General features: G+C 42.9%; 49 protein-coding genes, 1 pseudogene and 1 riboswitch (1 of these 51 running past the window's edge). Of the genes and pseudogenes, 26 read left to right on the top strand and 24 right to left on the bottom strand.

Annotated elements, in window-relative coordinates:
* The 5 genes and pseudogenes from TI10_RS00005 to imm45 form a co-directional block, all read left to right on the top strand.
* A pseudogene (locus TI10_RS00005) lies at positions 1–2610 on the top strand (toprim domain-containing protein); the annotation flags it as partial.
* Positions 2597–3697 carry a site-specific tyrosine recombinase XerC gene (gene xerC, locus TI10_RS00010; protein ID WP_049581113.1) on the top strand — a complete coding sequence of 367 codons (1101 nt, stop codon included), beginning with the start codon at positions 2597–2599 and terminating at the stop codon, positions 3695–3697. The pseudogene TI10_RS00005 and the gene xerC, both read left to right, overlap by 14 nt.
* Before the next feature lie 210 nt (positions 3698–3907).
* The gene (locus tag TI10_RS00015; protein WP_049581114.1) at positions 3908–4105 is read left to right on the top strand and encodes a hypothetical protein; all 198 of its coding nucleotides are present in this window, start codon (positions 3908–3910) and stop codon (positions 4103–4105) included.
* Positions 4106–4573: 468 nt separating this feature from the next.
* Entirely contained in the window at positions 4574–5410 is an 837-nt protein-coding gene (locus tag TI10_RS24700; protein ID WP_049581116.1) for a hypothetical protein, read from the top strand.
* 1 nt (position 5411) lies between these two features.
* Positions 5412–5750, top strand: coding sequence for an Imm45 family immunity protein (imm45, locus tag TI10_RS00030; protein ID WP_074524868.1), 339 nt, complete (start codon positions 5412–5414; stop codon positions 5748–5750).
* Positions 5751–5818: 68 nt separating this feature from the next.
* On the opposite strand, the gene TI10_RS24380 is transcribed toward imm45, so the two are convergent.
* Entirely contained in the window at positions 5819–6046 is a 228-nt protein-coding gene (locus TI10_RS24380) for a SymE family type I addiction module toxin (RefSeq protein ID WP_080984967.1), read from the bottom strand.
* A 117-nt stretch (positions 6047–6163) separates the two neighbouring features.
* Here TI10_RS24380 and TI10_RS00035 point away from each other — a divergent pair, with 117 nt between their 5' ends.
* The 4 genes from TI10_RS00035 to TI10_RS00050 all read left to right on the top strand — a co-directional run bounded on the left by TI10_RS00035 (position 6164) and on the right by TI10_RS00050 (position 8158).
* Positions 6164–6745 (top strand): hypothetical protein, encoded by a 582-nt coding sequence (locus tag TI10_RS00035; RefSeq protein ID WP_152962637.1) that lies wholly within the window; start codon positions 6164–6166, stop codon positions 6743–6745.
* 14 nt (positions 6746–6759) lie between these two features.
* Positions 6760–6987, top strand: coding sequence for a hypothetical protein (locus TI10_RS00040; RefSeq protein WP_041381503.1), 228 nt, complete (start codon positions 6760–6762; stop codon positions 6985–6987).
* A 48-nt stretch (positions 6988–7035) separates the two neighbouring features.
* Positions 7036–7359, top strand: coding sequence for a hypothetical protein (locus TI10_RS00045; RefSeq protein WP_049581118.1), 324 nt, complete (start codon positions 7036–7038; stop codon positions 7357–7359).
* 256 nt (positions 7360–7615) lie between these two features.
* Positions 7616–8158, top strand: coding sequence for a DUF3916 domain-containing protein (locus tag TI10_RS00050; protein ID WP_049581119.1), 543 nt, complete (start codon positions 7616–7618; stop codon positions 8156–8158).
* Between the two features lie 121 nt (positions 8159–8279).
* Here TI10_RS00050 and TI10_RS00055 read toward each other — a convergent pair whose 3' ends face one another.
* The 3 genes from TI10_RS00055 to mfd all read right to left on the bottom strand — a co-directional run bounded on the left by TI10_RS00055 (position 8280) and on the right by mfd (position 14381).
* Positions 8280–9125, bottom strand: coding sequence for a TauD/TfdA dioxygenase family protein (locus TI10_RS00055; protein WP_049581120.1), 846 nt, complete (start codon positions 9123–9125; stop codon positions 8280–8282).
* Positions 9126–9155: 30 nt separating this feature from the next.
* A complete protein-coding gene (gene pvcA, locus TI10_RS00060; RefSeq protein ID WP_049581122.1) occupies positions 9156–10133 on the bottom strand; it encodes an L-tyrosine isonitrile synthase in 978 nt (325 codons plus the stop codon).
* An 801-nt stretch (positions 10134–10934) separates the two neighbouring features.
* Entirely contained in the window at positions 10935–14381 is a 3447-nt protein-coding gene (mfd, locus tag TI10_RS00065) for a transcription-repair coupling factor (protein WP_049581123.1), read from the bottom strand.
* Positions 14382–14579: 198 nt separating this feature from the next.
* Between mfd and lolC the strand changes: the two genes are divergently transcribed.
* The 5 genes from lolC (at position 14580) to pepT (ending at position 19992) form a co-directional block, all read left to right on the top strand.
* Positions 14580–15782, top strand: a complete 1203-nt coding sequence (lolC, locus tag TI10_RS00070) for a lipoprotein-releasing ABC transporter permease subunit LolC (protein ID WP_049581127.1) — start codon at positions 14580–14582, stop codon at positions 15780–15782.
* A complete protein-coding gene (gene lolD, locus TI10_RS00075; RefSeq protein WP_049581129.1) occupies positions 15775–16479 on the top strand; it encodes a lipoprotein-releasing ABC transporter ATP-binding protein LolD in 705 nt (234 codons plus the stop codon). Before lolC ends, lolD begins: the two co-directional genes overlap by 8 nt.
* Positions 16479–17726: a lipoprotein-releasing ABC transporter permease subunit LolE gene (gene lolE / locus TI10_RS00080; RefSeq protein WP_049581130.1), complete on the top strand. Its 1248-nt coding sequence runs from the start codon at positions 16479–16481 to the stop codon at positions 17724–17726. The genes lolD and lolE overlap by 1 nt, the downstream gene beginning before the upstream one ends.
* A 93-nt stretch (positions 17727–17819) precedes the next feature.
* Positions 17820–18671: a Sir2 family NAD+-dependent deacetylase gene (gene cobB / locus TI10_RS00085; RefSeq protein ID WP_049581131.1), complete on the top strand. Its 852-nt coding sequence runs from the start codon at positions 17820–17822 to the stop codon at positions 18669–18671.
* Between the two features lie 55 nt (positions 18672–18726).
* Positions 18727–19992 (top strand): peptidase T, encoded by a 1266-nt coding sequence (pepT, locus tag TI10_RS00090; RefSeq protein WP_049581133.1) that lies wholly within the window; start codon positions 18727–18729, stop codon positions 19990–19992.
* Positions 19993–20363: 371 nt separating this feature from the next.
* Here the strand turns inward: pepT and TI10_RS00095 are convergent, their stop codons facing one another.
* The 8 genes from TI10_RS00095 to rluE form a co-directional block, all read right to left on the bottom strand.
* Entirely contained in the window at positions 20364–21485 is a 1122-nt protein-coding gene (locus TI10_RS00095; protein ID WP_049581134.1) for a ribosomal protein uL16 3-hydroxylase, read from the bottom strand.
* Between the two features lie 83 nt (positions 21486–21568).
* Positions 21569–23032 (bottom strand): two-component system sensor histidine kinase PhoQ, encoded by a 1464-nt coding sequence (gene phoQ / locus TI10_RS00100; RefSeq protein WP_049582106.1) that lies wholly within the window; start codon positions 23030–23032, stop codon positions 21569–21571.
* 19 nt (positions 23033–23051) lie between these two features.
* Positions 23052–23720: a two-component system response regulator PhoP gene (gene phoP, locus TI10_RS00105; RefSeq protein ID WP_036781478.1), complete on the bottom strand. Its 669-nt coding sequence runs from the start codon at positions 23718–23720 to the stop codon at positions 23052–23054.
* A 241-nt stretch (positions 23721–23961) separates the two neighbouring features.
* On the bottom strand, positions 23962–25332 hold the full coding sequence (gene purB / locus TI10_RS00110) for an adenylosuccinate lyase (protein ID WP_049581136.1): 1371 nt from the start codon (positions 25330–25332) through the stop codon (positions 23962–23964).
* 23 nt (positions 25333–25355) lie between these two features.
* The gene (gene hflD / locus TI10_RS00115; RefSeq protein ID WP_049581138.1) at positions 25356–25982 is read right to left on the bottom strand and encodes a high frequency lysogenization protein HflD; all 627 of its coding nucleotides are present in this window, start codon (positions 25980–25982) and stop codon (positions 25356–25358) included.
* Between the two features lie 2 nt (positions 25983–25984).
* Positions 25985–27088, bottom strand: coding sequence for a tRNA 2-thiouridine(34) synthase MnmA (gene mnmA / locus TI10_RS00120; protein WP_049581140.1), 1104 nt, complete (start codon positions 27086–27088; stop codon positions 25985–25987).
* Between the two features lie 84 nt (positions 27089–27172).
* Positions 27173–27622 carry an NUDIX hydrolase gene (locus tag TI10_RS00125; RefSeq protein WP_049581142.1) on the bottom strand — a complete coding sequence of 150 codons (450 nt, stop codon included), beginning with the start codon at positions 27620–27622 and terminating at the stop codon, positions 27173–27175.
* On the bottom strand, positions 27615–28244 hold the full coding sequence (gene rluE / locus TI10_RS00130) for a 23S rRNA pseudouridine(2457) synthase RluE (RefSeq protein WP_049581143.1): 630 nt from the start codon (positions 28242–28244) through the stop codon (positions 27615–27617). The genes TI10_RS00125 and rluE overlap by 8 nt, the downstream gene beginning before the upstream one ends.
* Positions 28245–28383: 139 nt before the next feature.
* Here rluE and icd point away from each other — a divergent pair, with 139 nt between their 5' ends.
* Positions 28384–29637, top strand: a complete 1254-nt coding sequence (gene icd, locus TI10_RS00135) for an NADP-dependent isocitrate dehydrogenase (protein ID WP_049581145.1) — start codon at positions 28384–28386, stop codon at positions 29635–29637.
* Positions 29638–29953: 316 nt separating this feature from the next.
* Positions 29954–30349: a hypothetical protein gene (locus TI10_RS00140; RefSeq protein WP_049581147.1), complete on the top strand. Its 396-nt coding sequence runs from the start codon at positions 29954–29956 to the stop codon at positions 30347–30349.
* Between the two features lie 225 nt (positions 30350–30574).
* Here the strand turns inward: TI10_RS00140 and TI10_RS00145 are convergent, their stop codons facing one another.
* Entirely contained in the window at positions 30575–31156 is a 582-nt protein-coding gene (locus TI10_RS00145) for a 6-carboxytetrahydropterin synthase (protein WP_049581149.1), read from the bottom strand.
* Entirely contained in the window at positions 31153–31848 is a 696-nt protein-coding gene (gene folE, locus TI10_RS00150; RefSeq protein WP_244161482.1) for a GTP cyclohydrolase I, read from the bottom strand. Before folE ends, TI10_RS00145 begins: the two co-directional genes overlap by 4 nt.
* A gap of 915 nt (positions 31849–32763) precedes the next feature.
* Here folE and TI10_RS00155 point away from each other — a divergent pair.
* The 3 genes from TI10_RS00155 to TI10_RS00165 all read left to right on the top strand — a co-directional run bounded on the left by TI10_RS00155 (position 32764) and on the right by TI10_RS00165 (position 38482).
* Positions 32764–33657, top strand: a complete 894-nt coding sequence (locus TI10_RS00155; RefSeq protein WP_049581150.1) for a LysR family transcriptional regulator — start codon at positions 32764–32766, stop codon at positions 33655–33657.
* Between the two features lie 2297 nt (positions 33658–35954).
* On the top strand, positions 35955–37412 hold the full coding sequence (locus TI10_RS00160; protein WP_049582108.1) for an alanine/glycine:cation symporter family protein: 1458 nt from the start codon (positions 35955–35957) through the stop codon (positions 37410–37412).
* 251 nt (positions 37413–37663) lie between these two features.
* Positions 37664–38482: an N-acetylmuramoyl-L-alanine amidase gene (locus TI10_RS00165; RefSeq protein ID WP_049582109.1), complete on the top strand. Its 819-nt coding sequence runs from the start codon at positions 37664–37666 to the stop codon at positions 38480–38482.
* A gap of 342 nt (positions 38483–38824) precedes the next feature.
* Here the strand turns inward: TI10_RS00165 and TI10_RS00170 are convergent, their stop codons facing one another.
* Positions 38825–39253 carry a DUF805 domain-containing protein gene (locus TI10_RS00170; RefSeq protein WP_049581151.1) on the bottom strand — a complete coding sequence of 143 codons (429 nt, stop codon included), beginning with the start codon at positions 39251–39253 and terminating at the stop codon, positions 38825–38827.
* 219 nt (positions 39254–39472) lie between these two features.
* On the opposite strand from TI10_RS00170, the gene TI10_RS00175 reads away from it, so the two are divergent.
* Both TI10_RS00175 and yddG read left to right on the top strand, forming a co-directional pair.
* Positions 39473–39967, top strand: a complete 495-nt coding sequence (locus TI10_RS00175) for a DUF2165 family protein (protein ID WP_049581153.1) — start codon at positions 39473–39475, stop codon at positions 39965–39967.
* A 2-nt stretch (positions 39968–39969) separates the two neighbouring features.
* Positions 39970–40875, top strand: coding sequence for an aromatic amino acid DMT transporter YddG (gene yddG / locus TI10_RS00180; RefSeq protein WP_049581155.1), 906 nt, complete (start codon positions 39970–39972; stop codon positions 40873–40875).
* Positions 40876–41057: 182 nt separating this feature from the next.
* Here the strand turns inward: yddG and TI10_RS00185 are convergent, their stop codons facing one another.
* The gene (locus TI10_RS00185; RefSeq protein ID WP_049581156.1) at positions 41058–41441 is read right to left on the bottom strand and encodes a helix-turn-helix domain-containing protein; all 384 of its coding nucleotides are present in this window, start codon (positions 41439–41441) and stop codon (positions 41058–41060) included.
* A 315-nt stretch (positions 41442–41756) separates the two neighbouring features.
* Between TI10_RS00185 and TI10_RS26770 the strand changes: the two genes are divergently transcribed.
* Positions 41757–41900, top strand: a complete 144-nt coding sequence (locus TI10_RS26770) for a PhoP/PhoQ regulator MgrB (RefSeq protein WP_080984968.1) — start codon at positions 41757–41759, stop codon at positions 41898–41900.
* 278 nt (positions 41901–42178) lie between these two features.
* Positions 42179–43558: an amino acid permease gene (locus tag TI10_RS00195; RefSeq protein WP_049581161.1), complete on the top strand. Its 1380-nt coding sequence runs from the start codon at positions 42179–42181 to the stop codon at positions 43556–43558.
* A gap of 67 nt (positions 43559–43625) precedes the next feature.
* Here TI10_RS00195 and pagP read toward each other — a convergent pair whose 3' ends face one another.
* The gene (gene pagP, locus TI10_RS00200; RefSeq protein ID WP_049581162.1) at positions 43626–44249 is read right to left on the bottom strand and encodes a lipid IV(A) palmitoyltransferase PagP; all 624 of its coding nucleotides are present in this window, start codon (positions 44247–44249) and stop codon (positions 43626–43628) included.
* Between the two features lie 588 nt (positions 44250–44837).
* Here pagP and cspE point away from each other — a divergent pair.
* The 3 genes from cspE to TI10_RS00215 all read left to right on the top strand — a co-directional run bounded on the left by cspE (position 44838) and on the right by TI10_RS00215 (position 47216).
* Positions 44838–45047, top strand: a complete 210-nt coding sequence (cspE, locus tag TI10_RS00205; protein WP_036781809.1) for a transcription antiterminator/RNA stability regulator CspE — start codon at positions 44838–44840, stop codon at positions 45045–45047.
* Positions 45048–45161: 114 nt separating this feature from the next.
* Positions 45162–45254: riboswitch (TPP riboswitch) on the top strand.
* A 42-nt stretch (positions 45255–45296) separates the two neighbouring features.
* Positions 45297–46097, top strand: a complete 801-nt coding sequence (thiD, locus tag TI10_RS00210; RefSeq protein WP_049581163.1) for a bifunctional hydroxymethylpyrimidine kinase/phosphomethylpyrimidine kinase — start codon at positions 45297–45299, stop codon at positions 46095–46097.
* A 381-nt stretch (positions 46098–46478) separates the two neighbouring features.
* Positions 46479–47216 (top strand): class I SAM-dependent DNA methyltransferase, encoded by a 738-nt coding sequence (locus tag TI10_RS00215; RefSeq protein WP_049581164.1) that lies wholly within the window; start codon positions 46479–46481, stop codon positions 47214–47216.
* A gap of 117 nt (positions 47217–47333) precedes the next feature.
* Here the strand turns inward: TI10_RS00215 and fbaB are convergent, their stop codons facing one another.
* The 7 genes from fbaB to TI10_RS00255 all read right to left on the bottom strand — a co-directional run.
* Complete coding sequence (gene fbaB / locus TI10_RS00220) at positions 47334–48383, bottom strand: class I fructose-bisphosphate aldolase (protein ID WP_049581166.1); 1050 nt, start codon at positions 48381–48383, stop codon at positions 47334–47336.
* Between the two features lie 1893 nt (positions 48384–50276).
* On the bottom strand, positions 50277–51653 hold the full coding sequence (trhP, locus tag TI10_RS00230) for a prephenate-dependent tRNA uridine(34) hydroxylase TrhP (RefSeq protein WP_049581169.1): 1377 nt from the start codon (positions 51651–51653) through the stop codon (positions 50277–50279).
* A 230-nt stretch (positions 51654–51883) separates the two neighbouring features.
* On the bottom strand, positions 51884–52228 hold the full coding sequence (locus TI10_RS00235; RefSeq protein WP_049581170.1) for a YegP family protein: 345 nt from the start codon (positions 52226–52228) through the stop codon (positions 51884–51886).
* A 97-nt stretch (positions 52229–52325) separates the two neighbouring features.
* The gene (baeR, locus tag TI10_RS00240; protein ID WP_049581172.1) at positions 52326–53030 is read right to left on the bottom strand and encodes an envelope stress response regulator BaeR; all 705 of its coding nucleotides are present in this window, start codon (positions 53028–53030) and stop codon (positions 52326–52328) included.
* Positions 53027–54415: an envelope stress sensor histidine kinase BaeS gene (gene baeS, locus TI10_RS00245; RefSeq protein WP_049581173.1), complete on the bottom strand. Its 1389-nt coding sequence runs from the start codon at positions 54413–54415 to the stop codon at positions 53027–53029. The genes baeR and baeS overlap by 4 nt, the downstream gene beginning before the upstream one ends.
* On the bottom strand, positions 54412–57501 hold the full coding sequence (mdtC, locus tag TI10_RS00250) for a multidrug efflux RND transporter permease subunit MdtC (RefSeq protein ID WP_049581175.1): 3090 nt from the start codon (positions 57499–57501) through the stop codon (positions 54412–54414). Before mdtC ends, baeS begins: the two co-directional genes overlap by 4 nt.
* Positions 57498–57671, bottom strand: the 3' portion of a protein-coding gene (locus TI10_RS00255) for an MdtB/MuxB family multidrug efflux RND transporter permease subunit (protein ID WP_049581176.1). 2973 nt of this gene lie beyond the right edge of the window; only the last 174 of its 3147 coding nucleotides appear in the window; the start codon falls outside the window, past its right edge; the stop codon is at positions 57498–57500. The genes mdtC and TI10_RS00255 overlap by 4 nt, the downstream gene beginning before the upstream one ends.

The raw sequence follows: 57671 nt of genomic DNA on the forward strand, positions 1-57671 counted from the left end.
GTGCCGGTGATCGGCGGGCCGAATCGGCCAGTGTAGCCAGCCGCGGGCGGGTGCTGCAACTGTATGGCCGCCGAACCCAGCCGGATTACAAGGTGCTGAAAGACAGCCCGAAGCATCTGTACCTGCCGTCGCCACTGGCCGGGGTCTGGAACGAGGAAGCGATGAAAGCGGCTTCGGAAATATCCTGTGCGAAGCACTGATCGATGCGATGACCTTCTGGTGCGCCGGGTTCCGCAACGTGATCGCCGCCTACGGCGTGAACGGTTTTAACCGCGATCACCTCGGCCTTGCAGTATCACGGCGTGAAACGGGTGCTGATTGCCTTTGACCGGGACGAGGCCGGAGACCGTGGCGCGGCCAGTGTGGCGCTGACTTACTGGAATCCGGCATTGAGGCGTGGCGGGTGGCAGTTCCCGCCGGGCAATGGATGTCAATGACTATGCCGTCAAAAGTGGCAACGCCGAACATGCGCTGGGGCTGGCCCTGCAACAGGCGGTCTGGTTGGGACAGGGAACGGCACCAGGTGCAGTGTTCAGTCATGAGCGGCCCGTCTCGTCCAGATATGACGGAAAAGCCTCACAATGCAGATGTGGCTAAACCGGCTGCCTTAGCCGCCCCACCAGAGCTGACTGTTGCCCCCGTGCCTTGTGAGCGCACGGCCTGCGGTGAACTGCTGATGAAAAGCGGGCCCCGGGTCTGGCGGATACGGGGGATGAAAAAATCGCCGGTGCCCGATGTGATGAAAGTCAATGTGCAGGTGCGGGATGAAACGTCCGGCCTGTTCCATGTGGATACACTGGACATGTATCACGCGCGGCATCGTCAGAACTACATCAGCACGGCGGCGCAAGAGCTGGAATGCGAGCTGTCGGTCATCAAACGCGAAGCCGGGCGGGTCTTGCTGATGCTGGAGCAGCAACAGGACGCGCAACAGCAGGCCGACGCCGAAGCCTCAGGGACAACCGCAGTCACGGTCAGCGCAGAAGATGAAGCCGCCGCGCTGGCGTTGCTGACATCGCCAAACCTGACAGAACAGATTATCAACGACATGGCCGCCTGTGGCGTGGTCGGCGAATCGACCAATCTGCTGACCGGGTATCTGGCGGCGGTCTCGCGCAAACTGGATAAACCGCTGGCCGTGTTAATCCAGAGCAGCAGCGGCGGGAAATCCTCCCTGATGGACGCCGTGCTGAACCTGATGCCGGAAGAGGAGCGTATCCAGTACTCGGCGATGACCGGACAGAGCCTGTACTATCTGGGGAAACCTGCACATACTGGGGGCGGGACGGCCTATGCCCTGAAACTGTTACAGTCCGACGGCGAGCTGAAAATCGCCAGCACCGGCAAAAACGAACAGAGCGGCGAACTGGTGACGCGGGAATACAAGGTGCAGGGACCGGTCATGCTGATGTTAACGACGACGGCCATTGATGTGGATGAAGAGCTGCTGAACCGCTGTCTGGTGCTGACGGTCAACGAATCGCGCGAGCAGACGCAGGCCATCCACGCGATGCAACGGCACCGTCAGACACTGGCAGGGTTGCTGGCTGACTCAGAGAAAGGTTATCTGACGCAGTTACACCAGAACGCCCAGCGCTTGTTAAGGCCGCTGAAAGTGGTCAATCCTTACGCCCATCAACTGACGTTCCTGTCAGACAAAACCCGGATGCGGCGCGACCATATGAAATACCTGACGCTGATACAGGCCATTGCCTTGCTGCGCCAGTATCAACGTGAAGTGAAGAAAACGACCCACCGCGGACAGGTCATCGAATATATCGAAATCACCCAAGACGACATTACCCTCGCCAACCGGCTGGCGCATGAGGTGCTGGGGCGCACGCTGGATGAAATGCCGCCGCAGACGCGTAAGCTGTTACTGCTGATACAAGAGATGGTGAACGCACAAGCGCAAATCCAGCACTGCCAGCCAAACGAAGTGCGCTTTACCCGGCGGGATATCCGCGCCTTTACCCACTGGAGCGACAGCCAGCTCAAGAACCACTGTCAACGGCTGACGGAAATGGAATACCTGTTGTTGCATGGCGGCAGCCGGGGACACCTGCTGCATTATGAACTGCTGTGGGACGGGGAAGACAACGGCGCAGCCCACCTGTGCGGCCTGCTGGATGTCGGAGAACCGGACTCAGAAACCGCCGGCAGTGAACGCAAGTCTGACCCGGAAGGTCGCAAGTCTTCCCCAAGTCCGGGGCAAGTCTGGCCTGAGTCTGGGGAAGAAAAACCCGCATCAGCCCGGACAGCACAAGAGTCAGCGGGGGCACAAGTCCGGGCAGATGAAAACGCTATTATTAAGGAAAATAATCACAGAGACGCATTGCCCGTGCCCGACAGGGATAAAACATCGGAAGCCATCCCGACAGGTCATGAGAGCAAGTCTGACTTAAATGAACGCAAGTCTGCCTCAAGTCTGGGTCAAGTTAGGGTCAAGTCTGGGGTGAAAAAATCCCCATCAGGGCAGACAGAACAAGGGTTCAGCGTGCCACAAGTCGGGTAACGGAAGACACAGTGATAAAAGGAAAAAAGAAAACGCGCCCCTTGTCTGCGCCCGCCACTCAATCTCAACCGGAGGTCAATCATGGCAAACCGTAAACCGCGCAAAGGAAGTCTCCTGACCGTCGATGACGTCTACCGTCAGCCGGTGGGTCCAGCGCATGACCCAAAAAGCCTGTATGCGCTGCTGCTGCGCTTTGTGGCGTGGCGGCAGGAGCGGAACTGGTCGGAGACGACATTGAAAGTGCAGACCCATCATACTTACCGCTTTATCCTGTGGGCCACCGAACGGGGCCTGTACTCTGCCGCTGATATCACGCGGCCAATACTGGAACGTTACCAGCGCTACCTGTACCAGTACCGCAAGACCAACGGGGAGCCGCTGAGTATCCGCACCCAGCGCACGCAGTTGCAGCCGTTGCAGGTGTGGTTCAAATGGCTGACGAAACAGAACCTGATACTGGCGAACCCGGCAGCGGACATTGAATTGCCGCGGGAAGAAAAACGGCTGCCAAAATATATCCTGAGCATTGATGAAATCGAGCATATCCTGTCGCTGCCTGACCCGCATACGTTGCAGGGCGCACGCGACCGGGCATTGATGGAACTGCTCTGGTCAACGGGGATACGGCGCAGTGAAGCGGCCCGGCTCGATATCTACAGCATTGACGGGGCACGCAAAACGGTGACCATCCGGCAGGGCAAGGGCAATAAAGACCGGGTATTGCCCCTCGGCGAACGGGCCTTAAGCTGGCTCCAGTTCTATCAGCAACAGGTTCGCCCGCAACTGCTGGTCACCCCGGACCTTCAATCGCTGTTCGTGGCGATGGACGGTCTGGACGGGTTGCAACCGAACGGTATCACCCATGCCGTGAGCGGCTATATCCGGGCCGCCGGCATTGAGAAAAAAGGCGCCTGCCACCTGTTCCGGCACGCGATGGCAACCCAGATGCTGGAGAACGGGGCGGACCTGCGCTGGATACAGGCGATGTTAGGCCATGCCAGCGTGGAATCCACCCAGGTGTATACGCAGGTCTCTATCCGGGCCTTGCAGGTGGTACATGCCAGCACCCACCCGGCGGAGCAAATGGCCGACGAAAAAGTCAGCGACGCCGATGAGGTGGGTTTACTGGCCGACCTGTACGCCGAAGCTGACACGCCGCCAGACAGCCCGACGCCGACTTGACACCCCGATATCCGCTGACTGTCCGCCCGCCCCCGTTAAGCTGGGCGGGTTCGGTGTGGGGGCAGACCGTGGCCGGACTGCCCGTTGGCATCGGCGCACGCGGGGGTAAATAGTCGTCAGGCGGCTTAACCTCTGGCGTCCCCGTAGAGCCGGTCCAGGCCGCCCAACGCCTATTCAACATAATGCGAGGGAATTATACGCACTGCGCCGATGAGCAAAGGTAACAACCTGAGCATCCATGAGCGGCTTAATGCGTATAATTGGCATTATGTCTGGCGCCCCCGCGGGTTGGCATTGGCGGGTGTGGCGCACAAGGCTGGCGCCTTCTGCTGTCAGCATCTGAGCCGGCCATCGGCAACTCAGCGTGCTTCTTTAGCTGCCGCGTTATCGTCCAGTCAACACCCCTGAAGGCAGGTCGGCCTGCGGCCTCCGCTAATTTACCGCCCCCCGCCCCAACCCTGCTTCACTGGCTGCGCGCGGCTCACACTGCGCTGCGCTCCGTTGCTCGTTCCCGTGCTCGCCATCGCCGCCCCGTGCAGCCCCCCGGGGGGCTTCCCTGAACAAAACCGTGTGGTCATGCAAGGCTATGCGCAACCCGAAGCCACAGTGCCTCAGAGCGTCGCAGGGGCGCCGCTTGCGGGCTCTATGCCGCCCGCGCCCGCAGAACGGTCACCCGCCGCCCAAGCAAGTTGGGCGACGTTCGCCCGTTGCCGAAAAAGGGACTCCCCTGACAAGGGCACGGCGGGAAAAACCGGCCTTCGGAGGCGAAAAGCGCGTCAGGGAGTTTTGGGTTCGGCGGTGAACGGACATGGGAAAAAACGGGTTGTAACTGACTGATGGCATTAGGAAAATCGCTGTTCGTCGGTGAGGTTCGCAATGGAATGCGTTGTTGTTGAGAATAATCACTTAAGCGTTGACCAGAATCGTTCAAGGAGCGAGGAACTGGTCAATTGTCAGGGAGATAGTAGTTGTCGTACGACAGTCAGGGATAAATATCGGCAGGAATATGATCAGGTTCAGGCGCGGATAGCAACGTGTTCAGGGGCTGACCAGTGCGTTGCGGTTGCCAAAGAATTGCGGGCATTACAGGGTGATTACAGTGCCCGGATGAGCGAAATCCAGGAAAAAGCCAGAATGCAGGGACTGGATTCCCTCACACCGGCAGAAGTGCGGGAATGGGCTGATTTACGGGGTGCGATGTCGAATATTGATGCCTCCCGCAATTTGGTGCTCCATCGTGCCCAAGTCACCGGCGGCTCAGAAGAAACCACCCAGGAAATCGTGAAGATTATGGGGCAGACGGGAATTGCTGCGTCTGCCGGAGTGGCCGGAGGGATTAGTAAGGCTGGAGTTAAAGGGACAAAAGTAAATAATGGAAATACGGATAAGCTTCCAAATGGACAACAGGTCAACCATTTTGAAGAAAGTATACATAATCTCCGTCCCGGAGAGCGAGTGGCACAAATTAAGCAAATGGTGACATTAGTTGTTTCATCAAATGGAATGACCAAAGATAATAGGTTAACTAAATTGAATAATAGAGATGTTTATAGAGGAAATGATGGATATCTCTATGCTGTAGATACACAGCATGGCCGTTTCGAGAAAGTACATCCCAAAACAGGTAAGCATCAAGGTGAAGTGGATATGGGAATGAAAGCCATAGCTAACAGTATTGATAAGTCAGGCGGGCATGATTTAAAGGTTAAATAGTATGAAAAATATGACAAAGTTAATAGATATTAAGACTTCTACCTTAAGAAGCGGGAATGTTTTCCGTGTGCCGGGACAATGGCCTTATGAAGAGTTTGTCGATTTTATGGTAGTTGATTTATCAAGTAGTGAGCGTCCTTATGGATTAATTGTTACTTCTGGACATAAGGCAGGTTTGATGTTGGTAAAATTCCCGGCAGAATGTAGTTTGAATGAGATAAGAGGATTAAGTACTCAATGGGTTATAGATAATTGGGCGGAATGGATTTATCCAGAATGTAATGTAGAAGATGTTCATGTACTTGAAAGATATTTAATCACACCTGAGACTAAATATTAGTTTTTTTGATTTTAGGAACATCCCTTGTATTGATCCCAGCCAAGGCGCTGGGATTTTCTCTTTAACCCTCAGTTGTTCTCAACGAGCCGGATAATCGATTGCCCCCATTCAATGGTTACTTGTACTGCCTGCCCGGTGGCAAAGCCCGCTTCTTCCAGCCAGTTGTCTTTAAGGTGCAGGCTGACGAGGGCACGGCGGGAAAAACGGGCCCTCGGGGGCGAAAAGCGCGTCAGGGAGTTTTGGGTTCGTCGGTGAACGGACATTGGAAAAAATGGGTTGTAACTGACTGATAGCATTAGGAAAATTGACGTTCGTCGGTGAAGTTCGCACTGGAGTGAGTTGTTACTGACAATAATGCTCTAGCTGTACCCATGCCACCGCCACCGATAGCGGGTTCAAACACGGGTGAGGCCGTGAACGAAGCAAATCAGACGATAGCTTCAGCTTTGGACAAGAAGCTCAAGGAGATAGGAGAAACACTAGATAAAGCTACAGAGTGTTCATTTGGACGGGTATGTTCTTCAGATTATGTGGATGGTGAAAATCAACCAAATGTAGGGAAGAACCTGACGAATGAAGAAAAGACAAAGTATGGTGGAGTCGGTTCTGGACCACCAGATGGTTGGGAGCCGCAAGATGAGGAAAATGCACGTAATAATAGTGCGCTTCCATCTAAGGACAATCTTAATCAAGCTGCTTCAGCCCCTAACCGTAATGGCTTGACGGATGCTGGACGTGCATTACAAAAGCACGGAGGAAGGGAAGGTTCTGTGTATTCATATTCTAGCCAGAAAGCATCTGTCTTAAATCAGGAAGCTCAAACTATAGTTAGTGAAATACTAAGTAATCCAAATACCAAAATAGAATCTAGGATTGTTTTTGAAAATAAACAGAGGATTACTGTAGTTGAAGCAACTGCTCCTGATGGACGTGCGTTGCGATTTAATGCTGATGGTACAAGATTGATTGGATTCCGTGAGCCATCCAGTAAATGATAGAGAGGAAAAATATGTTGGAATATAGTGTAGGTAGTTCTGCTGACCGAGATGATCTTTATGCTGAACTATCTTTCAATAGGGTCCAGTGGGGGGAAATATCATTATCTGAGGACAAAAAATCAGTGAATATTATTATTTATCCTGATAATAATATTTTAGAGTTCAGATATGATGAATTTCTGCACATTGTAGAAAAGGCAAAAGCTCACCTGCTTAGTTTGGAACCATTATCTGAGTGACCAAAATCCCAGCCACTGAGCTGGGATTTTTTCCTCTGTTAGCTTGTTGTGGAGAATAATCACTTAAGCGTTGACCAGAATCGCTCAAGGAGCGAGGAACTGGTCAATTGTCAGGGAGATAGCAGTTGCCGTACGACAGTCAGGGATAAATATCGGCAGGAATATGATCAGGTTCAGGCGCGGATAGCAACGTGTTCAGGGGCTGACCAGTGCGTTGCGGTTGCCAAAGAATTGCGGGCATTACAGAGTGATTACAGTGCCCGGATGAGCGAAATTCAGGAAAAAGCCAGAATGCAGGGACTGGATTCCCTCACACCGGCAGAAGTGCGGGAATGGGTTGATAACCGTATCAACCGAATCAGGGGGCTATAGGGAATATGAATGAATTTCTTACTCAACCCGGTTTTGGGGCTCAAATAGAAAATAGTACATAAAAAAACAGCCAAATATATCAGGAGCAGAGTGTTTACAAAGCCAATAATAATATTGGAAAAGTGATCAACCATATCTTGATGGTCAACATAAAAACCATCTTGAGGTTTTTATAATAAAGGGAAATTTAGGGCTACCTTAAACTTAGATGGTAAACCAGACCAAAACTGATGCTGCTAAAGGAAGGGAATTATAAATGTCTATGCGTAGAATAGCGTTGAGCAATAAAAAACTGCGTGGTATACCACGTAGACTACGCTCATTGAAAATATGGTCCGAGTCATATAAAACCTATTTTCCTATTATCACTGAAAATGATTATTCTTACGGTTATTGGAATGTCAAAATTCCGGTGCATTCAGCACTGGTACAAGGAAAACAGACTAACAAAAATATTCAATCTATTTGTGCTCAAGATTTGATAGATGCAGCTTATAACATTTATAAAGCGAAGCCAGACAACGAAAATAATATAAGAGTTACTTGCTCCATTGTATTGCCTGATATGTTTTCAAGTGAATTATGTATATTCACATCTGAGGAATATTTCAATGAACATACGCGTAATGGATATGGTCGGTTTGGTAAAATAACTTTATTAAGTGAGTGGAGTTTATGCAAAAAATGGAACTTACGATTACCTGATGGCTTTTCAGAGCTAGGTGTTCTTAGAATAAGTGAAGATGACGAGGGAAAGCCTTATTATTCTGAATACTGGTGTATTGGTGAAGTTAACTAAATATAAGAATTTGGTGGATTAGATTAATAAATGCAATTTTCCGTAAAGATAGATCATTTGACTTCCAATATATTGCAGTGGAAGTCAAATAATCTTTCTGGTTCTTCGTTGTATAAGAATACTATGATCTTAACGCTTGATTATTAAATACCGGATTAGATTGAATATGGATTCTTTGTAAATGCCTTTCTGATTTAGAAGTAAATCCTTCACGTCCATGTAATAGAGAGAAATTATCCACAATTACCAGGTCGCCTTTTTTCCATGCATGAGCATATAAATGGCGTTTATCATATAGTGTTTTGATAAAATCTTGCTGAAATTTCTCTACTTGATCTGAGTTGATATTATGGTATTCAATAGCATGTTTATTCAGGAATTTTTCTCCATCTATTGCTGGCTCATTATACCTGATAACGTATCCGTTTCCGTCCGGGTGTTCTTCCAGTAAAGGGGAGTGAACTTCTCCACCATAATGAGTGACTTTATTAATGCGATAAGTAATAGATATATTTTTCCATTGTTCTAATTGCTGTTGAGTAGCATTAGCAACAACACGACGAGTATTGACAAAGGTTGTTCTGCCCCCTTGGTCGCTTTCGGGTGCGTGGGCACAGTGGAACATAATAAATTCGGGAATTGTCGGTTTATACATGCCATCCCAGTGCAACGGCATATAGCTGTTGTCAAAAACGTGATCGGTAGCACCTTGGTGTTCACGAACATCCAAAATAGCACCAAACGGCCACATCATTATTTCTCCCCAATTGCGGGCATATTCTTCATATTCTTTGTGATCAGATAAGTCAGATTTGAAGCCACGTAATATAAGTAGATGATGTTTTCTAGCCAATTCTTTCAGTTGTTCCACTGATAATGTATCAATATGTTGTTCGGAATATTGAGGCGTAATTTCTAAACCAAAAGGGGTTATCTCTTCTGTCTGAAAGTTATTTAATGCTGTCATCGTTATTTTCCTTTAAATTATAATTTCTCTTTAAATCACATAGTGACTAGGTTTTCCATGAATATCGACTAGTTTTCCACCCATCATCTGGACTTCTTTATGTTTCATAAGTATGAATTGTCCATTTACATTGGCTGCGACACCGTGCCAAGGAGTTAACCAATCATCCCGGGTTGGCATCATATGAATACCAAATTTAATACTATTTGCTGGCTGAGGATGAATAGATAAACGTATGGCATTTGGAAAATGGGTATCTAATAAACTTCCCCACGCCCAACTTCGTTGAACAACACCGATGGCCCTTTGTTTGGCATCTTTTTGTAGGGCATTGTTTGATCCAGTATAGCCGGGTAATAAGCTGTCTTCATATAAGAAACGGGTGACTGCACGATATAATTGTAATCCATCACTATTTTGCAACAGTTCGTCTTTAATAGATTCTTCCGAACGGGCATAATGTTTGACTAACATTTGCCGCTGTAAATTGAAATCATCACTATGTTCGCAGAGTTCTTTATCGTCATTAAGGTTAAATGTACTTAAATTGATAGCACCCACTTCATGAAGTAATTGTTTAATATCTTCATGATATTGGCTGATAACTGTATCACTGACGCGAATGAGATCACCAAAAACATGCCCATCAGAGCAAATAATAATACGGGCGCCAGGAGGATAATAAAGCTGAATACGTTGGCAAAGAGAATTAAGAAAAATCAAAGATAAGCGTTCTGCCATATCCGGAGCAGTACCAAGCACTTTATTTCTGTTTGGTGACTTGGTTGGGAATGCGGGTAAAATGAATTCGATAGGTTTTTTATTCCTGATAAAGTATTCAATTCTAGGTAATTGGACAGATTTAATAGTCTCTTCTTCTTTAGCAGAATCTCTCCCTGGATCAGTTAGGCGCCTGCGATATTGCAATAATTCGCGCAGAATCTGCATGGAAATATTGTGAAAGGAAACATTCTCGGATGTAATATTATTATCGGTGACACTTTGCATAATTATGGTTTCTCATACTTATTGTAAATATCCATTCTTTGATTTCTTTAGAAATAGATAAACAGCGGTTTTACTAATTGGTATGGGCGAAGTGTAAGATAATGCAATTAAAAGATGATATAATATTTAAGAATATCTAATAATATTATTTTTTCTAAACAATTTGTTTGAATATGATTTATATAATTAATCAATATATTTGATTGATTGTTACATTAAAGTACGGTTTTACAGGGCTATTAAAACGCTAGGAAACTGGTACGATCACTGTAATTAAATATCCTTAAGATTAAGTCAGTACAGGTAAAATTGGGATGCCGATAATTTCATATTGGTAATTTTTACCGGAATTCACCTTAAATAAGATCGATAAGGCTTTTTTTCCTTTACTCACCAATATATTTATAAAAATTATATAATCTAGTTATTGCATAAGAAAAAATTATAATTTCAATGAAGGAATAAACTATTAAAGTAAAAAGATAAATTACTGCATGAGATTGATAATAAAGAATATTATTACAACCATGACCCTATTTAGTTATTGTTTTCCGAAAACTAAGTTCGTCCTTAATCCAATCGAATTAGTAATCCTTATTCCATATGAATATTACAATATGATTATTATTTTAGAATAAATATTGATGAGTAAATTACAGCATAACCATTCAATATCGCAGATGAAGATTGGTTTTGATTTTAACAGAGTACGTGGAAGAGGCAGAGAGTTGTACGATGTGAATTAAATTATGGTACTTCCCCACAGACTGACAAATCAATCATAGGGGAAGTGAAGATGACTTAAGAACAGATTTGATGATGTTCAAAAGTATCAAGTAATTGTTGAATGAATTCCAGCCGAGCTATTCTTTCGTTCAGGTCTATGATGAATTTCAGTTTAGCGGGGCCATCTAATCGGTAAATTTCAGGTTGTTTCTGTAACAGACCGATAAGATAAGTTGGATCGACTTTATTTTTCTCACTAAATTCGATGAATCCTCCTTTTTCATGGGCTTCTATTCGTTTAATACCTAATTTTTGAGCTGACAGGCGAATGGCTGCTGATTGTAATAAATGGCGCCCCGGATTAGGTAATGTGCCGAACCTGTCTATCAGTTCAACCTTCAATTCTGTTAATTCTGATTCATCTTTGGCGCTGGCAATACGTTTATAAAAAGACAAACGCATATTGACATCAGGAATATAATCGTCAGGCAACAAAATAGGCATCCGCAATTCAACGTCAGTTTGGCTATTGGCCAAGTCTTCAAGTGAAGGTTTACGGCCTGCTTTTAGTGCATCGACAGCACTTTCCAACATCTCCATGTAGAGAGTGAAGCCGATGGTTGTCATTTGACCACTCTGTTCTTCACCCAGGAGTTCTCCGGCTCCACGGATTTCAAGATCGTGAGTCGCCAGTGCAAAACCGGCGCCTAAATCTTCAAGGGAGGCGATGGCTTCCAGACGTTTGTGGGCATCGGTTGTCATTGCTTTTGGGTGTGGTGTCAGCAGGTAAGCATAAGCCTGATGGTGAGAGCGTCCGACGCGTCCACGCAATTGATGCAATTGGGCCAGGCCAAAATGGTCGGCACGTTCAATAATGATGGTATTGGCGCTTGGAATATCAATGCCTGTCTCAATAATTGTGGTACAAATCAGAACGTTAAATCGTTGATGATGGAAATCAGTCATCACCCGTTCCAAATCCCGTTCACGCATTTGTCCATGACCAATTGCAAACCGCGCTTCTGGTACTAATTCTTCGAGACGCAGTTTCGCTTTCTCAATATTTTCAACGTCATTATAGAGGTAGTAAACTTGACCACCGCGCAAAACTTCACGCAATATGGCTTCTCGCACCACCAGACTGTCGTACTCGCGCACGAAGGTTTTGACTGCCAGACGACGAGCGGGCGGGGTCGAAATAATTGAGAGATCCCGCATACTACTCATTGCCATATTGAGCGTTCGGGGAATTGGCGTTGCGGTGAGGGTCAGAATATCGACGTCGGCACGCATGGCTTTGATCTGCTCTTTGTGACGAACACCGAACCGGTGCTCTTCATCGACAATTAATAAACCAAGGTCTTTCCAGCGCAGGTCGCTTTGTAGCAGTTTATGCGTGCCAATAATAATATCGACTTTACCTTCGGCAGCCATTTCAACGATTTGCTGCTGTTCCTTGGCGCTGCGAAAGCGGGATATCATCTCTATACGTACAGGCCAATTAGCAAAGCGATCGCGGAAGTTATCAAAGTGTTGCTGAGCCAGTAGGGTTGTCGGAACCAGTACCGCCACCTGCTTGTCATTATGGACTGCCAAAAATGCGGAGCGCATTGCAACTTCGGTTTTGCCAAATCCGACATCACCGCAAATTAAGCGATCCATCGCTACTGGTTGACACATGTCATTCAGAACCGCGTTAATCGCCTGTTCCTGATCTGGGGTTGTTTCAAATGGAAAGCTCTGACAGAACAATTGGTATTGTTCCCAATCATGTTTAAAAGCAAATCCTGGTTTTACGGCGCGATGAGCATAAATATCAAGGAGTTCCGCGGCCACATCGCGCACTTTTTCGGCTGCTTTCTGGCGGGCTTTGTTCCAGGCTTCTCCGCCCAATTTGTGTAATGGGGCATTTTCATCTGCACCCCCTGCGTAGCGGCTGATTAGATGCAGGGAAGATACCGGAACATAGAGTTTATCGTCACCAGAATAACTTAGGATCAGATATTCAGCTTTGATACCACCTGCTTCCAGCGTGGTTAACCCTTGGTAGCGGCCAACGCCATGCTCTAAATGGACCACTGGTTGACTGGCGCGTAATTCCGCAAGGTTACGGATCAGGGTATCAGTATTAATTGTGCGGCGAGTGTCTTGACGGCGACGAACAACACGCTCACCGAGCATATCGCTTTCACAGATCAGAGCCAATTCACTCTTTGTATCGATAAAACCATGTTCAGCAGCACCAATCATCAAAAAGTGACCTGGCTGTTGTGCTTGATGCAATTTGCTGATTTTATTGGGTTTAATCTTTATTCGTGACAATAATTCTTGTAATGCCTCTTTGCGTCCTTCACTCTCAACAGAGAAAATAACGCGGCCATTGAATTGTTCAAGGAAACGACGAAGCTTATCCAGCGGCGCCTTATTTTGCGCAACCACGGAGAGATCAGGCAGTAGCTGATAATCAAGATTGACGTGATTCGTTTTTTTGCTCAATTCCTCCGTTTTAAGTTGAATGCGGGGCCAGTTTTTTAGCGCTGAGAATAAATTATCCGCCGGAAGCCAAAGCTCTTCTGGCGGTAAGAGAGGTCGCATTGGATCAATTTTACGGCTCTCGAAGCGCTGTTGAATATCTTGCCAGAAACGTTCAGCGGCATTATTGATTTCTTGGCTGAGAATCAGGGTGTTATCAGGTAGGTAATCAAATAATGCAGGCAGGGGTTGGCTGAAAAACAACGGTTGCCAGTATTCTATCCCTGCCGGTAACGTACCTTTACTGACTTGCTGATAAATATGCTCACTGTCACGACGGACTTCAAAACGTTCCCGCCACTGGCTGCGAAACAGTTCAATCGTCTCTTTATCTGTTGGGAATTCATGTGCAGGCAGTAGGTTGATTTGCTTAACTTCAGTCAGCGTGCGTTGGCTGTCAACATCGAAAATGCGTAAGCTATCGATTTCGTCATCAAAGAAATCAATACGATAGGGATGCTCACTTCCCATTGGAAAAAGATCAAGTAGTGCGCCGCGAGTGGCAAATTCGCCATGTTCAAGAACTTGTTCGACACTACGATAGCCAGCTTGTTCTAATTCAGCACGGAGTTTATCCCGTGAGAGTCTCTGACCTTTATGCATAACCAGCGCGTGTCCGTTGAGGTACTCATGAGGGCAAACCCGTTGCATTAAGGTATTTATCGGCAGGATTAAAACACCTTTGGTCATCGTCGGCAGACGGTAAAGTGTAGACAGGCGGCTGGAAATGATTTCCTGATGGGGAGAGAAGCTGTCATACGGCAGTGTTTCCCAATCGGAAAGAAGATCAATAGGGCAGTCGGTAAACTGATGAATTTCATCATGCAGACGCAAGGCGTTTTGCATGTCTTTGGTTATCAGTACGACAGGTCCTTGATGGCGTTCGATAATTTCAGCACACTCTACAGCGCAAGCGGCGCCAATAAGTTGACCTAATTGACGGTTATCACCGCGGCGTTCAGGAAGTTCATAACGATATTTTGAGGACATAAGCGTAAATGTGTTCTCTATGATTCAGTCCATTCCCAACGGGCTTTCGATGCATATATGGTCTTCGAGTAAACACGCAGGCTGGTTGAGAGAAAATAAAAAAACCACAGAATCTGGGTGTTGGTGGTTCCATAAAATATAACTACCCTTTATTATCCCCGAACACTTTGCTTTGGCAACAGGGGCGTAACAGATTTCATGTTTCAATCTGTCTCATTATTTATAGGTTTGCGGTATATGCGTGGCCGGGCGGCTGACAAATTTGGTCGGTTTGTTTCATGGCTGTCAGCAATTGGCATTACTCTCGGTGTTGCTGCATTGATTACAGTATTGTCCGTGATGAACGGTTTTGAGCGTTCATTGGAAACCAGTATTCTTGGCTTTATGCCACAGGCGGTTGTGACGTCGGTAAACGGCTCGCTAGACCCAAAAGCGCATCCTGTCAGTGAACTTGCGGATCTAAAGCAGGTTAACAGAATTACACCATTGGTGACGGGGGATGTGGTATTGCAAAGCGCCCGGAATGTCGGTGTCGGTGTGATGTTGGGCATCACTTCTGATGAATATGAGCCGCTGACTGAATATTTGATCGGCGCTGATTGTCATCAACTTTCACCCGGTAGCTACAATGCTATTTTAGGCGAAAGACTGGCCGGGGAGCTTGGCGTAAAACGTGGCGATCGCATTCGCCTAATGGTGCCAGGTGCAAGTCAATTGACACCAATGGGGCGTATTCCTAGTCAGCGTCTATTTACTGTTATTGGTACTTTTACATCTAATAGCGAAGTCGATGGCACACAGATTCTGGTTAATCAGCAAGATGCCGCTCGTCTGATGCGCTATCCGCCAGGTCACATTACTGGCTGGCGTCTCTATCTTTCAGAACCATTGGCTGTAGATAGTTTGAGTTTACAAACCCTGCCGGAAGGGTTGTTGTGGAAAGATTGGCGTGAACGTAAAGGTGAGTTTTTCCAAGCGGTAAGGATGGAAAAAAACATGATGGGCTTATTGTTAAGTCTGATTATTGCTGTGGCTGCATTTAATATCATTACTTCGCTTGGTTTACTGGTGATGGAAAAACAGGGAGAAGTGGCGATTTTGCAGACACAGGGGCTGGTACGTCGTCAGGTGATGGCGATTTTTATGATCCAGGGAGCGGGAGCTGGGATCGTCGGCACTTTATTGGGAACTGGGCTTGGTGTTTTGCTTTCCAGTCAGCTTAATAACTTAATGCCGCTTATTGGTCTGTTGACCTCTGGTGTTGAACTGCCTGTTGCCATTGAGCCGCTACAGGTTGTTACAATTGCAATTTCAGCGATGGCGATTGCTCTATTGTCTACGTTATATCCCTCCTGGCGTGCTGCTGCCATCCAACCTGCTGAGGCTTTGCGTTATGAATAATCAACCACTATTGTTGTGTAATAATCTGTGTAAAAAATATCAGGAAGGGCAAGTACTGACCGAAGTGCTGAAAAATGTCACTTTTGCTGTCAATCAAAGTGAAATGATGGCGATTGTAGGAAGTTCCGGCTCAGGTAAGAGTACGCTTCTGCATTTGCTTGGCGGGTTGGATACGCCGACTTCTGGTGAAGTCCTGTTTAAAGGGCGCTCGTTGAATAAAATGTCCTCTGGAGCCAGAGCGGAACTGCGCAATCATGAATTGGGTTTTATTTATCAATTTCACCATCTGTTGCCGGATTTTAATGCGATAGAGAATGTCGCTATGCCGCTGTTGATTGGCGGTAAAAATCGCAGTCAGGCACAGAAGAAAGCATTAGAAATGCTGGCGGCTGTTGGTTTGGAGAAGCGAGCTCATCACCGGCCATCAGAATTATCAGGCGGTGAACGCCAGCGTGTGGCAATTGCCAGAGCGTTGGTTAATGAGCCGTCTTTAGTTTTAGCGGATGAACCTACTGGTAACCTCGATTTACGTAATGCAGATAGCATCTTTGCATTATTGGGGGAGCTTAATCGGCAGCAAGGCACGGCATTTCTAGTCGTCACCCATGATTTGAATCTTGCCGGCAGATTAAATCGTCAGGTGGAGATGCGTGATGGTTATTTACAGGATGAGTTGACCCTGGCGGGGGCGTTGTAATGGCGAATTTGCCTCTTTCTTTGGTTACTGCCTTGCGATTTAGCCGCGGGCGTCGCCGTGGCGGTATGGTATCTCTGATTTCTGTAATTTCTACGCTAGGGATTATGCTGGGTGTCGCTGTTCTCATTATTGGTCTGAGCGCCATGAATGGTTTTGAACGAGAATTGAGAAACCGCATTCTTTCTGTTGTTCCTCATGGTGAAATCTATACGGTTCATCAGCCTTTTGAACAGTGGCAGCCTGCATTGGAACGGGTAAAGAACACCACCGGTGTGGTTGCTGCTTCACCTTATATTACTTTCACTGGATTGATGGAAAAAGGCGCCAGCTTGCATGCGGTGCAGGTGAAAGGGGTTGATTTAACCACTGAATCTCAGGTCAGCTCATTGCCACAATTTGTACAAGATAATGCCTGGCAAAACTTTCAGGCTGGTCATCAACAGGTCATTCTGGGGCAGGGGGTTGCAAATGCCTTGAAGGTTAAGCAGGGTGACTGGCTGACTGTTATGATCCCGAATAGTGATACTGAAATGAAACTGTTGCAACCAAAACGGATTCGTTTACAGGTTAGCGGAATTTTTCAATTGAGCGGTTTACTTGATCATAGTCTGGTTCTGATTCCTTTGGTTGATGCTCAACAATATTTGGATTATGGGCAGGGGATTACGGGCATTGCGATCAAGGTTGATGATGTGTTTGCCGCTGATCAACGGGTAAGGTCTGCCGGGGAAGCATCACAGGAATATGTCTATATCAGCAGTTGGATGAGAAATTATGGCTATATGTATCATGATATTCAGATGGTACGTAGCATTATGTATCTGGCGATGATTCTGGTGATTGGCGTGGCGTGTTTTAATATCGTTTCTACTTTGATTATGGCGGTAAAAGATAAGAGTAGCGATATTGCTATCCTGCGAACCCTCGGTGCTAAAGATAGGCAAATTAGAGCGGTTTTTCTCTGGTATGGATTACTGACGGGTATGACGGGCAGTATTGCCGGTGCGATAACCGGCGTGTTGGCATCACTGAATCTGACAGCGCTTATTCATGGGCTAGAAAAGTTGATCGGTCATCAATTTCTTTCCGGTGATGTTTACTTCATTGATTTCCTGCCATCTGAGTTGCATGGCGTAGATGTTCTGTATGTTCTGGCGACGGCTTTGATTCTGAGTTTATTAGCCAGTTGGTATCCGGCAAGACGGGCAAGCCGGCTTGATCCGGCACGAATTTTAAGTGGAAAATAATTAATCTATTATTGGCATGAGCTAATCAAAACGTTATGGTGTAAAAAACAGAAACCTAAACAGCATTTAAGCAATCTTATTAAGGAAATCAGTATGCGAGTTCGTCGTCGGCTCAGTCGGCTTGGCCGGCTTCGTAAGGTTAAGCGTTTAAGGCAGCAGAGGTTTCGTAGTCGGATTTTTTATAGAGATAATCGATTGGCGCTTAATATGAAAAAACCTTACATCGTGGTATTGACGGGAGCTGGCATTTCGGCTGAATCGGGTATTCGGACTTTTCGCTCCTCTGATGGGTTGTGGGAAGAGCATCGGGTGGAAGACGTTGCTACACCTGAAGGTTTTCAGAAAGATCCAGAATTGGTGCAGGCATTTTATAATGCTCGGCGTCATCAACTTAAGCAATCAGAAATAAAACCGAACGCAGCGCATTATGCTTTAGCCGCGCTGGAGCACGAGCTTGGCGATCATTTTTTGTTGATTACCCAGAATATCGATAATCTTCATGAGCGGGCGGGCAGCTATCGCACGGTGCATATGCATGGTGAGTTGTTCAAAATCCGTTGTTGCCAATCTGGGCAAGTGTTTGAGTGGACAGACGATTTGACGACAGATGAGCGTTGCCATTGTTGTCAATTCCCTTCGCCATTGCGTCCACATGTTGTTTGGTTTGGTGAAATGCCTTTGGAGATGGAACAGATCTATTCGGCACTGGCTCAGGCAGATATTTTTATCGCTATCGGCACCTCTGGCCATGTTTATCCTGCGGCTGGATTTGTGCATGAAGCTAAACTGGCAGGAGCGCACACGGTAGAGTTGAACTTAGAACCGAGTCAGGTAGAAAGCTTATTTGATGAAAAGCATTATGGACCAGCCAGTAAGATAGTAGATGAGTATGCCAGAAGGTTAATTGATAGTATTAAAGAATTTAAAGCTGATTTGACGCAATAATTATTGTGTTTCTCTTCCTCATAATGGGTAACAAAATTCCAGGGGGAAGAGAATAATGGACAGATTACTAGAGCGTTTTTTTAAATATATATCTTTTGATACTCAGTCAAAGCCGTCAGCGAAGACTATTCCCAGTAGTCATGGACAGCTCGAACTCGCTAACGCGCTGAAACAGGAGCTGGTCGAATTAGGTTTTTCCAATGTAATACAGGATGCTCATGGTTGTGTTATGGCAACATTACCTGCCAATACATCTTGGCCTGTACCTGCTATCGGTTTTATTGCTCACCTTGATACTTCACCTGATTTCTCTGGAAAAAATGTAAGTCCACAAATGCTGGAAAATTATCGAGGTGGTGAGATTGCTCTGGGAGCGGGTAATGAAGTGTTATCGCCGGTTATGTTTCCTATCTTACATAACATGTTGGGGAAAACACTGATCACCACCGATGGCAAAACATTGCTTGGCGCCGATGATAAAGCGGGTATTGCAGAAATTATTACTGCAATGGTTCGTTTGAAAAGTAGCAATATCTTACATGGTGATATTCGGATTGCGTTTACGCCTGATGAGGAGATAGGTAAGGGGGCGCACTATTTTGATATTAATTCATTTGATGCTGAGTGGGCATACACCGTAGATGGCGGTGGTGTAGGTGAATTGGCATTTGAAAACTTCAATGCAGCGGTAGTAACCGTTAAGATTGTTGGTAATAATGTTCACCCTGGTAATGCTAAAAATGTGATGATTAATGCTTTATCGCTGGCGATCCATATCCATCAGGCATTGCCATCGGAAGAAACACCGGAACGTACCGATGGATATGAAGGCTTCTATCATTTGCAACGTATTAAAGGCACGGTTGAGTGTGCTGAAATGCACTATATCATTCGTGATTTTGATCGGAATAACTTCGAAGAACGTAAAAAGAAGATGATTAAAATTGCGGAAAAAGTCGGTGAGGGGTTGCATCCTGGTTGTTATATCGAACTGACTATCGATGATAATTATTACAATATGCATGATGAAGTTACCAAATATCCGCATGTTATTGAAATTGCCAAACAGGCAATGCTGGATTGTAATATTGAACCCGTTATTAAACCTATTCGTGGTGGTACTAATGGCGCACAATTGTCATTCCGTGGCTTGCCCTGTCCGAATATATTTATGGGAGGGTATAATTATCATGGTAAACATGAATTTGTTTCGTTGGAAGGAATGGAACAAGCTGTAAGTGTTGTCATGCGTATTGCTGAATTAACCGCACTGTTGTCTAAAAAGTCGGAAATAAGTCAGGCGTTTTGCAGCGTTAATTAATTTGATCAGATATTAATGGTAAATTTAATATTACAAATTTTTAATAAAGTTTACGAAATTCTCCCTCCTGAATGCTGATTGAGAGCGAAACGAACTTAGCAGCCCCCCACTATAATCACTTGTGATTTAGTGGGGAGAGCAAGTTACAGGCAGTGAGTGAATAACGGGTCTAGATGTTGAACAGAATTAATGGTCTTTGATAACTATACCCTTCATCTTTCAAGCTGCTGCTTTGTTGGCTGCTTTCACTCACCCCAGTCACATCGTTATCTATGCTCCTGGGGATTCGTTCACTTGCCGCCGCGCTGCAACTCGAAATCTATTAGGTATATATTGAATATTAAATGAAATTAACCTTTTGAGGTGAGGTATCAATCATTAAAGTACCAGTAACCACTATTGACCAATGCAGTGAGCAGTCTGATAAAACGAACATCATCTATCGCTTCACCAAGCATTTCTGCATTAATTTCATAATAGTGGCAAAGAACATTAGCTGCTTTAATATGAGGTGTATTTATTAATTCACCGTTAACAAAGCATTGATCGCCAATCCTTATAACCCGTAACCCGTTAAGGCGGTGGAGATTTTCACCTTGTTTCATTAATTCATAAATTTCATCACTTTCATAAGGTGGCTCTGGTGGAGCAATATCAAGTTCATGTCGTGACTGAGAGATAAATTCACCAAACCATTGCTGGAAAGTCTCAGGTTGTGCCAATAACTCGTTCATCATGGCATGTAGCGCTGATAGTTCATGCGGCTGGACCAGTGCCGGGTTCTCGCGGAAAGTCAGATCAGGATCGCTATAACGATAGCTGCCTAAATCATTAGCCAGTACATGATCGGCGAAGCTACTGAAAAGTTCACGGGAATTGGGGGCGCGGAAACCAACTGAATAATTTAGTGACTCTTCGATGGAATAACCTTCATGGGGAAATCCGGGTGGGATATAGAGAATATCGCCAGGTTCCATCTCTTCGTCAATAATGGCATTAAAGGGATCGACCTGTAATAGATCGGGGTGAGGACAGCGTTGTTCCATTGGTAGCTTTTCCCCAATGCGCCAGCGACGGCGGCCCATTCCTTGAATGATAAACACATCGTATTGGTCAAGATGCGGACCAACACCACCACCGGGAACGGAGAAGGACACCATCAGATCGTCTATCCGCCAGTCAGATAATACGCGGAATGGTTGCATTAGCGCGGCGGAAGGATGGTGCCAGTGATTAACCGCTTGTACCAGCAGCGACCACTCTTTTTCACCTAAATGATCGTAACTTTCGAATGGACCATGAGAGACATCCCAACGGCCATTTTTCTGGCTGACCAGGCGGCAGTCAACTTCATTTTCCATAGCCAGACCCGCTAGTTCATCGGGAGTAAGGGGATCAATGAATTGACGGAAGCCTTGTTTAATCAGTACAGGCTGTTTTTGCCAATGATTCTGCAAAAACGCCTGCCAGTCCAGGTTCAACTGATAGTCCATAGTGATATCCTGAGTGTGGAGTGAATTTCAAGGTATTATAACCAATAGTTAAATCCAGTATCAGACTGCATTGGCATATTTAACTAATCGTCATCATTAATTTGTTGGCATCGGAATATAACACAAATTCTGGCGCCGCCAAGTGGGCTGTCATTGATACTGATATCACCTTTGTATTGTTCGATAATTTCAGAAGCAATTGACAATCCTAGCCCTTGACCAGGCCTCAAAGTATCAACACGTTGGCCTCGCTGGAAAATCATTTCCCGTTTTTCAATTGGCACCCCTGGACCATCGTCATCGATAATAATCATTATCGAATCGTGATCGAGCGCCACAGAGATCTCAACAAATTTAAGGCAATATTTACAGGCGTTTTCCAGCACATTACCCATGACTTCCATAAAGTCATTTTTCTCGCCAAGCCAGGTGATCTCCGGTGAGACATCTAACGTGAGACTGACCCCTTTACGTTGATAAACTTTTGTTAAAGCGCTGCACAGGCTATCCAGTAAAGCAGGAACAGAAGAAACTTTTCGCATAATGGCGCTATGTTCACTGCGCATACTGGCTCGATGTAGATAATAGCCTATCTGCTGAGAAATACGGCCAATTTGCTCCAACATGATGGGTTCTGCTTGTTGAATAGTCATTTGTTTGCTGTCGCGTAAAGAACGGAGAGTTGATTGTAAAACAGCCAATGGCGTTTTCAAGCTGTGTGTCAGATCAGCCAGTGTTGTCCGGTATTTTATATAGCGGTTGCGTTCATTATTGAGCAGCACATTAAGGTTACGAACTAGCCCCCGTAGCTCCGTCGGTGGGTTTTCATCCAGTTTTTCCCGTTCACCTTTTTCTAACGAACTGATCTGATGAATAAGCGATTTAATTGGCCGTAAACTCCAATGGGCTGCCAGCCAGATCAATGGGATAACCAGAATAAGATTGGCAATCAACACATAACCGAACCATTCCCACACCAGAACCGTTTTTTGTAAATCCTGTGGAATGGTATCGATGACTACAATAGTTAATGCTGGCAAATGAGCTGTCGCACTATATTTGTTGACAGAAACGGAGTGGGTTAGCTCGTTATCTTCATTTTCGTCAAGTGCGTCAAGTTTACCTAATTGCCCTTGTGTGTTAGCCGAGTTTTTTAGCAAGTCGCGGCTGCTTTTTAGATCAGTATCCAGTTCATATAAACCGTCTTCTTTTAACCATTCGCTGGGAATAGAGTTTTCGACTTTTGGGATATGGCGTTGACGCCAGAGGATGGTACCTTTGTTGTTATAAATCAGCACCAATGATGGGTTATTCAGTGTGAAATTAGGGGGTACTGAAATATCCAGCTTATTATTATTCCACTGAGCAAGGCTGAAAAATAGATTACTTTGACTGCGTAGCAGTGTATAAGCGGTTTTATCAAAACTGACCAGATAGCCGACAATGGCAACAATACCGTAAGACATGGTAAGAGCAAGAATAACCGCAGCAGTTGCCATTAAAAACCGAGTACGGAGTGAGAAAGGCTGCTTTTTGTGCTTAAGCACTTTTTTACTGATGAAAGTTTTATACATCAAAGCGATAGCCTTGACCACGAACAGTCACGATAGCTTCATAGGGCCAGATATCTAATATCTTCTTTCTTAGTCGCCCTATTAAAACATCAATGGAATGGCCTTCGCGCAGTTCAGCATCGGGATATAATTGGCGCATTAATGACTCTTTAGTGACGACTTTGTCGCTATTACACATTAGGATTTCAATGATGCGGTATTCAAACGCTGTTAGTTTGACGCTCTCTCCGTAAACTGTTAACTCCTTGCGTGACAGATCAATTTTGAACGGTGGGAATTCAATAATCTGAGAAACCAGCCCATTATTACGGCGTAGGAGTGCCTGCATACGGGCAATAATTTCTTCAAGATGAAAGGGCTTAGTAACATAGTCATCCGCTCCTGCATCAAGAACCGTGACTTTTTCTTGCCAACTTTCGCGGGCGGTCAGAACAAGAATGGGAAGTTTTTCATCTTTCTGGCGCCAGCGACGGATCAGACTCAGACCATCTTCTCCGGGCAAGCCAAGATCGACAATGGCAATATCGGGTTCGCTCTCAACCAGATAGTAATCGGCTTCTTTGGCGTTTGCCGCGGCATCAACTAGATGGCCGGTATCACGAAGCTGTACCGTTAAATGGTGACGCAGTAACATGTTGTCTTCAACGATCAATATCCGCATGGAATAATCCTTCTCAACTTCAGCAGGCAGTGTTGTAATAATCAATTCATTCGGACTGTCATATAGACAAAACTGCCGGTAAAAAATTCAATGCAATGGTTCTGGCTGAATATGTTAGATACATGGATCTGTAACAGCAAGACGTTAAGTAGAAATAGAGAATATAACTTTAAAGTGTGTTTGGGATTGGTTTAATAAGGATAGCAACAGACGGATGTTTTATCCGTCTGTTGAATATCAATTACTGCAATTCATCGACCAGTGTAATTGCACGGCCAATATAATTTGCTGGTGTCATGACTTTCAGGCGTGTTTTCTCTTCTTCCGGTAAATCCAATCCATCGATAAAGATTTTCATCCCTTCAGCATTGACGCGTTTACCGCGGGTAAGTTCTTTGAGTTTTTCATAAGGTTTTTCGATACCATAGCGACGCATTACTGTCTGGATAGGCTCAGCAAGCACTTCCCAGTTTTGATCGAGCTCATCCAGCAAGTGCTGCTCATTGACTTCCAACTTATTCAAGCCTTTCATCGTAGATTGATAGGCGATCAGAGCATATCCCAGGCCAACACCTAGGTTACGTAATACAGTCGAATCCGTCAGATCGCGTTGCCAGCGGGAAATTGGTAATTTGCTTGCCAGATGACCAAATACCGCATTTGCCAGTCCCAGATTGCCTTCTGAGTTTTCAAAGTCAATTGGATTGACTTTGTGTGGCATAGTGGAAGAACCGATTTCACCGGCAACCGTTTTCTGTTTGAAATGGTTAAGCGCAATATAACCCCAAATGTCACGGTCAAAATCAATCAGAATCGTGTTGAAACGGGCGATGACATCGAACAATTCAGCAATATAATCATGGGGTTCGATTTGAGTCGTGTATGGATTCCACTTGATGCCGAGTGAAGTCACAAAAGTTTCACTAAAGTGATGCCAATCAACCTGTGGGTAAGCAGCTATATGGGCATTATAGTTACCCACGGCACCGTTAATTTTGCCGAGTATTTCGACTTGTTCCAGTTGGCGATACTGGCGCTCCATCCGGTGAGCAACATTGGCAAACTCTTTACCAACTGTGGAAGGTGTGGCCGGTTGACCGTGAGTGCGAGATAACAGTGGTAAGTCTCGATATTCATTCGCCATTTTTTTGATGGCATCAATCATCTGACGCCATTGTGGTAAAAGTACTTCTTCTCGAGCTGTTTGTAGCATCAGCGCATAAGCTAGATTGTTAATATCTTCAGAAGTACAGGCGAAGTGAATAAACTCAGAAACTTTGTGTAGTGCGGGAACATGTGCAACTTTCTCTTTCAGAAAATATTCCACTGCTTTGACATCGTGATTAGTGGTGCGTTCGATAGTTTTAATACGCATTGCATCCTGTTCATTGAAATTTGCGATAATTTCATTCAGGTAAGCGTTTGCGTCTGTATCAAAAGCGGGAACTTCTTTAATTTCAGCACATTCTGCCAGTTTTTGCAGCCAACGTACTTCAACCTGCACTCGGAATTTCAGTAAGCCAAACTCACTAAAAATGGTACGTAATGCGCTGACTTTATCGCCGTAACGGCCATCGATCGGAGAAACAGCAGTCAGTGAGGATAATTCCATTGGTAGCAACTCCCGGATTTTATTTAACAATGAGAAAGAATATCTTTCGCCTGTTGGATCAGACGTTGACGAGAAAACATTAATTGCAAGCGACCGCCGCCAACTTGTTGCCATAAGACCGCACAACGGACGCCAGCCAGTAGAATCGCCCGGACTTTCGCTTGTACAAGTGGATTGCGCAGAACATCAGGGGAACCTGTCACTTGGATACGTGGACCTAATGGGCTGATAACATCAACATAAATACCGGCCAACGCGTTGAACATCCCTTCTGACATGGGTTCAAAATGTGCCTGCTGGCGTTCTAATAAACTGATACGGTTACTAAGCGCATCAAAAGCTGCCTGATTTTTATTTAGTCGGCGCTCCAGCGCGATCAGACTCAAGATATAGCGGGTGAGATCGGCAGAAATACCATTATTAGAGCTATTAAACATCCCTAGCATTGCGTTTAGCCCCATGCGCAGATTGCGTTCATGATTGCCGAACACATCTAAAGCAGATGCCGGGTTAGTGTTCAGGATGCTATTGACCATAGTGGCGACAGCATCGGTATCACACTGGTTTTCATGGGCGAGTTGCTGTACCAGACGACCTGACTGGCAAATTCCCGCCAACGCCAGTGTGATATTGTAATAATTCTTTGCCACAATTACTCCTGCAAACGTTGTTCAATCACGCCGCCGCCAAGACAAACTTCACCCTGATAAAAGACGGCTGATTGGCCGGGGGTGACTGCGGCGACAGGGTTAGCAAAACGGATTTCTATTTTATCTTCGTTTATGGGGGTGATAGTGCAAGGAATATCCTGTTGGCGATAACGTGTTTTGACGACGCAATGAATTTCTTCAGTTAATGTCTCTCTATCAACCCAATGAAGTTGCTGAGCAATAAGGCCGGTAGACATTAAACGGGGGTGTTCATGCCCCTGCGCCACGAGCAGGATATTGTTCTGAACGTCTTTATCTATGACATACCACGGCTCTTCGCTGCCTTCTTTCGTTCCACCGATGCCTAAACCTTTACGTTGGCCCAAAGTATGGTACATCAGCCCCTGATGTTCACCGAGGGTTTCTCCATCGACTGTCATAATGGGGCCAGGCTTGGCAGGTAAATAACGGCCAAGGAAGTCACGGAATTTGCGCTCGCCAATAAAACAGATACCGGTGGAATCTTTTTTCTTTGCCGTCGCCAAACCAATTTTTTCGGCGATACGGCGAACCTCCGGTTTTTCCAATTCACCGATAGGAAATAGGCTTTGAGCAATTTGCTGGTGGCTCAGAGTGTATAAGAAGTAGCTTTGGTCTTTATTGTTATCCAGCCCACGTAATAACTGGCTTTTACCGTTAATATCTTTGCGACGGACATAATGACCGGTTGCGATGTAATCCGCGCCTAAATCCTCAGCGGCGAATTCCAGAAATGCTTTAAACTTAATTTCTTTGTTACATAGAATATCTGGGTTAGGTGTTCTGCCCGCTCGATATTCAGAAAGAAAATGTTCGAAAACATTATCCCAATATTCGGCAGCAAAATTGACGGTATGAAGTTCGATACCCAACTTATCGCAAACGGATTGGGCATCAGCCAGATCAGTCGCGGCTGAACAGTACTCTTCATCATCGTCTTCTTCCCAATTCTTCATGAACAAGCCAGCCACTTGATAACCTTGCTGTTGTAGCAAATAGGCGGAAACGGAGGAATCTACACCGCCGGACATGCCGACAATGACTTTTTTCTGGCTGTTATCTGACATGGGAATCTCACTGGAGAAAAAAACAAGCGCCGTACTTTAACACGTTGCAGACAGGGGCGCATCAAACGTATTACGGTTTTGTCATTAAATAGACGGAGAAACATAACTATTCAATAGGGTAAGAGGATATTTTTCGTTTTGCAGGTAACAGCGGATACTTTCTGCAACGAGTGGAGAACGAAGACAATGACTGCTAAATATTTGTTCGGCTGTAACCCAATGGCAACAGTCGATATCACCGTCTTGTGGGTTGGCTACGGTTTGTTGTTCCATTTCAACCAGAAACAGAAAACGGATAAAGGGTGTGCCGTCTGGCGCAACCCACTGATGAACTTTCAGTAGTGCTTGCGGCTTAGCCTGAATACCGGCTTCTTCCCATAATTCACGTTCTGCGGCTTGTAACAATGTTTCATCTGCCTCAAGATGACCAGCGGGCTGATTCCATAATGCTTTGCCATTAATTGTCTCTTCAACTACCAGGAATTTATTCTGGGCATGGACCACACAAGCAACTGTGACGTGGGGGCTAAACAAAATTGATCTCCTTCCATTCACCGGGTTTCATCTTGCCTAATTGCAAGTTTCCCATACTAAAACGAATTAGTCGAAGTGTCGGGAAACCGATATGTGCTGTCATTCTGCGCACTTGACGATTTCGGCCTTCATAAAGTGTTATTTTTAACCAACTTACCGGAATATTTTTACGTTCACGAATCGGTGGCTGGCGACTCCAAAGCCATTCTGGTTCGTCAACTAACTCGGCACCTGCGGGTAGGGTGGGTCCATCTTTTAATATGACGCCATTGCGTAACTTATCGAGAGCGGTTTCATCTGGAACGCCTTCAACTTGCACATAATAAACTTTGGCCGTTTTTTTATTCGGTTGGGTTAGCTGTGCTTGAAGTTTGCCGTCATTCGTCAGGATTAATAATCCTTCGCTGTCACGATCTAAACGCCCGGCAGCATACACATTCGGGAACGGAATAAAGTCTTTTAGTGTTGTTCTGCCCATTTCATCAGTGAACTGGGGTAAAACATCGTAAGGTTTGTTAAATATCAACACTCGGCGAGGTACGGTTGTTTTTTTGACAGAATGTGATGTTTTTCTTTGGCTGAATCGGTTAAGTTTGTGTTTTTTAATGGTGAAATTTGTCATCATAGATCACTGCATAAAATGGAAGGGGTATTATACATTAGTCTGCTATCAATTGGCGTTCGCCGAATATTCAAGTAGTATTGACACGTCCCTTACAAAAAATTAACAAGGTATTACGCTTACTTGAAAGGAGAGGTTAATGGAAAGCAAAGTAGTTATTCCGGCGGAAGGTAAAAAAATAACAATCGATGCTAAAGGTAAACTGGTTGTTCCGAATAACCCGGTCATCCCTTATATTGAAGGGGATGGGATTGGTGTCGATGTTACCCCTGCAATGTTGAAAGTGGTCGATGCAGCGGTTCAGAAAGCCTATCAAGGTGAGCGTAAAATTTCCTGGATGGAAATCTATACCGGTGAAAAATCGACTCATGTATACGGTAAAGATGTTTGGTTGCCGGATGAAACGTTGGATCTGATCCGTGAATATCGCGTAGCTATTAAAGGTCCTCTGACGACGCCGGTTGGCGGCGGTATTCGTTCTCTGAACGTAGCATTGCGTCAACAATTAGATCTGTATGTTTGCCTTCGTCCTGTTCGTTACTATCAGGGTACGCCAAGTCCGGTCAAACAACCTGAATTGACTGATATGGTTATTTTCCGTGAAAACGCGGAAGATATTTATGCCGGTATTGAATGGAAAGCAGGGTCTGTCGAAGCGGATAAAGTGATCAAATTCCTGCAAGAAGAGATGGGCGTCAATAAAATCCGTTTCCCACAGCAATGTGGTATCGGTGTGAAACCCTGTTCTGAAGAGGGCACTAAACGCTTAGTTCGTGCTGCCATCGAATACGCAATTGATAATGACCGTGAATCTGTCACTTTGGTTCACAAAGGCAACATTATGAAGTTCACCGAAGGTGCTTTCAAAGACTGGGGTTATCAGCTTGCTCGTGAAGAGTTCGGTGGTGAACTGTTGGATGGCGGCCCTTGGGTGAAAATTCAGAATCCGAAAAACGGTAAAGAGATCATTGTTAAAGATGTCATCGCAGATGCGTTTCTACAACAAATTCTGCTGCGCCCTGCTGAATATGATGTTATCGCCTGTATGAACCTGAATGGTGACTACATTTCTGATGCGCTGGCTGCTCAGGTTGGTGGTATCGGTATCGCTCCGGGAGCAAACATCGGTGATGAATGTGCTCTGTTTGAAGCGACTCATGGTACAGCGCCTAAATATGCCGGTCAGGATAAGGTGAATCCAGGTTCTGTGATCCTTTCCGCTGAAATGATGTTGCGTCACATGGGTTGGACAGAAGCCGCCGATCTGATCGTTAAAGGCATGGAAGGCGCGATTGCCGCGAAGACGGTGACTTATGATTTCGAGCGTCTGATGGAAGGCGCCAAATTACTGAAATGTAGCGAATTTGGTGACGCGATTATTCAGCATATGTAATCCGTCATCATGGTGAAAACTTCACGGTAGCGAATGCTTCCGTGGGGTTTTCTGAATTTACAGGGATTTTTGCTGTAAAATTCTCAAAAATAGCGGCAGCCAGCGTACTTGTTTTACGTTATATTCTTTGATTCCATTTTATTTTCAGGTATTTATCTGTTGTTTTTACCTTTTTATGATTTATGGACTTAATTGGAAAATCTCAATCACTTAAAGGTATATATTGTTGTTTTATTAAGCGTGAAATTTTGCAAGTCATATAGGGTAGAGTGTATACTCAGATTGATATTTATTCTGTCTGATAGGGAGGTGAAAAGTGAGTGACTCAGATGATAAAAAAATAGAGTTTAGTACTAGCGATGTACTAAACGCTCTCTTGCATCGAGGGCAAAATATGCAACATCTTGCAACTCAGGAAAGTGTTGATAATTTGCGCCGTGAGACTGAGGCTAACTTTGTGTCACTTGATAAGCGTTTCGAATCTATTGATAAACGCTTTGAATCTGTTGATAAGCGATTCGAATTAATAGATAGACGCTTCGAATCTCTAGATAAACGTCTTGATGTTATGGATAAGCGTTTTGAATCTATAGATAAGCGTTTTGATAAACTTGAAGGTAAATTTGATCGACTTCAATGGTTTATTGTTGCTGCTGCGCTGGCGTTGCTATTCAAAGATTATATTTTTAAAGCGGCGGCTGTTATCCAGTAACTTGCAACCTTACTGCAAGTTACTGCTAACATTATTCTTTTATCTATATTTTTCTCATTGTTTTTTGGCTACGATATCTTCCAGCTCATCCGAAAATAGAGGGACATTGATAAACGGACGTTTCTTATTGTTGAAAGCTTCGATACTTAGCAATAATTGGGTGAACAAGCCGTAAGATATCGCTGTCTATATTGATAAGTCCTCGTTACATTCATTCACTGTGGTTTAGTGCTCAGAAGTGGAATCTGATGTAACAACATTCCTTGAGTCGTATTCAAACTGGCCCATTGCTTGTGAATAAGCTTTTAGCTCTTCAAAGCGTTGGCTGAGAAATGCGCTGCGTTCCTCTTCATGAATTGAATCGGCATTGCAATCTGTAAAACAATTGGGCGTTTCATAGAGTCTGACGTGATGAATTTTGAGGCTATTCCATTCACTAAAAAGAACTTCCATAGTGAGAAATATCTCTTTTGCAATATTCTCAACGGTTGGATTGCAGTACTCCCCACTAGGATTTAAGCTCATGAGTCTGAATTTACTGCGCGTGGCATGAACAGCGGATATAAAATCTGCATCCTTGGGATTAAGAATCGAGGCGTGATCCAGATGTTCATCAATCCATGCGGCGCCGATACGCTTTATCTCTTTGAAATCTATCGCGTATCCAATTGGTTGCATCTGTTCAAATGAGAAAGTGAGTTCATACAGATAAGTGTGTCCGTGGATGTTGAAGCATTTCACCCTCTCGTTCATCACTCGATGAGCGGAGTCAAAAGAGCCTTTGCGCGTAATATATTGAATTGTCATGCGATACCTCTAATCAATTCATAGAAGTCTTGCTTGGCTGGTGAATTAGCATCGGCGAATACACCTGAGAACATTTGTGTCTTCATCCGGCTTTTCTGGTGGCGTACACCTCTGCAACTTACACAGTTGTGTGATGCATCTATCAATACGGCGACGCCCTGATTTTTTTCACAGACTTGGTTTATTGCATTGTGGATTGTTGCTGTTAATCGTTCTTGTATCAGCCCACGTCTGCCAAAATGTTCGACGATTCGATTTAGTTTTGACAGGCCAAGGACACGGCCATGTTGACTTGGCATATAGGCGACGTGAACATAGCCCCTAATTGCTTGATGATGGTGAGAGCACATGGAGTCGAGAGCGATCCAGCCGTCGAAGACAATACCATCATAATTATCTGCTGGAAATGTGGTGATAGGCCCCATTGGTTTATATCGGCCTTTCCATAGGTCAAGTACATAAGCTTTTGCAACACGTCTCGGCGTGTCTTTCGAATTAGGATCATTTTGCCAGTCAACGCCAAGAGCGGTCAGGAATTCTCCGAATGATATAGCAGCGTTATCTATAATAAGGTTAAGTTCAGTTTTGGTCAGAACTTCATTGGGGCCATGTAATGCGCGTTTTTTTGCTAATTGCATAGATATTCCATCTGCAAATCCTTGCGTGGTGATTTCCAAATCTCCTGGTTCCATGAGAGGCACCTCGTTATTGTCACTATACCCGTTATCTTTCAAAGTTGCCTCTTTGTTGGCTGCACTCACTCACCCCGGTCACATAGTTATCTATGCTCCCGGGGATTCGCTCCCTTGCCGTCGCGATGCATCTTGAAATCCATTGGGTATAAATGGTTTCATTATGATCCGTTTGGAGAAAACCACATTGCCGTTTAACGGACCGGTATTTAGACCCTTACTGTATGAATCCTAAATAAAATAATGGCGGGTATCATGACCTTTGCAGTCATTTTTAAGACCTTTTAAGTCTTAATTAAGTAAGCCGATATTAAGATTCGTGTCTTCCTGTTCCACTTATTTACGCTGTGAAATCATTCATTAATTTAGATATGTTGCACTATTATTTCGGCTTCTTTTAATTTCTTGATATGAATATTTGATACCTATTTTTCTAGGGAGTAGTTAAAGAAAGAATGAGTCTTATTTATTGTTATTGTAAATGTATTGACGTACAGTCTGGTACCCATTCATTAAGTAAATTAATTTTAGGGGTGGCATCCAGATAGAGAATGGTTTCACAATTGTCAGAGGCTATTTTTTGCCAAGGCTAGGCAAATCTTGCCCGATTCGCCTATTTACTAAAGGAGATTTTATGTAATTCGGAATTGATAATATGGACCCTAATCTAACCTACGGGACAATACCAACTTAAAGTTGAACGCCTTTAGATGATCTGAAAGAACGAATAAGGGGTGTTCAGAAAGAATAGGCATATACCCAATGGATTTCAAGATGCATCGCGACGGCAAGGGAGCGAATCCCCGGGAGCATAGATAACTATGTGACCGGGGTGAGTGAGCGCAGCCAACAAAGAGGCAACTTGAAAGATAACGGGTATAAGTCTGTTTAGCGAAAGATGGAGGTTGCATATATATGAAATTACGACATTTACGGTGCTTTGTGGCAGTAGCAGAAGAATTACATTTCGCTAGAGCTGCGGAGCGCTTGCATATAGAACAATCACCGCTATCAAGGATAATTAAAAAATTGGAAGCTGATCTTGGTACGATGTTATTCGTGCGTACCACAAGGAATATCCGGCTCACACGGGCGGGGGAAATTTTACTGGAGCAGGCTCCGCGCATCTTTTCTGTACTTGGTCGGGTTCGTGATAGTGTGAAAGCGGTTTCGGCCGGGTTCCACAGTCAGCTCCGTATTGCGTTATCTGATGGCGTTACACCACCCAAATTAGTCGAATTGTTAGCAAAATGTCGTGAGGACGAGCCAGGGATGGACATTCGCTTACACGAGATACCTCTAGCTCAGCACATGAATGGATTACGTGACAACCTTTTTGATGTGGGATTTGCTCAATCTATGGCAGTAGGAGATGGCATTATTGCCATGCCGGCTTGGTATGATTCATTGGTGGCGGCTATTCCTGCCAGGCATCCGCTTTTGGCATACAAAGTAGTGCCGTTGGATGAACTTTTGCGCTATCCACTAATCATCTGTGGTCAGGGGGCGTATGAGGGCTGTTTGGAGCCAGTGCTGTCCATATTCCAAAATGCAAAGTTAGCGCCATGTATATCCGAAAAGGTTGCCAGTTTTGACCTTTTGTTAACTTTAGTGGCAGCAGGGTATGGGATTGGCGTGGCGGGAGAATCACAGCTCAATTTGACTCGGCATTGTGATATATCCATAAGACCATTTGCTGGTGGTATTCCTAAGCTGGCGACGTATATGCTTAGGCTTGATGTCCCGTTAACAGAAGAACTTGCCCGGTTTGAAGAAAGAGTTGGAAATTTGTACAGCAATGTTTGTTGATCTTATTAGGGGAAAGGACCTTTTAGGGCTCTATTTGTGCTAGTACTGATTAAAATGCCATTCGCAATCTTCTAAATTTGTAGAGAATTGCGAATTTATGACAAATATTTGACCATTTTTTTCCAATACCCAATGGAAGTTTTTATGCTAACCAGAGTAGGGGGACTTAAGATGCCTATCTTAAGAAAGCATTCGATAATCAGCTTGGCTTGATGAGTGATAAGTAGATGTAAGAAGTTAAAACTGGATAGTTAATTTAATAGCGTGTAAAAATCTTTATTGTGTGTGTATTTAGACAAAAACCGCTAACGGGAGTGTGTTCTCCCGCTGGTTTTATAACTGTAAATAGAGTACTTACTGTATAATATTTGAAGTGTTATTATTTAGTTATTGTTTTTCCTTATTAAGAATTTTTTCATATTCCTCCCAAACGACAGACAATGGTGAACTTAAACAACAAATGGATATTGAACCTCCTGATGGAGGGTGATATTCATATTTAGATCTCCCACGATAGACTCTTATAGGTAAATTGTTATCAGTGGGATTCTTCCTTTTTCTTCTTAACATCATTCATAACCTCAACGTATATTGTTTAAATTATGCATTTAGAATAAAAGTGAGATATTTATACAATATTAACTTCATAAACATATTTTTTTTGTAAAAGATAACAAATGAAAATATTAGCAGTAGATAATAAAAGATCCAGTTTTATGTTGCATATAAGAGAAGTTTTTTCACATTTTTTATAAAATAGTTTCAAAATAAAATAATATTTTATGGAAATTAAAACACAATGTTTGATAAATGTAAAATGAAAGTTGATTTTAGCTATGCATAGTTGGGTTAACTCTGCTGTTTTTATAGCCGAATGACGGGATGATTAATCATATAGCTGTCTGTTTGGAAGAATTTTAATGCTTTATAGGTGTTCAACGAGTTGTTGTAACAAAATGGTAGGTGTAATTTGGGTAAACTATCTCTAACTCGCTATCACGGTGTATTGCCAACGTTGAGTCTTGCATTTCTGTGATTTACCCAAGATACCTATGCTCGTAGTATCCAGTCACAAGGAAATTTAAAGTGGTGATATCATTGTAATAACTTTATATTTTGAAGTGTACCCGATTTTACTTAAATTCTGTTGCTCATGTGGTAAATTTTCTACAAGTTTTATTGAATGCCCAGTCTATCTGGTAGTTGATCAAATTTGTCTTGGTGCGATTGGAGAACTTGCCGAATAAACATTATTTACCTCCAAAAGGCAATCAGAGGAGTACTCATCGATTTTTTATAAAAAAGGGTTTTATCATGTCGGTTTTATGGTCATTTTATTTTAATCTGCTTGCGGAAATATTGGCTAATCATCTTATGGAAAATAGAGTAATAAGCTTAATTAGATATATATTCGGAGAATAGAAAAGTAAGAGGAAATGTCTTCAATATAATCGGGTGAAGAAGTGGGGAACATGCGTTAAAAACGTTTTAATGTTCATGATAACTTAACACAAATAGCTAAGAGAAAAATATCATTTATTGCTGTGATTGAGGAAGCTTGCAGATAAATGTCAGATATAGACTGAGATTTTTATTAGTTTTTTGCATGTTATGTTATTTATTGGGATGATATTTCCTACATTGAACATATGTGTTGGTATTTCATTGTGATCTAACAAGTGAGTTTTTTATCTTTTTGATTTTTAATGTTTTATGTGATGGATGTCACTATGCGGAGTTTTCTAAATTAATGACGATTTTTTTGTTAAAGCTGATAATCTGCTCACAAAATTAATCACAATATCTTATTTTTGAATTTTTTTTCTTGATATTAATTGGTTGTTGATTTAATTAACAAACAGCTCATTGGTAGAACTTCTTTTACTTGTGTAAGGGTTATTGTGTGAGGTTTATAATCGTGGGTTTGATATATGTAGCTTGTGGTGAATCACAGCTTGTTGTGAATCATAGATAGGAGGCATAGTCAAAAGTGTATGAAGTGACTGACGGGCAATGGTCGATTGAATGACATATCTATTAACTATCAGTCAAAAACAGTACACCAAACATTCATTTAATCTGATGGATAATGTAAAAAGGTCAGTAAACATTACACATCAATTTCAAACTTGTGTTACATTCATAGAGTTTTCCTGACCAGTATCTCTGTGTTCTTTTATACAGCATTGCGTTACTTGTTAATTATAAAGGCATATTAAGCGCAATGAATTCTGCCGGATACGATTTTGTGGTCAGACTGGGTTTACTAATTTAAGGGGAAAAATATCTTGAATATCTTGACGGATCTAATTAGCTTTTTTAACAGTATCCTTTGGGGCTCCTTGTTGATTTACCTTCTTCTAGGGGCGGGTATTTACTTCACTATACGTACAGGTTTTATACAGATTCGCCATTTTGGGCACATGTTTTCAGTATTGAAAAACAGTAAAAAATCTGACAGCGCAGGTATTTCATCATTCCAGGCTCTGTGTACCAGCTTAGCTGCACGGGTTGGTACCGGTAATCTTACTGGCGTGGCAATCGCCTTAACGGCTGGTGGGCCTGGCGCCATTTTTTGGATGTGGATGGTTGCTCTGATTGGGATGGCAACCTCTTTTATTGAGAGTACACTTGCCCAGCTGTACAAGACAAAAGACGATAAGGGGAACTACCGTGGTGGTCCGGCCTACTATATGGAAAAGGGGCTTGGAGCACGTTGGATGGGCATTATGTTCTCCATATTCCTCATTATTGCTTTTGGTCTGGTATTTAATGCTGTTCAGGCAAATTCCATCGTTCAGGCTGCTGCGTTCGCATTCAATTTCAATCCGTTGTATGTCGGCATCGGTTTAGTGATTCTTAGCGGGGTCATTATTTTTGGCGGCTTGCGCTCTATTGCTCGGGTTGCAGAGTTGGTTGTCCCTTTCATGGCGATAGCTTATCTGATTCTGGCATTCTGGGTCGTCGGGCATAATTTTGAACGAATGCCGGAGGTGTTTGCATTAATTTTCAAAAGCGCATTCGGCTTGCAGGAAGCTGTCGCAGGCACTGTTGGTTATGGTGTTGCGCAGGCGATGACGCAAGGTGTTCAGCGCGGGCTGTTTTCAAATGAAGCAGGGATGGGGTCAGCACCCAATGCTGCGGCTTCCGCTTCTCCATATCCACCTCATCCGGCATCTCAGGGTTATGTGCAAATGCTAGGCGTCTTTATGGATACTCTGGTTATTTGTAGCGCTACTGCTGTTATCATCCTGTCATCGGGTGTGCTTGATGGCAATATTTCAGGAATAAGTGGAATAGAATTGACTCAGCGGGCATTGTCTTCCGCTGTTGGTGATTGGGGATCTGAATTTATTGCACTGGCTATCTTCTTTTTCGCATTCACATCAATCATTGCAAATTATGCTTATGCTGAAAGCAATATCGTATTCCTTGAACGTAATCATACTGCCGGTTTAGTGATCTTACGTCTGGCGGCGTTGGGTATGGTGATGTTTGGTTCGTTGGCTGAATTGCCTTTAGTTTGGAAAATGGCTGATTTGTCTATGGCATTGATGGCAATTACCAATCTGACCGCTATTTTGTTGCTTTCCGGCGTCGCATTTAAACTCGCAAAAGATTACAACCAGCAAAGACGCGTTGGTAAGTTACCGACATTTGATATCAATCAGTATCCTGAAATTCAGAAAAAGGTCGAAGTGGGTATTTGGGAAGAAACTCTTGCCCGATCGAACCAAGTGGCTGGCCGCAAGTGAAATGCTAGAACAAAGTATAGTTAATTACTATTTAACAACATAGCGGCTGATAGCCTTCACGTTTCATTTGTTATTCTTGCCTTATTTCCATCTAAGTTATGGGGATAAGGCATCTTTGCTTGTGTTCTATGTCAAGAGCAAAACTGAAAGTTTTATAAAAAAATTATGTAAAACATAAATTTTATTTTGTATTCATTTGATTTCTTTGTGTTATTATCTTACTTTCAATTAATAGGTGGGACAGGGAAATGATAAAGAAGATCATATTAGTTGGCTTATTTATGCTATTGGCGGGGTGTTCCAGCCTGGAAGATCGTGGCACTTATAAAGTCAATAGCTCTTTTCCTTCACAGGGTCAAAATGACAGAGTAAGGTTTTTGGTGTTCCACTATACCGCTGTCGATGATAAAGATTCTTTGCGTATACTCACTCAGGGCGGTGTTAGTGCTCATTATTTGATCCCATCGTTACCGGATTATGTGAGAGGAAAGCCTGTTATTCTGCAACTGGTTCCTGAAGATAAGAGAGCATGGCATGCTGGCGTCAGTGGATGGAATGGTCGGAAGGATTTGAATGATACTTCGATCGGCATTGAAATTGTTAATAAAGGATTTACGGAAATGCTGCTTGAAAAAGAGTGGTATCCGTTTCATGAGCAGCAGATTGATCTATTAACGCGTTTGGCGAAAGATATTATTCAACGTTATGGCATTGAACCTATTAATGTCATTGGTCACAGTGATATTGCGCCTTTGAGAAAGTATGATCCAGGCAAACTTTTCCCTTGGAAGAGTTTGGCTGAGCAAGGTATCGGCGCATGGCCTGATGAGGCAACCGTTGAAAAATATATGGCTGGCAGGAAATGGAGTGATGTTGCTTCTGTTGAGTTAATTCAGAAAACATTGGCTAAATATGGCTACACCATTCCGCAAACCGGTGTGCTTGATGAAGATACTCGTAAGACAATCAGTGCGTTCCAGATGCATTTCAGACCAGATGACATCAGTGGTAATCCTGATGCACAAACTGAGTCAATAGCTTTGGCTCTGGTTGAGAAATATAAAAAGTAGTTTTAGTTGATCGTATCGCGTGGATCGTGCCATAGAAAAAACTTTATCAGAGTGATTTTTATGGCATGGTTTATCTTATTAACAACTCTGTAGATTTTCATGATCTATTCTTCGAATCTCTTTTCACTTTGTTTTAACCTGTAATGACAGCTTACTTCACCAGTTATTGATCACATCTTTCCTGCTATCACTGTTTTAACACCAAGTGGTTTTCATTATTATTCCTATAAAGAAATAAGGTTATGGCTAAGTAATAAATAATCGTCGCTTTATTTTATAATGACTATTACTGTCTTAAGTAATAGTCAGATTAGATAAAATTTTTGCGGTATGGAGAAAATATTACTTTTTACTATTGTTTTTCCTTGTTGGCAAAATAAATGCCAGGATAATTCCAATCAGGCTGATAAAGGGTGAATACGTTATTGTTTTCTCAGAAAAATAGTTTGGTAACACGCTGCAAAGATAGGTAAAAATAGAGATTAACCAGCCATACAGCCCTACGTCATTAAATCTATAAGCTGTTTTCATGATTAAATAGTAAATCGTAGCGAAGGAGCACATTGCCCATAGGCCAATAGAGATCATATACAGCCACACTGATAACTCATATTGCATGTGGACTGCATAATGGTTTTCTGCCAGATAACCAGAGAGAAAGATCAATATTCCTAAAATAACGGCTATTTTAATAAAACTAATAATATAATCTTTTCTACTTGATTTTTGGCTGAAATAACTTTTTATTGCACTAACCAGAGAGTCGTCCATAAATAATAGTCATGTAAATAACAATGGAACAGATAATAACTGATCTAATGATAGTATGAATAGAAAAATATAAACCGGATATTAGATGAAAATATTTTAAACGTAACTCGATAATTAAATATGTAGGAATAAGGTGATGATTGTTAAATTGTATGGTATTTTATGTGTTTTATGATCTTTTTGGTACTTATAGCAATCTATTCTTTGGGAACTTGACAAATGATTATTCGCTTATCTAAGATTTTGATGATTTTTGCAGTAGGTTTGTTTGCTACGTTAGCTGCTTTTGGTAATATTACAGACTATGCGACTAATTTTGCATTTGTACAGCATGTATTAATGATGGATACCATTTTCCCAGATACGGCTATTACCTATCGTGCAATTCATTCACCGGCGTTACATCACATTGGCTATATTGTCATTATTTCTTTAGAAACTTTAACAGCAGTGTTATGTTGGATTGGCGGTATTCATTTACTGGCGAATTTAAAATCTAATGCTGCTGTTTTTAATAAAAAGAAGGCTATTGCGATAGCGGGTCTGACTTTGGGATTCTTGACTTGGCAGGTGGCATTTATGTCAATCGGCGGAGAATGGTTTGGGATGTGGATGTCTAAACAATGGAATGGCGTGTCTAATGCTTTCCATTTTTTTGTTACCATCATTCTGGTACTGATTTATTTGATTCAGTATGACAGAGAATTAGAATAAAGATGGGGATAGATGTGAAAACAAGGATCGAACAACACAAAGCGACCTTATACGGAATATTAGCGATTGTGTTGTGGAGTACAATCGTTGGATTAATAAGAAGTGTGAGTGAAGATTTCGGGCCTATAGGTGGCGCAGCGCTCATTTATACTGTTGGATCAGTTTTCCTGATTCTGCTAATGGGCTTCCCAAAGATCAGTACCTTCCCCAGAGTTTATTTGTGGCTTGGTAGTCTATTATTTGTCAGTTATGAAATCTGTTTATCACTTGCATTAGGTTTTGCCAATAATCGTGCTCAAGCAATTGAATTGGGTATGGTTAACTACTTATGGCCAGGTTTTACTGTTTTATTCGCAGTGATTATTAATAAGCAAAAAGTGAACTTGTGGTTATATCCTGGTTTATTATTGTCTATTCTGGGGATTGGTTGGGTGATGAGTGGTGATAATGGTTGGTCACTCAGACAGATGGTAGAAAATATCCAGAGTAATCCATTAAGCTACGGGCTGGCTTTTGCGGGGGCAATTATTTGGGCAGTGTATTGTAACATTACAAAAATAATGTCGGCAGGTAAGAATGGCATGTCGTTGTTTTTTATCCTGACAGCGTTTGCATTATGGATTCAATATTTTTTCACATCTCCGCCTGAAATGGTGATAAGCCTACATAGTGTCAGCATATTATTGTTTGCTGGCGCGGTTATGGGGTTGGCGAATGCAGCCTGGACCGTTGCGATTATCAGGGGACATGTTGCATTATTGGCTACACTGTCTTATTTCACGCCGATCATCTCTACGGCTTTTTCATCATTGCTCCTTAGCACTGCACTCTCTTTTTCATTTTGGCAAGGCGTGCTAATGGTTACCATAGGATCAATTGTCTGTTGGTTAGCGACTAAAACTAGATGATACCGGTTGAATCAAGATTAGAGCTCTCTGTCCATCTTAACCATGAGATCCAGAGAGCTTTGTTAAGGGAAGTATTGAAATAAAAGATCAGAACACAAAGGTTGAAGCTCTTTGTCTTTCACCGGAAAGCACGGTTGCATTTGTTGGATAATTGCCAGTTTCAATGCTCTCTGATTATCGTGTCACGAACAGTTGGTAGCGAAATGCAGAGGTAATTTAACTTCGAGCTCAATATCTGGATTCTGCCGGAAATCATAAGGCGTTATGCCATACTCTTTGCGGAACATGTAAGTGAAATGAGATTGAGAGCCGAAGCCGAAATCTAAGGCGATATCAAAAATAGGCAAAGAGCTGTTTCTTAAAAGATGAACAGCACCGGCCAGGCGTCGCTGGCGGATATATTTACCAAGAGAAATTCCAGTGACTTCCTTGAATATTTTCTGCATGTGCCAAAGCGAGTAACCGGAGTAAGTTGCCAGTTCTTCCAGGTGGATTACCCGGCCAAGGTGATTCTCAATCCATTTGCTGAGAGCGCATACAAGTGCTAAGTGATTATCCTGTGGCATTAACAATTTTGTTCTGGTTGAAAATGAAGGGAAGTATACACAACTTTTTCTACAGATGACAAAGCCTTGACATGATGATTTAGATTGTAACTGAATGTGACAATTGATTTTTTTGTTATAGTGAATAGAATCCACATGGTTAGTATTTGTTTAAATGTGTTCTGATATGTTGTTAGCATACATACTGTTACCGGTACGATTTTTTCACAATGAAAGCACAAGATGAATATTTTTCTTGTTTCATTGTTGTAAAATATCATTTTCCAACTTTATTCTTAACGTATTGCGTTCTGATCGAACTTGAAGGAAATAGAATTGGACATAAAAAAAACCATTGCAATCTTAGTATTACTTGGAATATGTCTGTTCTTGTACCTGCTAGCTTTGGATAGCTATTGTGATCAGGGGGAAAAGTTTGATTCAGGTATTTGTTCTGTGACTCGATATCTGCCTTTCTGATTAGTTGCTGATACTCATCAGCCATTTTCCCTTCATATATCTGTGCTAACATATATCTTCAATATCCACCCTTTAAAGCTAGTGTTTTGTTTGCTTTGGATTAAGTGCCATCCTAATAGGCGTAATTGTTGCAGACAGTTTGAGCACTGCCCAGGTTCGTTCTTTATGGCAAAGAAGGGCAAATAAAATAGCCCTATTGGGATAGGCAGTAAAGCAGATAATGGGAAGCGGTTGTTTTCCCACTTATAACAAGATAGAAGTTGCATCAAGAGGACAAGATGGCAGGACAATCGCAGCGGTCAACACTTAAACGCGGTTTAAAAAACCGGCATATTCAACTTATTGCTCTGGGGGGGGCTGTCGGGACTGGGTTGTTTCTCGGTATTGCACAAACCATAAAAATGGCAGGTCCCTCCGTAATTTTAGGATACGCTATCGCAGGTTTTATTGCATTTCTGATTATGCGTCAGCTAGGCGAAATGGTGGTCGAAGAGCCTGTAGCGGGGTCGTTTAGTCATTTTGCGTATAAATATTGGGGGGATTTTCCCGGATTTTTATCAGGTTGGAATTACTGGGCGATGTTTACTCTGGTCGGTATGGCTGAATTAACGGCTGTGGGAATGTACATCCACTACTGGTGGCCTGATATTCCAACCTGGGTTTCTGCAACCGTCTTCTTTGTTTTAATCAATACGGTAAATTTAATTAACGTCCGATTATATGGTGAAACAGAATTTTGGTTTGCCATTATTAAAGTGACCGCCATTATCTGTATGATTGTGTTTGGCGCTTACCTGTTAGTCAGCGGAAATGGCGGACCTCAGGCCAGCATTACTAACCTTTGGCAACATGGCGGCTTTATGCCTAATGGCATCACCAGCCTTATCATGGCGATGGCTGTGATCATGTTCTCTTTTGGTGGATTGGAGTTGGTGGGTATTACCGCAGCAGAAGCGGAAAATCCGCGTATCAGCATTCCTAAGGCTACCAATCAAGTGGTATACAGAATATTGATTTTCTATATCGGTTCTCTGACCGTGTTGTTGTCGCTTTATCCGTGGGGCAATGTTGTTGAAGGTGAAAGCCCATTTGTGATGATTTTTCACAACCTGGATAGTTTCTGGGTGGCTAACGTTCTGAATATTGTTGTCCTAACTGCTGCATTATCTGTTTATAACAGCGGTGTGTATTGTAACAGCCGGATGCTGTACGGTTTAGCAAAACAAGGCAATGCGCCTGGGATGCTGACCAAAGTCAATGAAAGTGGCGTCCCTATCAGAGCCATTGTCATTTCTGCTTTGGCAACGTCCGCTGGTGTATTGATTAATTATGTGATACCGGGCAAAGCATTTGAATTATTAATGGCGCTGGTGGTAACAACGTTGGTGATTAATTGGGTCATGATCTGTACGGCGCATTTAAAATTCCGGGCAGAAAAAGTTAAACAGGGAATAGAACCATCATTTAAGGCATTCTGGTATCCATTCGGTAATTATCTGTGTCTGGTTTTCCTTGCCTTTATACTTGTCATTATTTTGATGATGGATAGCATCCGTATTTCAGTCATCCTGATGCCATTCTGGGTGGGGGCGTTATGGATCGGGTTTTTAATGTCTCGTTCCCGCCGTGAAAAAATGAGAGCACAGGAGCAGGAATAGCATATATCTGGATTATCGCTATGAAGATACCGGGCTGATATTACACAGCCTGGTATTTTTTATCTGGTTACCATTGCCAACGTAACCAAGCGAAGAGGACGTTACCATTATTATATGTGCCGGGAATATATGTCCCTTGCAGCGATAACCGATCATATTCTATGGAGAATAGCGGTAATGGGAGTGGAATAGGGACATAATAATAGTCATGACGAGCGGTAACGCTTAAAGTGAAACCGATTCCCATTCGAAAACCATCTAAATCACCGGGTATCCACATTTTCTGAAATCCATAGCCAACGATGGGTTCCAAACGGTTATGAGAATCCATAAAAGCCATTGCATAAAGGGAATGCCAATCATTGTCTTCGTCGTAACGATATTTACCATAGCCGAAACCCCAGGGGCGCTCATTATATCTATCGATCTTCTCTTTATCGTAGGTATGTCTGTTATGCCAAGTCATTACTGGCAGATAAAGTTCATTGCCGGGTGCATCCCAAGTGAGGGTGATATTATTGTTGAGTTTTTCCCATAAGCTACCTGAATTGTTGCCATAACCGATCGGGGTGTGAGATTCAGTCGTTGCTAATGACTTATTAGCAGTATCTGCCGTTGCTGCAAACACTGTCCCAGATGAGACTAAAAGAGTAGCTGATAGGGTACAGGCTGCGGTTAAATCAAACTTCATTATTTATTGCTCCAATTTCCCGACGATATAAATTGGGAAGACTCTGTGCGTCACGCAAAATATGACAAACATCTAAATTTATGAATTCTACTCTTGCTATTTTCAATAAAAGCTAAACGAAAAATTAATATTAAGATGTGATAGGTATTAACTGGGTATATTTAATACTGATATTTTAGTCAACTAATATTGGGAATGTGTTGACTTTTTCTTTCGCCTAAACAGTGGAGATTGGTCCTATGAACATACTATGAGATATAGAAAATCCAATAATAAGACAGGCAAAATAAATTAGAGTTATTTATGTTATCTGGGGTTTTGTTGAGTGGATAAACTGTAAGCTAATTAGGATAACCTTGGATTTTCAAATTTTTGCAGCTATGTTAAACAATAATTGTTGTTAAGAATTTTAAATATGTGCGTTAGCTCCATAGCTGATAAAAAATGGCTTGCCATCATATTAAGAATATGTGATAAATCGTTCGGGTAAACGAGGTACGGTTCTGTTAATAGCAGCAACTCGCTCTAGTTTTTATGTTGCGCCGAAACGGCGAATTAGAATTAAGTGATCCAAAGGAAATTCTTAAAATGGCAAAAATCACTGGTACTGTAAAGTGGTTCAACGAATCAAAAGGTTTTGGTTTTATTACTCCTGCTGATGGCAGCAAAGATGTGTTTGTACATTTTAGCGCTATTCAGAGCGAGGGTTTTAAAACTCTGGCGGAAGGCCAAAAAGTTGAGTTTGAAATTCAGGACGGTCAGAAAGGTCCTTCTGCGGCAAACGTCACTACAGCATAACTTCTTTTTGTCGATCATTTTGGATTGACGAAGTAAATTTGTTGTCTGATTGATTTTTTACCGGCAACAATGACATACCGATATCACCCTGTTAGTTATCTGATAGGGTGTTTTTGTTTTGGCTCGGGGCGCTCTTTATTGAGCTGAGATGAACCCGTAATACCTGATCTGGATAATGCCAGCGTAGGGAAGTCATGGTGTCTTTTCCTGATACTTGCTTTTCTTTATGTCTGGTTGGAAGGGGGACCTATGATGAGAATCAATTCACTGACAATTGCCGGTACTGATCCTAGTGGCGGTGCTGGCATTCAAGCCGACCTAAAAACTTTCTCTGCACTTGGTGCTTATGGCACAACAGTAATGACAGCGCTTGTGGCGCAAAACACCTGTGGTGTGCAATCTGTTTATGATATCGATCCTACTTTTGTTGCGGCACAGCTTGAATCTGTGTTGTCAGATATCAGAATTGATAGCGCTAAGATAGGCATGTTATCTAATGCCGCCAATGTTGCTGTTGTTGCCGACGCAATAAGTCGTTATTCCGTGCCTTATGTTGTATTGGATACGGTAATGATTGCGAAAAGCGGCGATCCGTTGCTGGCGCCGGAAGCGGTTTCCGAGGTTGTTGAACAATTATTACCGAAGGTTTCGTTGATTACCCCAAATTTGCCGGAAGCCGCAGCGATATTGAAATGTTCTGTAGCAAAAACCGAAACGGACATGCAAAAACAAGGGCGTGAATTATTATCGCTAGGATGCGAAGCCGTTTTACTGAAAGGCGGACACCTTACAGAACATGAAAGCCCTGATTGGCTATTTACTGTTGAGGGAGAATGGCGTTTTACTGCTCCTAGAATCAATACGCGTCATACACATGGTACAGGGTGCACGCTCTCCGCTGCACTGGCTGCTTTGCGTCCGCGTTATTCAAATTGGCAGACAACACTGCCTGTTGCTAAATCATATCTCCAGGCGGCGTTAGAGCAAGCGGATTTGTTAGGTGTAGGAAAAGGAATTGGACCTGTGCACCATTTTCATCAGTGGTGGTGAGAGTCGCTGATTGGCGAACCGTGTAAAATCTGTGATCGTTCAGGGGAGTCCATATAAGGGCATGACGACGGGTCATTGGCATCTCTATTATTTAATGCTGAGGGGGCGATCATTTCAACAATTGATGACACGATATAATTATTACAAGAGTAATAGTTCCACAAAACATATCATAAGTGTTTTATATTTGTGTACTCACTCATATTTATTATCTGAAAATTAACCAATATAAAAAATCATATCTAATTTATCACTGACGTATTGATGTATAATAAGAGAAAGACTTTCGGTAGTTACTAAATTCATACTAAATAATATATCTCTTCGATAAATCAAGTACTTTATTTAAAGTACTTTGGCCTTTAGCTAAGGATGAAAAACATGAAAGATGACACGTTATATGACCCTATTGCACATCTTTACGAGAGCTTTTCAGATGCTGCTGCCCATATCAAAGTAGAAATCAGAACTATCTTCAATCTGGCAGGAGATATACACGGGAAATCAGTGTTAGATTTAGCCTGTGGATATGGTCTCTTTAGTCGAGAATACAAGAATCGTGGCGCGTCAAAAGTCATTGGCGTCGATATATCAGAAAACATGATAGCCATTGCGAAAAGCAAATCACAACAATACGGTGACGATATCGAATTTCACGTAAGAGATGTCTGCAAGATGGAGTCGTTTGGCAAATTTGACATAGTCAATGCAGCCTGGTTATTCTGCCATGCAGAATCTATTGAAGACCTTGAAACTATGTTCCGTGTTATTGCCGCTCATCTCAAGCCTTCCGGTAAACTAATTGCGTATACCGCTGAACCTGATTGTCGATTAGCAAAAGTGAATTATGAAAATTATGGTATAAAAATTCTGAGTGAAGAACCCGTGAAAGACACAACTCTCGTGAGAGCTGAATTTCTTACCACACCACCTAGCCCTTTCACTATGTATCTTTGGAGCCGTGAACAGTATCAAGCTGCGCTCCAAAAGGCAGGGTTCAAACAATTTAGATGGCAAAAACCAATGCTGTTAGAAAGCGATATTGAGGATTATCCCCTAGGTTTTTGGGATGATTATCAACGAAATTGCCTTGATACAGCTCTTGTTTGTCAGTTTTAACGATAATTCCTGAGATCCGCTGTCTTTCCTGTACAAATCCCCCGATGAAAATCGAGGGATTTTTTTGCATTTCCCTCTCCTGGCGACTGCTTCCCACCTTCTCCCGGACGGGGGATGTCAAGCTATAGTAACTTGCTTATCCAGATAGACATCTTGAACCGCATTAATGAGTTCAATACCTTCTTTCATGGATTTTTTGAACGCTTTACGACCGAGGATTAGCCCCATGCCACCTGCGCGTTTATTAATGACGGCGGTACGAACTGAGTCGCTCAAATCATTATTACCGGATGCGCCGCCTGAGTTAATCATACCGGCGCGACCCATGTAGCAGTTAGCTATCTGATAACGGACCAGATCGATAGGGTGATCGGTAGTCAAATTAGCGTAAACACGTTTATCGGTATGACCAAAGCCAATCGCCGTATAGCCGCCGTTATTTTCGGCCATTTTCTGCTTAACGATATCGGCGCCGATAGTGGCTGCCAAATGGTTAGCTTGGCCGGTGAGGTCTGCACTGGAGTGATAATCAACCCCCTCTTTTTTGAAAGCGGAATTACGTAGGTAGGCCCACAATACCGTTACCATGCCCAATTCATGCGCCCGTTTAAAGGCGGCTGAAATTTCCTCAATTTGACGCCGTGATTCAATAGAGCCAAAGTAAATTGTTGCTCCAACGGCAACAGCACCCATCTCAAATGCTTGTTCAACACTGGCATATAAAGTTTGATCATATTGAGCGGGATAGCTCAGTGTTTCATTGTGGTTCAGTTTAACCAGAAATGGGATCTTATGAGCATAACGACGAGAAACAGCGGATAACACGCCATAAGTAGAGGCAACACAGTTACAGCCGGCTTCAATAGCCAGTTCAACGATATTTTTGGGATCGAAATAGAGAGGGTTTGCTGCAAAAGAAGCGGCAGCAGAATGCTCTACGCCTTGATCCACCGGCAAAATGGATAAATAACCAGTGCCGCCAAGACGACCATGATTTAACAATGTTTGCATGGAGCGCAGAACCGTATTCGGTCGGTTATTGTCGATCATTACGCGGTCAACAAAATCGGAGCCTGGCAGATAAAGATTTTCACTCGGAATAGTACTACAACGATGTTGCAATAAACTGTCCGCATCTTTGCCTAACAACTTAGCGATATCAGTCATGTTTTACTCCAGTTATGAAAAGATGTCATTGATTGTCATTTATCCTTTTTAGGATAACAAGTTGTATTGGGAGGGAAGTGGTAGTGGATCGCTTCAGGTGGGGATTCGCTCCCTTGCCGTCGCGATGCAACTTGCAAGATAACGGGTATATATTATAAATTCAATCATCTCTCTTTATAAATATCAAAAAAATGGAAATAAATTTATTATCGTAAATTTTATCTATGTTAACGTATTTTTCTTTGTGAAAGAATGAATTTTTGCTTTATTGTTCTTTATTGATTTGTAATATTCCAATGTTGTTGGATAGAATTGATAAAATGGTTGGGTGATTTTAGAGCAAAAACTAATATGAATTTATCATTTGTAATAAATAACTCATTGATTAATGTTGAATTATTTAATTTCTTTCCTAATTTAATTAACCAGTTACTGAAATCAGTTTTTATATTTTTATTTTTCTATCGCTAAACTAAATATTTTATTATATGGATTTATTACGAAGATATAATATGTTTTTCTATTATCTAAATGAACTTTATAAGGTTATATGTTCATATTTCCCTATCGCTATTAATATAAATTCCATTCGATTTTAATTATTCATATAAATAATTTTTTATTTTGTCAATTTATTTATAACTATGTTGCAATATTATATATGATAAATAACCGTTTCTAACGTCAATGTTTTTAAATCCGCATAATCCTGTAAGCAACAGTCAATATAGTTATTTATTCTTTCGTAAAAGTGATCATAATTTAAAATAATAATTATGCTAAATTTTTAGTTTTGTTTTGTATTCGTCAACTAATTAACTTATTGAAAGATACATCAATATAATTTGACTTTGTCACAGATGGAAAATTTCTCATGTTTTTATTGCCAATAGTGACATTTCGGTTTCTTCCATTTGCCAAGAGTAATTTCTTATTGCATTTCTTCTTTAGTAACTTGTTTACAAACGATGTTTTATAAAGTTATTGGATCTATTGATACAGGTTGAGAGCGTGATAGATGAAGATTGAATATTTGTTGCTGTTACTCGCTAAGCTGATTTTTCCTGCTGATCCGGTTAAAAATGCGTTTCTATTGTCTTTTGGTTTACTGAACAGCCCCTATTGTGGGATTACATTTCATTTTTCTGAGAGAGCAACATGTACTGCGCTATTGTTTATCAGCTTTGGGGCGATTTGGCTACTTTATCCTTACTTATATTATGGGTATATATACCTAATAGATTTCGAGTTGCAGCGCGGCGGCAAGTGAACGAATCCCCAGGAGCATAGATAACTATGTGACTGGGGTGAGTGAAAGCAGCCAACAAAGCAGTAGCTTGAAAGATGAAGGGTATAAAACAAAATCCATTTTGAGTTGCTAAGTCGATATAGTCAGCTAAATGTTGAACTAATAGTTTTAACAATAAGTAAATTGTAATTATCTGTTTTCATAATTTTCACCTGATTAATTCTATCAGATTGTATAATATTTGGTCTAAATATGATGGATTTCCTGAATTATTAAACAGTGGAAAATTTTAATTACATTTCTTTAGATAGTGTGATATTTCAATAAGTAGAAATATTCTCTTATTAATATGTAGGTATAAGAAACACATTAATATAAATATTCATTGGTTTAATAGTTAAATTTCTCTATTTAATTAATCATGTAAATGAATTCTGTAACTTATTGATTTTATTTCTCGGAGGAAAAAAGAAAAGGCCAGCTCAAGGGAGATTGAGCCGGCCAAGGAGGTGGTTCCTAGTCTTACTGTAAAACTTTTTTAATTTTTTATTTTTCACCAGCAATATTACGGTAAATAAAATAGTATTGATGTGATCTGTTTCTAAAAAAAGAAATATATCGTCATAAAAAGGGGATATTGATGATTATTTGTCTGAGTCTCGGTTCGTTTGAGCAAATTGAGAATTAATACCATTTAGATTACGTATTAATAAGGCATAATTAATATCAATTTGTTTAGGAATTGGCAAATAGACAATATACCCATCCCCAGGAGCAACTTCCATTGGTTGGCCTTTTTTATCTTGCATTGCTTCCAATGTAAACTGGATATTGCCTGCTGGTGTCATTAATTCGAGACGGTCTCCGATCATGAATTTATTCTTGACAACAACTTTGGCTAATTCGTTGACTCGTTCACCTGTAAATTCACCAACAAATTGTTGTGTATCGGATATCGAATAGCCATATTCATAAGTCTGATAGGCATCATGGGTATGGCGGCGTAAAAATCCTTCGGTATAACCGCGATGAGCGAGTCCTTCTAACGTTGTTAGCAGAGTTGGATCAAAAGGCTTCCCTGCAACGGCATCATCTATGGCTCGGCGGTAAACTTGCGCTGTGCGAGCACAGTAATAGAAGGATTTTGTTCGTCCTTCGATTTTCAAAGAGTGAACGCCCATTTTAGTTAATCGCTCAACATGCTCAACTGCACGTAAATCTTTAGAATTCATGATGTAAGTACCATGTTCATCTTCAAAAGCTGACATATATTCACCTGGGCGTTTTGCTTCTTCGAACGTAAATACTTTATCTGTTGGTGTGCCTTTTCCCAATGTTGGCTCGATATTTTTTGTCGGAATAGTTTCATGCATATGCACAATATTACCGATATCATCCTCTTTACCTTCTTGGACGTGATATTCCCAACGGCAGGCATTAGTACAGGTTCCTTGGTTAGGATCGCGTTTATTAATATAGCCAGATAGCAGGCAACGACCCGAATAGGCCATACACAATGCGCCATGTACGAAAACTTCCAGTTCCGTATCGGGAACCTGCTGGCGAATCTCGTTAATTTCATCCAGAGAAAGCTCGCGGGAAAGAATGACTCGTGTCAGCCCCATTTGTTGCCAGAATTTTACTGTTGCCCAGTTAACTGCGTTAGCTTGAACGGAAAGATGAATTTCCATTTCAGGGAAAGCTTCACGAACCATCATGATCAGTCCGGGATCGGACATGATGAGAGCATCTGGTCCCATATCAATGACAGGTTTTAGATCACGGATGAAAGTTTTCAGTTTGGCATTATGAGGAGCAATATTGACCACAACGTAAAAACGTTTACCAAGCTCATGCGCTTCTTTAATGCCGATCGCCAGATTTTCGTGATTAAATTCATTATTGCGAACACGCAGGCTGTAACGTGGTTGACCCGCATATACGGCATCTGCGCCGTAAGCAAAAGCATAGCGCATATTTTTCAGTGAACCGGCAGGGGAAAGTAATTCTGGAGTAAACATGGTTAAAAAATTCTCGATTTGAATTGAGACTAGTTTTCACTATAAAAAGTAAGGATAAGACGGGGGATTCTAACCCTTAATTTGTTGGGGATACAAATTTATTAGCATGAAACGTTCGGTTCTATTGATCAGAAAAGAACGTGATCAACAAAGAATGTGATCGATGAAGAGCGCCTTATCAATTGACGATAACTTTCAACTGATAAGGTGCAATTTATGACGAAAAAATATCATTCTGACTTTGTCAGATCTCGGACATTGACGCTAGAACCATGTTTAATCGCAGATTGAATGCCTTTTTTAGCCGCGACTTCATTATCGTAAGATTCGCTGATGCCGATAACTTGATAGTTTCTCGCTTTCAGCACGAAATAAGACTTGCCAGATTTGTTTTCTCTGACTTCGAAGTTTTTTTCTGCCGGTGAATTTGCCTGGACAGATCGAATTCCTTTATTCGCTGCTGCCTTGGTAGTGTACATTTCACTGGTAAGGATAACTTCACCGTTCGATGTTTTTAAATTGAAGTAATACTGCTTGTTTTTTGTTCTTTTGAGATCATAATGACCTATAGCCATAAGAAATTCCTCCAATTAAAGGTAAGTATTTTTAATATAGCTGAATTTCTGACCGGTGAAAGGTTGAGAGAAATTTAATTCAGTTAAAGTGTGACAGTTATAACAAACGGCATATATCCTCTTCCCATCGGTAACCAAGTCCATAAATAGAACGAATGAATGTTTTACTGTTGTCCAATTGTTCCAGTTTACGGCGTAAATTTTTAATGTGGCTATCAATAGTACGGTCTGTCACGATTCGGTGATCGTCATACAGGTTATTCAGTAACTTATCGCGGGAAAATACTTGCCCTGGGCGACTTGCCATCGTTTTTAATAACCGGAATTCAACCGGGGTCAAATCCAATATTTTATCGCGGTAACGTGCTTGGAAACAGGCTTCGTCGATTTGCAGATCGCTTTGCTTGACAATATCTTGTGGTCGGTAACAGCGACGAAGAATCGTTTTAACTCGCGCGACAATTTCACGTGGACTATAAGGTTTACAAATATAATCATCTGCCCCGATTTCCAGTCCAAGTAAACGGTCAATTTCTTCCGTTTTGGCGGTGACCATAATAATCGGTACGTCAGAGAAGCGGCGAATTTCCCGACAGATAGATATGCCATCGCAGCCTGGAAGCATCAGATCCAGCAAAATAATATCTGGATTGTGTTGCTGTACATGGGAGACAACTTCATCACCCCGCAATAGCCACTGGGTTTTGTAATCAGCCGCTTGCAGGTAATCGACCAGCAACTGACCAAGTTTTGGCTCATCTTCAACAATCAAAACAGTATAATGTTCAAATTCTGTATTCATAACGTTTCGCCGTCGAGGGATTTAGTTAGCGGCAATTCTACGATAATTCTCAGGCCGCCTAAAGGTGAGGGTTCGGCGTGGATGGCGCCGCTATGTGCTTCAACGATGTTATAGCAAATAGCTAATCCAAGCCCTGATCCACCACTGGCACGGTTTCGTGAGGATTCACTACGGTAGAATCGTTCAAAAACCCGTTGGCATTGCTCTGGCGACAAGCCGGGTTTGCTGTCCTCCCAATTCAGAATGAAGTAGTTATCGTTAGAACAATCTTTAATGATTAATTTTCCATTATCGGCGGTATAGCGAAGACTGTTTTCCAGTAAATTATGAAATAGCTGAGTCAATCTGCTTGGGTCAGCAAACACCATAATAGTTTCAGGAAGTTTAATATCTATTTGGATTTGCTTATCGAGGAAACGTCCACGATAAGATGCGATAGCAGCCTGAATTAATTCACTGATATTGATAAATTCTTTCCGGTATGCCAGCGCTCCGCGATCGGATAAAGAGAGTTGGTGTAGATCATCAACCAGTTTGGTCAAGGTGGTAATTTCAGCCAATAGCGAATTGAGCGTTTCTGGCGTGGGTTTGTGAACACCATCCTGTAACGCTTCCAATTCACCGCGCAATATAGCAAGGGGGGTGCGCAGTTCATGAGAAATATCTGCCATATAATCGCGACGCATCTGCTCGTTTTTTTCTAGGGTACTGGCAAGTTGGTTAAAATTGTGGGCAAGCTGACCAATTTCATCTTTACTTGATGGTGTGACTCGGGCGCTGAAATCGCCTGCTGCCAGTTTATGCGTCCCTTCAACTAAACGTTTAACGGGTTTTAACATACCGCGGGATAATAATAGTGTGGCTATGATTGCTAGCAAGGTAGATAAACCGGCAATAATCCAGCTTGTCAGTTGTTGTTGGCGATCAAAACTGATATCAGCTTGACGGGTAATTTTATCTGATGTGCTGACAATGACCCAGCCAACAACTTGATGATGATAGAGAATGGGTTTGCGATAGGTCTCTGTCGGGATTTTGCTTTCATGACCGACCAGCAATTTCATATCACTGTCCACCACCCAAAATTGAGTTCGCCAACCGCGAGGTGGTGGACCCTGGCGGCTTTCACTGGTTTGTTCAATGGAACGAATGATTTGAAAAATTACCCGATCATTCCTCTTTAAGAATTTCCAGCTACCATATTGTTGATATTGTTCAGCCAATGCTTCGGCTAACATGGCGGTACGTAACTGGATATTTTGTTTTATATAACCAATAAAACCATGCTGGAAGCTGCTTCTTACGCCCCAGTGCATGGTGATAAGTACCAGCATACAAGTGGCGAAGATGGCCATGAATAGTTTACCACTGATGCCGAGTTTCATGATGGTTCCATAATTTGCTTGGTTGTATGCCGCCGTTGTTGCCACTTTTCCCTTACTCGATCAAAACAGAGATAGACAACGGGTGTGGTATATAGCGTCAAAAGCTGGCTCATGACCAAACCACCCACAATAGTTATTCCTAAAGGTTGGCGTAATTCTGCGCCGTCGCCATTGCTCAAAACCAGTGGCAGGGCGCCAAACAAGGCGGCCAGTGTCGTCATCAGAATTGGACGGAAACGTAACAGGCTGGCTTGGAATATCGCATCACGGGCGTGGATATTACCGTTACGCTGAGCTTCAATAGCAAAATCCACCATAATAATGGCGTTCTTTTTTACGATACCAATCAATAACATGATGCCTATTAATGCTATCAGGCTGAATGGTGTGTCAAACAGTTCCAATGCCAGTAGGGCGCCAATGCCGGCAGAAGGCAGGGTAGAGAGAATAGTCAATGGATGGATATAACTTTCATACAGTATCCCTAGTACCAGATAGACAGTAATAATGGCGGCCAGAATCAAGAATAATTGTGATTTTAAGGTTTCTTGGAAAATCTGGGCGGTACCTGCAAAAGTGCCGCGAACCGTTGAGGGTACGCTCAGTTCGGTCATGGTTCTTTCAATCGCATTGATAGCATCAGAGAGGGTATAGCCTGACGATACATTGAAAGCAATGGTTGAAGCAGCAGAAAGCCCCTGATGATTCACGCTTAATGGCGCATTAGCCGGTTGCCAGTGAGCAAAATAGGAGAGCGGAATGGCTTTTCCTTGATTATTAATCACGAACATTTTATCCAGTGCGCTGACATCTTGCGTATATTCTGGAGCAACTTCCATCACAACCTTGTACTGATTAAGTGGTTGATAGATAGTGGATATTTGTCGCTGACCAAAAGCATTATTCAGCAGGCTATTGGCTTCACTGACATTAATGCCCAGACGAGACATGGTATCGCGGTCATAGATTATTGCCATTTCAGCCCCTTTATCCTCTTTATCCGAATTCACGTCGGTGAGTTGGGGCAATTGCCCTAATGCTTTACGGATAACAGGTTCCCATTTGCGAAGATCATTCAGATCATCTGCCAGCAATGTAAATTGATAGCTAGCATTAGCTTGGCGACCGCCAGCCCTAATATCCTGTACCGGAATGAGAAACAGATTTGCTCCCGGTTCATTGGCAAGTTTAATTCTCAGGCGTGAAATAACCTGTTCAGTACTTTCTGAACGCTCTTTCAATGGCTTTAGAGAGATAAACATAAAGCCATTATTTACCCGCCCGCCACCGGTAAAACCGATAACACTGTCTACCGTAGGATCTGCATTGATTGTCTGCATGAAATTTTTCATTTTTTCACGCATGGATTGGAAAGAGATACTTTGATCTGCCCGAACAAACCCTAACAACCGACCGGTATCCTGCTCCGGGAAGAAAGTTTTGGGGATATTAATATAGAGCCAAACATTTAGGGCAATGATACCGGCTAAAATTAACAATACCCAGCGGCTATGATTAAGAACCCACATCAGGGAGCGTCCGTACATTTGCTGAATTTTCAGTAAAACTTTACCGAATCCTCGTATTTTCTTTTGTGCTTTGGGAAGCTGAGATTTTAGTAATTGGGCGCACATCATTGGCGTTAGCGTCAGAGAAACCAATAATGAGATACCGATTGAGGTGGTTAAGGTAATGGCGAATTCACGGAACAGCCGACCAACCAATCCATCCATGAGCAAAAGCGGTATAAAGACTGCTACCAGCGAAATGCTCATCGAGAGGACCGTAAAGCCCACTTCCCGGACGCCTCGCAGCGCCGCTTGCATGGGTTTGATACCTGCTTCAAGGTGGCGGGAAATATTCTCCAGCACCACAATCGCATCATCTACCACAAATCCCGTGGCAACCGTCAGCGCCATTAAAGAAAGATTGTTCAAACTGAAACCGCACAGATACATGGCGGTAAAGGTGCCAATGAGTGAAACCGGTACAGCGATGGCAGGGATCAATGTTGCGCGACCAGAACGCAAAAACAGGAACACCACCAGAATGACTAGCCCGATAGCAATCACCAATGCCCGTTCCACTTCTGCTAATGAAGCACGAATAGTTGGTGTGCGATCTTGAGTCACTTTAAGTTGAATACTGGCAGGAATAGATTCACGTAATGCAGGCAATTGTTCACGGATACGGTTTACTGTGGCGATAATATTGGCGCCGGCTTCACGGCGAATGATCAACAAAATAGCCGGTTCACCGCCAGACATGCCGGCTGCTCTGACATTCTGAACAGAATCTTTTACATTTGCTACATCCTGCAATCGCACCGGTGAACCGTTGTTGTAATGAACGATAATCGGACGATAGCTTTCGGCCGTTTTCAACTCATCGTTAGTTTGAACTTGCCAGTGTTGCTGATCGGAATCCACATATCCTTGTGGACGGCGAACATTGGCATTGCTGATAGCTTTGCGTACTGCATCTAATGAAACTCCTTGATGGAACAGGGCGCCAGGATTCAATTCGACTCTGACTGCGGGTAATGAACTGCCGCCGACAGAGACTTCACTGACGCCTTCAACTTGGGCAATTTTCTGCGCCAATTGAGTAGAGGCAAAATCATAAAGTTGCCCCTGATTATAGGTATCAGAAGTCAATGTGAGGATCATAATTGGGGCGTCAGACGGGTTGACTTTGTAATAATGTGGTTTGCTTGGCATACCGGAAGGTAGCAGGCTTTGAGCGGCATTCAGTGCTGCCTGTACATCCCGCGCTGCACTGTTAATATCGCGATTGAGGTCAAATTCAAGCGTGATATCGGTATTGCCAAGGGAGCTACTGGAGGTCATTTCAGTGACTCCGGCAATTCGGCCTAAGGCATGCTCCAATGGAGTAGCGACAGATGAGGCCATTGTCTCCGGTGAAGCGCCCGGTAATGAGGCGTAAACGGAGATCACCGGAAAATCTACTTGTGGTAAAGGAGAAACCGGCAACAAGGTAAATCCCAGTACCCCGCATAGGGTTATGGCTAAACTCAATAGCGTGGTGGCAACAGGACGTTGGATAAATAAGGCAAAGAATTTCACCGCGGCTCCTGATGATCAATAGATGAAGTGTCTGGGACTGAGAACCGACGATTACGGCGATAATGCGCCAACCGGTCAAACAGCAAATAGATCACTGGCGTAGTAAACAACGTCAGGATCTGGCTCATAATCAATCCACCTACCATACAGATACCCAGAGGACGACGTAA

The organism is Photorhabdus luminescens subsp. luminescens (assembly GCF_001083805.1).
GTDB lineage: Bacteria > Pseudomonadota > Gammaproteobacteria > Enterobacterales > Enterobacteriaceae > Photorhabdus > Photorhabdus luminescens.

Excerpts from the sequence above, each read along its gene's own strand:
- xerC (WP_049581113.1), top strand. The coding sequence starts at position 2,597 with ATGGCAAACCGTAAACCGCGCAAAGGAAGTCTCCTGACCGTCGATGAC.
- TI10_RS00015 (WP_049581114.1), top strand. The coding sequence starts at position 3,908 with ATGAGCAAAGGTAACAACCTGAGCATCCATGAGCGGCTTAATGCGTAT.
- TI10_RS24700 (WP_049581116.1), top strand. The coding sequence starts at position 4,574 with ATGGAATGCGTTGTTGTTGAGAATAATCACTTAAGCGTTGACCAGAAT.
- imm45 (WP_074524868.1), top strand. The coding sequence starts at position 5,412 with ATGAAAAATATGACAAAGTTAATAGATATTAAGACTTCTACCTTAAGA.
- TI10_RS24380 (WP_080984967.1), bottom strand. The coding sequence starts at position 6,046 with ATGCTATCAGTCAGTTACAACCCATTTTTTCCAATGTCCGTTCACCGA.
- TI10_RS00040 (WP_041381503.1), top strand. The coding sequence starts at position 6,760 with ATGTTGGAATATAGTGTAGGTAGTTCTGCTGACCGAGATGATCTTTAT.
- TI10_RS00050 (WP_049581119.1), top strand. The coding sequence starts at position 7,616 with ATGTCTATGCGTAGAATAGCGTTGAGCAATAAAAAACTGCGTGGTATA.
- TI10_RS00055 (WP_049581120.1), bottom strand. The coding sequence starts at position 9,125 with ATGACAGCATTAAATAACTTTCAGACAGAAGAGATAACCCCTTTTGGT.
- pvcA (WP_049581122.1), bottom strand. The coding sequence starts at position 10,133 with ATGCAAAGTGTCACCGATAATAATATTACATCCGAGAATGTTTCCTTT.
- mfd (WP_049581123.1), bottom strand. The coding sequence starts at position 14,381 with ATGTCCTCAAAATATCGTTATGAACTTCCTGAACGCCGCGGTGATAAC.
- lolC (WP_049581127.1), top strand. The coding sequence starts at position 14,580 with ATGTTTCAATCTGTCTCATTATTTATAGGTTTGCGGTATATGCGTGGC.
- lolD (WP_049581129.1), top strand. The coding sequence starts at position 15,775 with ATGAATAATCAACCACTATTGTTGTGTAATAATCTGTGTAAAAAATAT.
- lolE (WP_049581130.1), top strand. The coding sequence starts at position 16,479 with ATGGCGAATTTGCCTCTTTCTTTGGTTACTGCCTTGCGATTTAGCCGC.
- cobB (WP_049581131.1), top strand. The coding sequence starts at position 17,820 with ATGCGAGTTCGTCGTCGGCTCAGTCGGCTTGGCCGGCTTCGTAAGGTT.
- pepT (WP_049581133.1), top strand. The coding sequence starts at position 18,727 with ATGGACAGATTACTAGAGCGTTTTTTTAAATATATATCTTTTGATACT.
- TI10_RS00095 (WP_049581134.1), bottom strand. The coding sequence starts at position 21,485 with ATGGACTATCAGTTGAACCTGGACTGGCAGGCGTTTTTGCAGAATCAT.
- phoP (WP_036781478.1), bottom strand. The coding sequence starts at position 23,720 with ATGCGGATATTGATCGTTGAAGACAACATGTTACTGCGTCACCATTTA.
- purB (WP_049581136.1), bottom strand. The coding sequence starts at position 25,332 with ATGGAATTATCCTCACTGACTGCTGTTTCTCCGATCGATGGCCGTTAC.
- mnmA (WP_049581140.1), bottom strand. The coding sequence starts at position 27,088 with ATGTCAGATAACAGCCAGAAAAAAGTCATTGTCGGCATGTCCGGCGGT.
- rluE (WP_049581143.1), bottom strand. The coding sequence starts at position 28,244 with ATGACAAATTTCACCATTAAAAAACACAAACTTAACCGATTCAGCCAA.
- icd (WP_049581145.1), top strand. The coding sequence starts at position 28,384 with ATGGAAAGCAAAGTAGTTATTCCGGCGGAAGGTAAAAAAATAACAATC.
- TI10_RS00145 (WP_049581149.1), bottom strand. The coding sequence starts at position 31,156 with ATGACAATTCAATATATTACGCGCAAAGGCTCTTTTGACTCCGCTCAT.
- folE (WP_244161482.1), bottom strand. The coding sequence starts at position 31,848 with ATGGAACCAGGAGATTTGGAAATCACCACGCAAGGATTTGCAGATGGA.
- TI10_RS00155 (WP_049581150.1), top strand. The coding sequence starts at position 32,764 with ATGAAATTACGACATTTACGGTGCTTTGTGGCAGTAGCAGAAGAATTA.
- TI10_RS00170 (WP_049581151.1), bottom strand. The coding sequence starts at position 39,253 with ATGGACGACTCTCTGGTTAGTGCAATAAAAAGTTATTTCAGCCAAAAA.
- TI10_RS00175 (WP_049581153.1), top strand. The coding sequence starts at position 39,473 with ATGATTATTCGCTTATCTAAGATTTTGATGATTTTTGCAGTAGGTTTG.
- yddG (WP_049581155.1), top strand. The coding sequence starts at position 39,970 with ATGGGGATAGATGTGAAAACAAGGATCGAACAACACAAAGCGACCTTA.
- TI10_RS00185 (WP_049581156.1), bottom strand. The coding sequence starts at position 41,441 with ATGCCACAGGATAATCACTTAGCACTTGTATGCGCTCTCAGCAAATGG.
- TI10_RS00195 (WP_049581161.1), top strand. The coding sequence starts at position 42,179 with ATGGCAGGACAATCGCAGCGGTCAACACTTAAACGCGGTTTAAAAAAC.
- pagP (WP_049581162.1), bottom strand. The coding sequence starts at position 44,249 with ATGAAGTTTGATTTAACCGCAGCCTGTACCCTATCAGCTACTCTTTTA.
- cspE (WP_036781809.1), top strand. The coding sequence starts at position 44,838 with ATGGCAAAAATCACTGGTACTGTAAAGTGGTTCAACGAATCAAAAGGT.
- thiD (WP_049581163.1), top strand. The coding sequence starts at position 45,297 with ATGATGAGAATCAATTCACTGACAATTGCCGGTACTGATCCTAGTGGC.
- TI10_RS00215 (WP_049581164.1), top strand. The coding sequence starts at position 46,479 with ATGAAAGATGACACGTTATATGACCCTATTGCACATCTTTACGAGAGC.
- fbaB (WP_049581166.1), bottom strand. The coding sequence starts at position 48,383 with ATGACTGATATCGCTAAGTTGTTAGGCAAAGATGCGGACAGTTTATTG.
- trhP (WP_049581169.1), bottom strand. The coding sequence starts at position 51,653 with ATGTTTACTCCAGAATTACTTTCCCCTGCCGGTTCACTGAAAAATATG.
- TI10_RS00235 (WP_049581170.1), bottom strand. The coding sequence starts at position 52,228 with ATGGCTATAGGTCATTATGATCTCAAAAGAACAAAAAACAAGCAGTAT.
- baeR (WP_049581172.1), bottom strand. The coding sequence starts at position 53,030 with ATGAATACAGAATTTGAACATTATACTGTTTTGATTGTTGAAGATGAG.
- baeS (WP_049581173.1), bottom strand. The coding sequence starts at position 54,415 with ATGAAACTCGGCATCAGTGGTAAACTATTCATGGCCATCTTCGCCACT.